The following is a 57,671-nucleotide window of genomic DNA, read 5'->3' on the forward strand; positions in this document are numbered from 1 at the left end:
ATTGGTGACTTCCTGGAACAATAAAAAATATGCTGTAAAGTCTGATGAAGCCGGAAAGTGGAAGCTCAAAGTAAGTACCCCTGCCGCAGGTGGTCCGTATGAGATTAGCATTAGCGATGGTGAAGTCCTTAAATTAAAGGATATTCTGATTGGGGAGGTTTGGTTTTGCGGAGGACAATCAAATATGGAAATGCCCATGAAAGGATTTAAGGGGCAGCCAATAATCGGTTCAAATGAAGATGTATTAAAGTCATCAAATGATAAGATCCGGTTGTACACTGTTCCACGCTCTTCCATAACCGCACGACAAGAAAATAGTAAGTCATCTGTATGGAAGGCTGCCGGTCCGGAATCTGTAGTTAATTTTAGTGCAACAGCATATTATTTTGGCCAGCTATTGACAGAGCTATTGCATGTACCAGTAGGATTAATCAACGACAGCTACGGAGGATCGTCAATAGAAGCCTGGATGTCTCCCGAGGCGTTGAAAAAATATCCGGAGATTAAAATACCTGCTAAGGCCGATACGATAAAAGAAGTTAGCCGCACACCTACCACTTTATATAATGGCATGTTATACCCTGTAGTTGGATACGGCATCAAAGGAGCCATTTGGTACCAGGGAGAGTCTAATTATGAGCGTCCTTTTCAATATGAAAGTTTATTCCCTGATTTGGTAAGCGAATGGCGTGCTCATTGGGGATTAGGAGATTTTCCGTTTTACTTTGCCCAGATTGCGCCGTATAACTATAAACAACTTCCCGCTGCTGCAGATAAATTAAATGCTGCTTTTTTAAGAGATGCTCAGCGAAAATCAGTTGCCAGAATCTCTAATTCGGGAATGGCTGTTTTGATGGATGTTGGTGAAGAAAATTGTATTCATCCGTCAAATAAAAAGCAGGGTGGGCATAGGTTGGCTTATCAGGCATTGGCGCTTACTTATGGAATAAAAGGTTTTGGATATACAAGTCCCGAATTTGATACTTTAACAATTGATGGATCAACGGCCATAGTCAAATTCAAGATGGCTGCAAATGGAATGACATCATTTGGGAAAACGTTGAAATTGTTTGAGCTGGCCGGTGCTGACAAGAAGTTTTATCCGGCAAGTGCAAAGTTATCTGGCAGTAGTGTTACCCTTACCTGTGATCAGGTGAAAAATCCGGTTGCGGTGCGCTATGCATTTAAAGATTTTGTGGTTGGCGATTTGTTTAGCAATGAAGGTTTACCAGTATCTTCTTTTCGTACAGACAATTGGGAAAATTAATTAAAATGTGGAGATATAGCTTTGTCATTTGGAGTGTTTTATTATCGGGATTACTGGCTGGACATTCTAAAGCTCAGGATAAGGAATGGAATGGTAACAACGTAGTTTGGAACAGCCAAAGTAAAAACAGCGGGGCATCTATGCCATGTGGTGCTGGAGATATCGGCTTGAACGTATGGGTAGAAAAAGGTGAATTACTTTTTTATATGTCCAGAAGTGGTACGTTTGATGCAAATAATACACTATTGAAACTGGGTAGGATGAGGGTTAAATTAAGTCCGAATCCGTTTGAAGGCAATACCTTTAGGCAAGAACTGGTTTTAAAAGATGGATATGTAAAAATTACCGGGTCTAAAGGTAAATTGTCTGCCGGGGTACAGGTTTGGGTAGATGTATTTAATCCTGTAATTCACGTGGACGTGACTTCTAATGCCAATATGCATGTGGAAGCTGGATATGAAAGCTGGCGGTTTGCAGACAGAATAACGAAAGGCAAAGAAAACAATCAGAACAGTTATAAATGGGCTCCGCAGGGACTGGTAAAGACAGCGAAAGACAGTATTGCATTTAGCAATAACAGCATAGTATTTTATCACCAGGTAAAGGGGACCACGGCCTTTGATATTACGGTTAAGCAGCAGGGATTGGAGAATTATAAGGCAAAATTGTTTAATCCGCTCAATGAACTTGTTTTTGGTGGCGCTGTTCAAGGAAAAGGTATGATTCCGGGAGGATATTACGATGGAGTGTATGAAGGGACACCATTTAAAGGATGGAAAATAAAAACTTCGACAGCATCTCGTAGTCATTCATTTACCGTTGCTTTGCAAACTAAAAATTCCAGTTTGCCTGTGTGGAAAAGCGGACTGGAAAAAGACATCAAAAAATCTGCTCAGTCTAATAAAGCGAGTAGAGCATGGTGGAATGCCTATTGGGAAAGAAGTTATATTTTTATCCACTCTGAACAAGAGAAAGATAGTCTGGTAGCTCAGGCCAGCAAGAACTATCAATTGTTTAGGTATATGCTGGGCTGTAATGCTTTTGGGAAATATCCAACAAAATTTAACGGGGGATTATTTACTACCGATCCGGCATTGACGGATAGTACCTTGAATTATACACCTGATTTTAGAAATTGGGGCGGAGGAACGCATACGGCACAAAACCAGCGTTTGGTTTACTGGCCGATGTTAAAGAGCGGTGATGTAGATATGATGCGTCCGCAGTTTGATTTTTACGAACATTTGTTAAAAAATGCTGAATTAAGAACATCAGTCTACTGGGGGCATAATGGAGCCAGTTTTACAGAACAACTAGAGAACTTTGGCTTGCCAAATCCTGCCGAATATGGATGGAAAAGACCTGTTGGTTACGATATGGGGATGGAGTACAATGCCTGGCTGGAATACGAATGGGATACAGTACTGGAGTTTTGTATGATGATGCTGGAAACAGAAAGTTATGCTGGTAAAGACCTCCAACCACACCTGCCATTTATAGAGAGCTGTCTTACTTTTTTTGATGAGCATTATACATACCTGGCTAAAAAAAGAGGGAGCAAAGGTTTAGATGCAAATGGACACCTTGTTCTTTATCCCGGTTCTGCCGCTGAAACGTATAAAATGACCTACAATTCTACTTCTACCATAGCGGCCTTAAAAACTGTTTTAAATCGTTTATTAGAATGGTCTGGCTCATCCGAATTGCAGAAGAAAACATGGCAACAAATGCTGCAACGGATTCCGCCAATTAATTTTAGAGAATTTAACGGGCATCCAACCATTTCGCCTGCAAAATCATGGGAGCGGGTAAATAATACCGAAAGTCCGCAATTGTATCCTGTGTTTCCATGGGGAATTTATGGCTTGGGTAAACCTGGACTGGATACTGCTATAAATACGTTTAAATATGATCCGGATGTATTGAAATTTAAAAGCCACATTGGTTGGAAACAGGATGCTGTTTTTGCTGCGAGGCTGGGGCTTACTTCAGAGGCATCGATACTTACCCTGCAAAAGTTAAAAGATTCTGGGAGGCGTTTTCCTGCATTTTGGGGGCCTGGTTTTGATTGGGTACCTGATCATAATTGGGGAGGATCTGGAATGATTGCCCTGCAGGAAATGCTGCTCCAAAGCAACGGTAGGAAGATTTATCTTTTTCCTTCCTGGCCAAAAGAATGGAATGTGCATTTTAAATTGCATGCCCCATACCAAACTACCATTGAAGGAGTTTTAAAGGATGGGACAGTTAAAGAATTGAAGGTAATTCCTGAATCCCGGAGAAAAGACATAGAATTATGGATCAAATAAGCCCGGCAACGATTGCGCATTATTTGATCTTTTAGCTTCTATAAATGTGATGAACTGATTAGCATTGTAACAAATAAAAATATGAAGAAATCCATTATTATACTTGCCAGAACTGGCTTGTTTATGCTCTTGCTGAATGCAGGAAATGTATTCGGCCAGCAAAGACTATCTGAGCAAATGGCCGCGACCGCCATGGAAATCTGGCAGGAAGGTCCGCCAAGATGGTCATACGACCAAGGTGTTGTTTTAGATGGTATTGAAGGACTTTGGAGAAGGACTGGATATGAAAACTATTTCCTCTTTATTCAAAAAAGTATGGATAAATTTATATCTGCTGATGGCGAAATTGCGACCTATCAGCAGGACCACTTCAATATTGATAACGTTAAAAACGGACGTTCACTACTTACTTTATATAAGACAACTGGTCAGCAAAAATATTTAACCGCAGCAACGCTGTTATGGAAACAACTGCACATTCAGCCCCGTACTAAATCCGGGGGCTTTTGGCACAAAAAGATTTACCCTAACCAAATGTGGCTTGATGGCTTGTATATGGGGCAACCGTTTTACGCAGAGTATGCTGCTATGGTAAAAGATACCGCAGCATTTAATGATATTGCCAATCAATTTATTTTGATGGAAAGCCGTTCAAGAGATAAGAAAACCGGTTTAATGTATCATGGATGGGACGAATCTAAAACTCAAAAATGGGCAGATAGCGTTACGGGACTTTCACCGCATGTGTGGGCAAGGGCAATGGGCTGGTACGGTATGGCACTTGTAGAGGTATTGGATAACTTTCCGGCAAACCATCCCAAAAGAAAGGAACTACTGGCTATTTTAAACCGTTTTGCAAAAGCTGTGAAAAAGGTTCAGGACAAAAAAACAGGAGTATGGTTTGACATCCTGGATCGCCCAAAAGATAAAGGCAATTATTTTGAATCATCAGCCTCAAGCATGTTTGTTTATGCATTTGCAAAAGGAGCCAGGCAAGGTTACTTACCTGCTGCTTACCTCAAAGCTGCAAACAAAGGCTACAAAGGGATTAAAAAAGAATTTATAGCGCAACGTGCTGCAGGTAAGGTGAACTTGAAGGGCACAGTAAGTGTATCTGGATTGGGTGGCAAGCCTTACCGCGATGGCAGCTATGCGTATTACATGAGCGAAAAGGTAATTACCAATGACCCTAAAGGTGTTGGTGCATTTATCCTTGCCGCTAACCAAATTGAAGAGGCTGCGCAGGCCGTAAAATAAGATAAGCATTAAAATACATATGGACTTACAATTAAAAGAAAAAGTAATCATCATAACTGGCGGTGCCAAAGGAATAGGTAAAGGATTAGCAGAAGTTTTTGCTGCAGAAGGAGCGATCTCTGTGATTGTGGGCAGGAAAGCCGCAGATAATTTAAAAGCGGTTAGCGCCATTACAGAAAAAGGTGGACAAGCCTTTCAGGTTGAGGCTGAATTGAGTGATCCGGAAGCTTGTGAGCGCGCAGTAAATGCTATTGTTGCCCAGTTTGGAAGAATTGATGCACTGGTAAACAACGCTGGTGTAAATGATGGTGTAGGACTGGAAAGCGGTAATTACAAAGACTTTATGTCTTCTTTGCATAAAAATGTAGTACATTATTATATGATGGCTCATTTTGCTTTGCCAGAATTGAAGAAAAGCAAAGGTTCAATTTTAAATATTACCTCTAAAACTGCCGAAACAGGTCAGGGAAATACTTCTGCTTATGCAGCAGCAAACGGGGGAAGAAATGCGCTGACCAGGGAATGGGCTGTTGAATTGCTTAAATATGGTATTAGGGTAAATGCAATAGTGGTAGCGGAATGCTGGACACCGGCTTATGAAACCTGGATTGAAACCCTACCTGAAGCAGCGAGCAAGCTGGAAGAGATTACCAATAAAATCCCCTTGGAAAATAGAATGACTACCGCTGAGGAAATTGCCAATATGGGCGCCTTTTTGGTATCGGCAAAATCAAGCCATACTACGGGACAAATTATCCATGTAGATGGAGGTTACGTGCATTTGGACAGGGCATTGGTAAATGCATAGCCGTAATTTTAACTAACGCATTAAAAGAAATGAATACTAGCGAAGAGATGAAAACTTTAGTCTGCACTACACCCGGAACGTTTGAGTATAGTAAAGGAATAAAACCGGTGTTGACAAAAGGCAACGCCATTATAAAAATAAAAAGGATAGGGATTTGCGGAACGGACTTACATGCCTTTGAAGGTACACAGCCTTTTTTTAATTATCCAAGAATATTGGGGCATGAACTTTCCGGAGAGCTTGTAGAAGCCGATGGTGCTGAAGGCTTTGAGCCTGGTGAAAAAGTAACATTTATACCTTATTTTAATTGCGGCCATTGCATTGCCTGCCGTTCTGGTAAGCCCAACTGCTGTACAGATATTAAAGTATGTGGCGTACATGTAGATGGTGGAATGGTAGAATACCTATCTGTACCCTCCAGGACGCTGCTACATGGAGAAGGTTTGAGCTTTGACGAGCTGGCATTGGTAGAGCCATTAGCGATAGGTGCACATGGTGTTCGTCGCGCTGGTGTACAAAAAGACGAATTTGTATTGGTAATTGGTGCAGGTCCGATAGGCTTGGGTACGATGGAGTTTGCAAGAATTGCAGGTGCCAAAGTAATTGCACTGGACATCAATGAGGGACGTTTGCAGTTTTGCAAAGACAGGTTGAAAATTCCTTATGTAGTGAATGCACTGGCAGCTGATGTGATGGAACAGTTAAAAGAAATTACCGGAGGTGATATGCCAACAGTTGTGATTGATGCTACCGGAAGCCTTAAGGCTATACAGAATGCTTTTCAATACATGGCACATGGCGCCCGGTTTGTGTTGATTGGGCTTCAAAAGGAAAATATAACTTTTAGTCATACAGAATTCCATAAAAGAGAAGCTACATTGATGAGTAGCCGCAACGCAACAACACAAGATTTTGAGCATGTGATCAAGTCAATGAAAAGTGGCCTGGTAGAGCCTACCAATTACATTACGCATAAGGTTCAGTTTGAAGAAGTAGCAGATGAATTTGAAAGCTGGCTTAACCCTGCTACAGGGGTTATTAAAGCAATGGTAGAGCTGAATTAAATTAACCTTCTTTCCTGAAATTTTGCTATTTTTGCAGTATAAATAACTCGAGTAAATTGACATTAATAAAATCTATTTCAGGAATAAGGGGAACAATTGGAGGTGTAGCTGGTAATGGCTTAACTCCAATTGATATTGTAAAATTTACGGCTGCTTATGGCGCCTGGGTAATTGAGAAAACAGGTATTAAGAAAATTGTACTTGGGCGTGATGCGCGCATTTCGGGAGAAATGGTGAATAACCTGGTGACAGGGACGCTTCAGGGACTTGGTATTGAAGTGATTGACCTGGGTCTTTCTACCACACCTACAGTGGAAATAGCTGTTCCTCTAGAGCAGGCTGGAGGTGGAATCATTTTAACGGCCAGCCATAATCCAAAACAATGGAATGCGCTGAAGTTGTTGAATGAGAAAGGTGAATTTATCAGTGATGCAGATGGTAAGGACGTTCTTGAACTTGCGGAGCGGGCTGATTTCAATTTTGCGGAGGTTAACGACCTTGGTAAGGTAATTCATAACGATACTTATCTTCAAAAACACATTGATGTTATCCTTGAATTGCCCTTGGTAGACATAGCGGCAATTAAAAACGCCAATTTTAAAGTTGCGATTGACTGTGTTAATTCTACCGGAGGTATTTTTGTCCCTGCACTGTTAAAGGCATTAGGCGTTCAAACTGTTTATGAACTTTATTGCACACCAGATGGAGATTTTCCACATAATCCGGAACCGCTACCTGAGAATCTGACAGAGATTGCGAAGGTAGTGCAAAATAAAAACGCGGATTTAGGTATTGTTGTAGACCCGGATGTAGACCGTTTGTGCTTTGTGTGCGAAGATGGTAGCATGTTCGGTGAAGAGTATACGCTGGTTGCAGTAGCTGACTATATTTTAAAAAACACGCCGGGAAATTCGGTGTCAAATTTGTCTTCCACCCGCGCACTTCGTGATGTTACAGAAAAATCTGGCGGCCAGTATAACGCTTCTGCGGTAGGCGAAGTCAATGTGGTTAACAAAATGAAAGAGACCAATGCCATCATTGGTGGTGAAGGTAATGGTGGAATTATTTATCCTGAATTGCATTATGGCCGGGATGCCCTTGTTGGAATTGCTTTGTTTCTGACACATTTGGCGAAATTTGGAAAGTCTGTATCTTTGTTAAAGAGCAGCTATCCAACTTACCACATCTCAAAAAATAAAATCACACTGACACCCGAAATGGATATTGATGCCCTATTGCTGAAGGTGCAGGAGAAATATAAAAATCAGCCCAATTCTACTATAGACGGGTTGAAAATAGAGTTTGACAACGAATGGGTGCATTTACGTCGTTCTAATACTGAGCCGATCATAAGAATTTACAGCGAGGCACAAAATGAGACTATCGCAGAAAATCTTGCCGCTAAGATCATCTCTGATATCAAAGAAATATTAAAACTGAACTAACTATTGCGGATCACTCCTAACTAAAGTGATTCTTTTAAGTAATATTAAAACTGAACTAACAAGAATGAACAGAATTTATTTAGACAATGCAGCTACAACGCCGCTTGATAAGACGGTAATTGCAGAAATGGTTGGCGTAATGGAAAACGCTTACGGCAACCCATCCTCGATACATGCCCAGGGTAGGGAAGTACGCACTTTGGTTGAAAAGGCACGTAAAACTGTAGCTGGTCTACTTAATGCTGTTCCGGCTGAGATTTTCTTTACTTCTGGCGGTACAGAAGCAGATAATACGGCAATTAGATGCGGAATTGCTGCATATGGTATTAAACATGCCATCACTTCAAAAATTGAGCATCATGCTGTAGAACACACTTTAAATACATTATTGAAGCAAGGTGTAATAGATAAATTGAGTTTTGTAAATGTAGATTCAAAAGGAAATATAGATTACGCCCATCTTGAAGAGCTTTTACAAAATAATAATGAGCGTTCTTTTGTTTCATTGATGCATGCCAATAATGAGTTGGGCACCCTAACCAGTATGGAACGGGTAGGAGACATTTGCGAGCAGTACAATGCCATATATCATTGCGATACGGTGCAAACTATGGGGCATTATGCTCATGATGTTAAAAAACTTAAAGCTCATTTTATTGTATGTGCTGCACATAAATTACACGGACCAAAAGGCGTAGGTTTTTTATATGTGAACCACAGCATTAAGATCAGTCCGATGATTTATGGTGGTGCGCAGGAACGCAATATGCGTGGAGGTACTGAAAATGTTTATGGCATTGTTGGTTTGGCTAAAGCACTGGAAATTGCATATGCAGAGATGGACGAGCATCAGCAATACATTCAGAGTTTAAAAACTTATTTAAAAGATAGGTTGGTTTCGGAAGTGCCCGGGATTGATTTTAATGGAGAAACTGATCCTGAAAAAAGTCTTTATACGGTACTGAATGTGTCATTTCCAGAAATGGATATGGCAGATATGTTACTCTTTAACCTGGATATTAATGGTATTTCCGCTTCCGGAGGTAGTGCTTGCTCTTCTGGTTCAAATATAGGCTCTCATGTACTTACAGGTATTGGAGCAGAGCCCTCAAGGCCATCAGTAAGATTCTCTTTCAGTAAATATAACACTAAAGAGGAAATGGATTTTGTAGTAGATAAGATTAAGCAGGTTCTGGAGCAGAACGTAACTGCATAAGTTATTTGTTAATAGTATTAAATAATAGAGGGGGCTTATGGCCCCCTTTATTATTTTAGTTCTTCATCATCTTCAGGAAACTGGCCAATTTAGCCTTCATTGCCCTGCGATCTACGATGAAGTCAAGAAAGCCATGTTCAAGTACAAATTCAGCAGTCTGGAATCCTTTAGGTAAATCTTTTTTGATGGTTTCTTTAATAACCCTCGGACCAGCGAAGCCAATTAAAGCGCCCGGCTCAGCGATATTGATGTCGCCCAGCATAGCATAAGAAGCGGTAACTCCACCTGTAGTTGGATCTGTTAATAAAGAAATATATGGGATTTTTGCCTGGCTCAATAATGCAAGTTTAGCAGAGGTTTTTGCCATCTGCATTAATGAAAAAGCAGCTTCCATCATTCTGGCTCCTCCAGATTTGGAGATCATCAAGAACGGGATTTTGTGTTTTATACTGTAATCAATAGATCTGGCAATCTTTTCACCCACAACCGAGCCCATAGAGCCACCGATAAAATTGAAATCCATACAGGCAATTACCAGTTCTTCTCCATCTATCTTGCCTACGCCCGATCTGATGGCATCTTTTAAGCCCGTTTTAACCATACTATCTACCAAACGCTCAGTATAAGGTTTGCTGTCAGTAAAGTTGAGCGGATCACCAGAAGTCAGGTTCTCAAAAAGTTCTGTAAACTCATTATTGTCAAATAATACCTGAAAGTATTCTTTCGAACCAACCCTTAGGTGGTAGTCGCAATAATGGCAAACATATTTATTTTCTATAAGGTCAGCGCTGTGCAATGCTTTCTTGCAATTTGGACACTTGTTCCATAAACCATCCGGCGCTTCTTTTTTTTCTTCAGTTAGGGTACTTATTCCTTTTTTCTCTCTCTTAAACCAAGCCATGTTATTAGTTGAAAAATGCGAGTACAAAGAAACGAAAAAAAATCAGAACAGTTTAGGGTAGTTTGTGGTTAAAATAAAAGAGCATAAGCTTGGCCTATTTGATATTTTTCATAACTTCGGCATATATAAATTAATAAAAGAATGAGTTTAAAAGGCTACAAAGGCGTTATTTACGGAGATGCCCTTCAAGAATTGTTTGAGCAAGCTAAAAAACATCAGTTTGCATTACCTGCGGTAAATGTTACCGGCACCAATACTGTAAATGCAGTTATGGAGACTGCTAAGGCAGTAAATTCACCAGTGATGATTCAATTGTCAAATGGCGGTGCACAGTTTTATGCAGGTAAAACACTAAATAATGACAACTTAAATGCATGTGTATTGGGTGCAGTATCGGCAGCTAAACATGTACATTTACTAGCCGAGCACTATGGCGTTGCAGTTGTTCTGCATACAGATCATGCTGCAAAAAAACTACTGCCATGGATCGACGGATTGCTTGATCACGGTGAAAAATTCTTTGCCGAAACAGGTAAACCCTTGTTTTCATCACACATGCTTGATCTTTCGGAGGAGTCTATTGAAGAAAACATGGAAATCTCTGCTAAATATTTAGCCCGTATGGCTAAAATGGGTATGACCATTGAAATTGAACTTGGCGTTACAGGTGGAGAGGAAGATGGTGTAGACAATAGTGATGTAGACAGTTCAAAATTATATACACAGCCTTCTGAGGTAGCTTATGCTTATGAAGAATTAAGTAAAGTAAGTGACAAGTTTACTATTGCAGCTGCATTTGGTAATGTTCATGGCGTTTATAAGCCAGGTAATGTGAAATTACAGCCTGTAATCTTGCACAATTCTCAGGAGTTTTTGAAAGAGAAATACAACATAGCAGCAGAAAAACCTATTAATTTTGTATTCCACGGTGGTTCAGGTTCTTCTCAGGAGGAAATTAGAGAAGCAATTTCTTATGGTGCCATTAAAATGAACATTGATACAGACATGCAGTGGGCATTTTGGGAAGGTATACTAGACTATTACAAAGCAAATGAAGCTTATTTGCAAGGTCAAATTGGAAACCCAGACGGAGAAGATAAACCCAATAAAAAGCATTATGACCCGCGTGTATGGTTACGTAAAGGTGAAGAGGCATTTGTAAAACGCTTAACACAAGCCTTTGAAGATTTAAATTGCAGAAACGCAAGCGATAAATTATAATTCAATTTTAATTGCCACAGGATATCCTGTGGCAAATTTTTTAAATATGGAACCACTTCAGATCATCAAAATCAGCAGGCAGGAAGAATTAGAAATGGCTTTCGCTGTTCGTAAAATTGTATTTGTTGAAGAGCAAAACTGTCCACCTGAACTGGAATGGGAAAATGAAGAGGTGTCTACCCATTTCCTTGCCTTGTCCAATCACCAACCCTGTGGCACTTGTCGCTGGCGTAAAACTGATCTGGGATATAAATTGGAGCGGTTTGCTGTCTTAAAAGAGCATAGAGGTAAAAGGATAGGACAGGCGTTGGTTGCAGCGGTATTGAATGATCTGCCTTCTGATGCAGAATACATTTACCTAAATGCCCAAACTGCCGCCTTAAGTTTGTATGCTAAGTTCGGATTTACAGCGGTAGGCGATGAATTTGATGAAGCAGGGATCAAACATTTTAAAATGGTTAAGAAATAAACAGGTTATCTGTTAAATCCATAGCTTCTTTCCATTTATTCTTATTAAGATGTAATTGAACACCTTTAGCTTCTAGAAAATTAACCATTTCTTCCGTGGCCATATTGCCGGTAAGTTCATCAGCAGCCATCGGACAGCCTCCATATCCTTTTAAAGCGCTATCAAAACGTTGGCATCCCGCTGCATATGCTGCAGCTATCTTTTCTATTCTGGTGCCAGGCGTACTGTGTAAATGTACACCAACTTCGATCCCGGAAAATTGAGTAATCAGTGCGGGTAATACTTTATTTATTTTTTCTGGAGTGGAAACACCGGTTGTATCGGCAAGAGATACGATTGTTACACCCCTCTTCACAAGTTGACTTGCCCAATGAAGTACAATGCCTTCATTCCATTCATCGCCATAAGGATTTCCGAAACCCATACTTAGGTATACAACAGCAGTTTTATTGGTTTGACTGCAAATTTCCAGCATTTGTTCTACTGTATCTAATGACTTTAAAATGGTAGAATTGGTATTGCGTAGCTGAAAAGTCTCTGAGATTGAAAAAGGGAAACCAAGATAGTTGATCTCTGGATGTACTGAGGCCTCTTCTGCACCCCTTAAATTGGCTACAATTGCAAGTAATTTGGTCCTGGTGGCATTCAAATCAAGCTGTTCCAGAACCTCTCTGGTATCACGAAGCTGCGGAATGGCCTTCGCAGATACAAAGCTTCCAAAATCTAATGTATCAAAGCCTACTTGTAATAAGGTATTTAAATATTTTGCTTTAAGTGCTGTCGGTATAAAATGATGAATGCCTTGCATGGCATCACGCGGGCATTCTACAAGTTTCATTTCCTGTTCCATAATGCATCTGTTTTAGCAAATATAAAAAAAGAGGATACCTTTTGGGTATCCTCTCTAGCTTATAATTAGTTTGGTCTTATTTATTTTTACCTAAGTCAATTACAATAGGGGTAGAGATACATAATGATGAGTATGTACCAATTACACGTCCAATAAGTAAAGCAAAAATAAATCCGCGGATACTATCACCTCCAAAGATGAAGATTACAAGTAAAACGAAGAATACAGTTAACGAAGTCAAAATGGTTCTGCTCAACGTACTGTTCAAGGCGAAGTTAATTAGCTTATTACGCTCTTCACCATGCAGGTCTTCTTTGCCACTTTCAGCAAGTTTCTCACGAATCCTATCGAATACAACAACAGTTTCTGTCATGGTGTAAGACATTACGGTTAAGATTGCCGCAATGAAATCCTGACCAATCTCTAAAGAGAATGGAAGTACGCCATCAAGAATAGTATAGAATGACAATACCAGTAACACGTCATGGAATAGGGCAATTACAGCACCTAAACCGTAGTTTAGCTTTTTAAACCTAACAACGATGTAGATAAACATCAGTAAACAAGAGAAAAGGATGGCACCGTAAGCACTGTAAAGCAACGAGCTTGCAATGATTGGTCCTACTTTTTGGCTACTTTCAATAGTGTACTTCTCAGATGTTTTAGCTAATCCTGATCTTAATGCATCTTCAACAACTTTATCTGCCTGAAGATCTGAATCTGTAATGTGGTAAGTAGTTGTGATTTTTAATTCATTGTTAGCACCAGCGGTTTTCACTTCAGGAGCCTCATTGTCAAACACAGGAGTAAGTTGTTCTCTAACCTGTTGAATGTCCATTCCTTTATCAAAATGAACAATATAAGTACGTCCACCTTTAAAGTCGATACCTAATCTTAAGCCATCGTTTTTAACGTAGAAAATGATACCCAATACAATGATCACAGAAGAAATAATATAATAGATCTTTCTGCGGCCTACAAAATCGAATGCGATGTTTTTGAATGCATGTAAGGTAAGGCTGTTACCAAAAGTGATGTTGGAATTTTTGTTCAGCAAACCTTCAAAAACCAAGCGGGAAATCAATACGGCACAGAATAAAGAAGAAAGAATACCAATACATAGTGTAGTTGCAAAACCTTGAACTGGTCCGCTACCAAAAATATACAAGATAACTCCTAAAATTAATACCGTAACGTTAGAGTCAATGATGGATGGCATTGCATGTTTGAAACCTTCTTTAATAGAAGCTGCGGTGCTTTTTCCGTGTAACAACTCCTCACGTACCCTTTCAAAAATAAGGATGTTTGAATCTACAGATAAACCAATTACGAGAATGATACCTGCAATACCTGGTAATGTTAATACCGCACCAAGCGATACCAAAATACCCATGATGAAGAATAAGTTGATGACAAGAGCAAAGTTAGCTACCCAACCTGCTTTGTTATAATACAGTGCCATAAAGACAAGGATTACGATAAATGCAAGCACGAACGATAATAAACCATTGTCAATGGCTGCTTGTCCTAAAGATGGGCCTACAACGAATTCTCCAACAATACGTGCCGGAGCAGGTAATTTACCAGCTTTTAAAATGTTAGCCAAATCCTGAGTATCGCTTACCTGGAAGCTACCAGTAATTGATGAGATACCATTAGGAATTTCATTTTGTACCGTAGGAGCAGAGTATACTGCGTTATCAAGTACAATAGCTATAGATTTTTTGTTGTTTGGATCGGCAGAAGCTTCAGCAGTGATTTTTTTCCATTTAGCTGCACCTTCACTGGTCATATACATGGTAACCTCAGGCTTGCCTTTAGGATCAAAGTCGTGGCGGGCATCACTAATTGCTTCACCACCCAAATCAGGAGTTCCGTCTGCAGAAGTAACTTTAATAGCGTACAATTCAAAAACCTTGCTGCCTTCCATTGGTTTTACTCCCCACATCAATTTCATGCTTGATGGAATGATAGAAGCAATCTCAGATTTTCTGAAGTATGAATTTACTTTAGCTGTATCTTTTTGAGCCACCCAGCCAACAACAGCACCCGGACGTAATGCTGGCTGTCCGTTTTGTCCCTGGTATGTCGGGATGTTTAAAACAGCAAATAAAGGGTTGCTTTTTGTAAGCTCTAATTTTTTTGCAGTTGAATCTGTAGAACCAGAATCAGTTTTTTTAGCAAGACCAGCCAAAGCGCTGGTGCTTTTTTTAGCAGTATCAGCTTTTACAGCTGCAGTAGTATCTTTTAATGTTGCTGCAAGAGTTTTGTTAATGTTCTCCATAATAGAGTACACTTCTTCATTTTGATATACTTGCCAAAATTGAAGTTCAGCAGAACCTTGTAATAATTTATGGATTCTTTCTTTGTCCTGTACACCTGGCATCTCAATTAGGATACGGTTTGTACCTTCTTGCTTTTGCATGTTTGGACTTACCACGCCAAAACCATCAATACGGCTACGGATGATGATAAAAGAGCGGTCAATGGCGCTGTTTGCTTCTTTTGATAAGTAAGTTTTTACATCACTATTAGAAGCATTGGCTTTTAACGTAGTTGCATTGTCCTGATTTGCGAAGAAATCAGCCAATTTAGCATTAGGACTTAATTTTTCAAATTCATTTACAAACAAACTAACGAAGTCTTTACCACCAGCATTCAACTGAGTTTGTGCAGTTGATAATGCCTGGTTAAAGTTAGCATCAGTAGGATTGCCAGCCAGGGATTTTACCAATTCAGCTAAAGAGATCTCCATGGTAACATTCATACCGCCTTTTAAATCCAGACCCAGGTTAATTTCCTTGGTTTTGCAGAATTGGTAATCGAAACCCAGTATTGGATAAACTGGTACAGTGGACATGGAATCGAGAAAAGCCTTTTCTTTAACTGGATCGCCTTGAGCGTACGCTTTAGCTTTTTTTTCTACGCTCGACGTAACTAAGTTGAACGAGAGAGAATACACACAGACAATACCCAGAAGTATTGCCATAAATTTAATAAAACCTTTACCTTGCATTTTTTGTTTGTAATTATCGTCTATATGCTATATATTTTTAACAAGTCGGCAAATCTAATTATTTTTTTAATAATAGGCGACCTTAAAAACTTTTATTATTCAGATGGTTGTTAAACGCTTTTTTTGCTCAAAAGCGTTGAAAAAGTGTAGGGTACTGCATGTTTTTCATCCACTTCATGCTCTTCTTCTTCCGTTACTAGCCAAGCCCCGGGATCAATTGCAGGGAAGAAAGTATCTGCATCGTAAGTATGATGTACGCGGGTCAAATAAATCCGATCAGTTTTCGGAAGTGCCTGTCTGTATATTTCTGCACCACCCACTATCATTACTTCTTCATTAGGATCACACAATTGTAGTGCCTCATCCATGCTATTTACCACTTCAGCCCCGTTAATTTGCAATTGTGTATCTCTTGTAATGACTATGTTTCTACGGTGGGGTAGCGGCTTGCCTACAGAGTCGAAGGTTTTTCGACCCATTATAATGGTATGACTACTGGTAATATCTTTAAAATGTTTCAGATCTTTAGGTAAGCGCCACAACAATTGATTGTCTTTGCCAATGGCATTATTTTCTGAAATAGCCACAACTATGGAAATGATCATACGGCAACGGCTCCTTTAATGTGCGGGTGAGGCTCGTAGTTTTTTAAGGTGAAATCTTCAAACTTAAAATCGAAGATGTCTTTAACTTCCGGGTTTATTTCCATTACTGGCAGTGATTTGGTGTCGCGGCTGAGCTGAAGTTTAGCTTGCTCAATGTGATTATTGTAAAGATGGGCGTCGCCAAGGGTATGGATAAAGTCGCCGTAAGCAAGTCCGCATACCTGCGCAACCATCATAGTCAGCAAAGCATAAGAAGCGATGTTAAAAGGTACACCCAGAAATATGTCTGCACTCCGTTGGTAAAGCTGACAACTTAATTTGCCATCTGCAACGTAGAACTGAAAAAATGAATGACAGGGAGGTAAGGCCATGTTTTCTATCTCTGCAACATTCCATGCAGATACAATGATCCTTCGCGAATCAGGGTTAGTTTTTATAGTATTGATAATTTGGGTAATCTGATCAATATGCCTGCCATCAGGAGTTGGCCAGGATCGCCATTGCGAACCATAAACTGGTCCCAGGTTTCCGTCTGCATCAGCCCATTCGTCCCAAATTTTTACACCATTGTCCTTTAAATATTTGATATTGGTATCACCACTCAAAAACCAAATTAATTCATGTATGATAGATTTGAGGTGTATTTTTTTTGTGGTAACAATTGGAAAGCCTTCCTGAAGGTTAAATCTCATTTGGTAGCCAAAAACACTCACTGTACCAGTCCCAGTCCTGTCATGCTTTTGCGCCCCGTTATCCAGCACATGCTGCATTAAATCTAAATATTGTTTCATTGGCTTATGTAGATGTAGCTAATATAAATATAGATTACAAAACTAAAACATTATTCCCACATTTGGTTTGTGTTATTCTTCTCTTTTGGTTAGCGTTATCAGCAATCAATTTGTAAGTTTGCAAAAATCAAATAAACATGCTTGCCTTTGCAAATGCCAAGATAAATTTAGGTTTAAACATTACAGAAAAAAGGCCAGATAATTATCACAATCTGGAAACCGTCTTTTATCCTGTTAAAATATATGATGTGCTCGAGTTATTGGATGCTGAGGAAACCAGTTGTGCTATAAAAGGTATTGATGTACCTGGAGCGGTTTCGGACAACATCTGTTTAAAGGCTTACAGGTTATTGCAGGAAGATTTTTCATTACCAGCTCAGCAGATTGTTTTGCTTAAAAATATACCTGTTGGCGCAGGCCTGGGTGGTGGTTCTTCTGATGCGGCATTTTTGATTAAACTAGCCAATGATAAGTTTAAATTAGGTCTCAGCGTTTCACAGATGGAAGACTATGCCAGGAAATTAGGTGCTGACTGTGCTTTTTTTATTCAAAATAAGCCTTTATATGCATTTGAGAAAGGCGATCAATTTAAAGAATTAAATATAGACCTTTCCAAATATTATCTGGTATTGGTTAAGCCGTCAGTTCATGTTTCTACAGCTGATGCTTATGCATTGTTAAAACCCGCTTTGCCAGTTGAGGGATTAAAAGAATTGATACATTTGCCATTGAAGGACTGGAAAAATCATGTCAAGAACGATTTTGAGGAGGCTATGTTTATTAAATATCCTGAAATTGCAATTGTAAAAGAGCAGCTTTATCAAGCAGGTGCAACATTTGCATTGATGAGCGGTAGCGGCTCGAGTGTTTTTGCGATATTTGAACATGAGGTGGCCCTGCCGGAATTGGAAATTAAGAATAGGGTGTTTTATAATATTTAACTATAAGATGGAAATTAACCTGGTACGCAAAAACGATAAATTTAACTTTGAAGCTAAAAACGAAGTGGGACAATTGGTTGAGCTTGATGCAAATCCTGCAATAGGCGGAGAAGGCAAAGGTTTTAGGCCAATGGAGATGCTGCTTGTTGGTCTTGGAGGCTGCAGCGGAATTGATATGGTAAATGTATTGACCAAGCAGAAAGAGCCATTGCAAGACATCAAAATCAATATTAAGGCAACCAGGAAAGATGATGAAACTCCAGCTATTTTTGATGTAATAGATATTCATTTTGATTTAACTGGAGAATTAAATACGCAAAAAGTAGAGCGTGCATTGGCACTCACTTTTGATAAATACTGTTCTGTATCCAATATTTTAGGTCGCACTGCGACTATAAACTTTACATATAAAATTCAAAATACATAATGCAAGAAGATAATTTTGAGACCATCGCTATCCGTTTGCAGGCAGAAAGAAGCCAGCATAAAGAACATTCTGTTCCACTTTATTTAACCTCCAGCTATAAATTTGATGACGCTGAGGAAATGCGTGCGCTGTTTGCCAATGAGAAAGAAGGCAATGTGTACAGTCGTTATGCAAATCCAAATACTTCAGAGTTGATTGAGAAAATGGCAGCTTTAGAAGGAGCAGAAGATGGTTGGGCTACGGCAACAGGGATGGCGGCAATCTTTACAACTTTTGCAGCATTTTTAGGTAATGGCGATCATGTGTTGTCTAGCCGTTCTGTATTTGGCTCTACACATCAGTTGTTGAGCGCAGTTTTTCCAAAATGGGGCATTACTTATTCTTATGCTGATCTGGATAAACAGGAGCAATGGATTGAAGGCATAAAGCCAAATACTAAAATGATCTTTGTTGAAACTCCTTCCAATCCTGGTATTGATATTATTGATCTGGAATGGTTGGCAAAGCTGGCTAAGCAGCATAATTTGCTACTGGTTGTTGATAATTGTTTTGCAACACCGTATTTGCAGCAGCCTATTAAATTAGGCGCGGATATTTCAATTCATTCTGCTACTAAATTTATAGATGGTCAGGGTCGTACACTGGGTGGTATCATTTTAGGTACTAACAAGCTAATGCGGATTATTGAAGGGTTTGCAAGGCACAGCGGACCAGCAATGTCTCCATTTAACGCCTGGCTGATGTCAAAAAGTTTAGAAACACTAGCGGTTCGTATGGACAGGCATTGTGACAATGCCTTGAAAGTTGCTGAATTTTTAGAAAGTCACGCTAAAATTAAGAAAGTGATGTATCCGTTTTTACCTTCTCATCCACAATATGCCATCGCCAAAAAGCAAATGAAGCAAGGAGGTGGAATTGTTACGCTGGTTATTGATGGAGGTGTTGCCGCGGCGGGAGCATTTATGAATAAATTAAAAATGTTTTCAATTTCTGCTAATTTGGGTGATACTCGTTCTATAGCTACACACCCGGCTACAAGTACGCATTCCAAATTGACAGAAGAAGAACGACTGCAAGTAGGTATTGAACAAGGTACAATTCGTCTGTCTATCGGCTTGGAGCATATTGATGATATATTGCGCGACATTAGTCAGGCTTTAGATTAGTATACATATCATTAGATAAATGAAAGACACCAGCATGGTGTCTTTTTTTTTGCATGCTTAGGACTACGCCTGGCCTTGACCTGATCAAAGGCAGAATGAAGGCAAAGTAAAGGCATAGAAAATCCACAGCAACCGCATACGCTGTGTGGGCTTTCTGTGCGTTTGCTGTGGGCTTGTTGTGGGGTTTCTGTACTATTGCCTGGGTCGTTATATGTACGTTACTACTAGAAATCTACCAGATGTCCATAAGGAGTCTATTTTTTGCCTAAAATATGGTGTTTTACTGCTTAGATTTATTTACTGGGCGCTGAATGGTTCAATTAGGTAATTGCCTATTATTTATCAAAAGTAGTTCCTTTGAAAGGCATCTAGTAGTATTTAAATTTAAAAAGGCTATCTTCAAAGCATTATTGACTTTAACCTATTTTATTGAATCTACTAGTTGTAGAATATGTCGGTGGCTGCACAAAGGGAGTTGGATTTATTAGAACGTCTTGTAAAACAAGATGCTAAGGCATTTTCTGAATTGTATAACTTATACATCAGGAAGATGTACGTCTATGCTTTAAGTATTGTGAAGTCTCCTATGCTTGCAGAAGATATTAGTCACGATACCTTTGTGAAGTTATGGGAAAACGCAGCAGGTGTTCAAACTGACCGTTCCTTGCAATCGTATTTATACACGTTAACTAAAAACCTTGCTCTAAATACTATTAGACGAGCTTCTCGCGAAACATGGATCTCAGACGAAATCATCTCCAGTGCACTTGCTACTTCAGAAGACGGTCTGCAGTTTACAGAGCGTAGGGAAACCAGCGACATTATCAAAACTGCAATAGCGCAACTTCCCGCACAACGCAGAATTATATATGATTTGTGCCGCAACCACGGATATTCCTATAAACAGGCTGCTGAAAAGCTTGGTATAAAAGATACTACTGTAAACAGCCAAATGGTAAAGGCATTGCGTACCATTCGTGAATTTATGGTGCGTAATGGTGCTCTAGTTTTAATGATTTTTTATAAAATCTAATTTTTTTCAAAATCGGGTACATGTATTTGCCAGTTTGTGTGTATTACATAAAACAGCAGAGCAAATTGGAAAAAAATATTAAACAGTTATTTATTGATTTTATAGAAAACCGTTGCACGCCATCTGAGATTGAAAGAGTTCAGAAACTGATGCGTGAAGATTTTTATGAACAGCAATGGAAAGAAGCTATTGATGAGACCGGAAATCGGCTTTCTGATGAAGCAGTTGTTGATCCCGGTATAAATGAAGTACAGCTTTTTAATAGAATCAGCATATCGGCAGGCATTGTATCTAAAGCTCCAAAACTTTATAATTGGATTTCTTACGCGGCAGGGTTAATCGTTTGTGTCGGAATTGGCTTTTGGTTTTTAAAAGCTCCTCAAATCAAAAATCCACAGCCAGTAGTGAAAGTCGCTTTGCCTGTCCCTTCAGTAGTAAAAAGTGCTGAACACAAATGGATCAAATTACCAGATGGCAGTTCTGTTCAACTAAATGCAAATAGCCATCTAGATTATCCGGAAAGTTTTGCCGGAAGTGCTAATAGAGAGGTCACTTTGGAAGGTGAAGGATATTTTGACATTAAGCATGATGCTAAACATCCTTTCATTATCCATACAGGCAAAATTAAGACTACTGTTTTAGGAACAGCATTTAATATAAGTGCCTACCACGCTGAAGCTGGAGTAACCGTAACGGTAACAAGAGGTAAAGTGATGGTGCAAGATGAGCAGAAAACCCTTGCTATACTTACTCCAGATCAACAATTAGTTTGGAATAAGCAAGCTCCACCTATAAAAAGTAACGTAAAAGTGGAGTCGATATTAGCCTGGAAAAAGTCTGATTTGATTATGGACGATATTACACTGGCTGATGCTGCTAAAATGATTACTGAACGTTATGGAATTAGTGTCCGCTTTAAAAATGATAAAGTTAAGGACTGCCGTTTTACAGCCACTTTTTTAAATAGAAATGAGATTAGTCAGGTATTGACAGTTCTCGGTGACATTACAGGTGCCAGCCTCACGCTAAATTCTGGAGTGGTAACTATCGATGGATCAGGCTGCTAATCTGTTAAAATAAAAGAATATGAATTCACCACCTTAATAATACCCCACAGACCTTAAAAAAGCAAACCCCGGCTGCAACCGGGGCTTGTAAAATTGGTCTTAAATTTTCAAGTGTTCAACCTAAAACCAATGCAATGTATTACAATTTTACCCCTTATGCAAGCCGGTATCTTCCGGCTATGAATTTTACGTTTAATTTTAAAAAAGTCAGTTTTTTTATGAAGATTAACGCAGTCCTGTTGATAACAATTCTTACAAGCGTAAGCGGACTGATGGCTTCCAGTACCAAAGCGCAGTCGCTTGATGAAGTAACCGTATCGTTTGGCTTAAACAAAGCCCCGCTAAAAAATGCCTTATCGCAAATTGAAAACCAGACTGACTTTAGGTTTGCCTATAAAAAGGAACTACTGGGCGCATTTAACCAGGTGAGTTTGCTGGCGCAAACTCGTACAGTTAAAAGTGCACTGGACCAGTTGTTATTTGGTACAGGAATTTTGTACCGGCAGCTAAATAACAGTATTATATTGTATAAGACAACTGAAACTAACACTTTAGAGGTTTTAGCCTCAGGTCAGCAAAAGCAAATTACCGGAACAGTACGGGATGAAAATGGACAGCCCATGCCAGGTGTTTCTGTTAGGGTTAAAGGCCAACCTAATGTGGTAAGTACAACTTCTAGCGGGAAGTATGCTATTGATGTCACAGGTAATACTGCTTATCTTGTATTTCGTTACATCGGTTATGCAGCCCAGGAATATAAAGCAGAAGCTGGACAAGTCGTGAACATCAACCTTAAGCCTGAAGCGGGTACGCTGGATGCAGTTGTTGTAATTGGTTACGGTACCACTACCAAAAGGGTAAGTACAGGTTCTGTAACTTCTATTACAGCAAAGGATATAGCAAGCCAACCTGTTTCGGATCCATTAGCTGCCTTGCAGGGCAGAGTCGCTGGTTTAGACATTACAGCTACCACAGGATATTCTGGTTCTGCTTATACCGTACGGTTACGTGGTATCAATTCAATTTTGGGAGGGAATGATCCATTTTACATTATTGATGGAATGCCCTTTATTTCTGAGCCACTAAACCAATTCAGTGGTGCTAATGGTCAGACAAGTCCTTTAAACAGCATTAACCCATCAGACATCGAACGTATTGATATCTTGAAAGATGCCGATGCTACAGCGATTTACGGATCAAGAGGCGCTAATGGTGTGATTTTGATTACGACGAAAAAAGGAAAAAGCGGAAAGACTTCTGTTGATGCAAAAGTGTACAGCGGCGCCGCCTTTGTAAACCATAAAATTAAAATGCTGGATGCTCAACAGTACCTCTTGCTACGTAAGGAAGCATTTGCGAATGACGGCACAACTCCAGATGTAGACAATGCCCCTGATTTGCTGAGTTGGGACCAAAATTTGGACAACAACTGGCAAGAAAAATTAACAGGCAATACGGCAAGATTTAATGAAGCGCAGCTTTCTGTTTCTGGTGGTTCTGAATTGACTAATTTTTTATTGAGCGGAACCTACAGAAAAGAAGGAAACGTGACTCCTGGAAATCAGGATTACAAACGTGGTGCCCTTAATTTTAATGTGAACCATAAATCGTTGGATAATAAATTTACGCTGAATACTTCTGTGAAATATGTGGGTGACTGGAACAATTCATTTGTTACAGATATGACCCAGTACTACAATCTTTCGCCAAACATGCCCGTTTATCAGCCTGATGGTAAGTATTTTTGGGTAGGTAACACGCAAAATCCCTTTGCCTTATTTGAACGGGAATATGAGTCCAGAAATAACAACTTGTTTGGTAATGTGCTGGCAAAGTATGCTATTTTGCCAAGTTTAAATGCTCAGGTTAGCTTAGGTTATAACCGCATAACTATGAACCAGACGCAGACAGTACCTGAAATATCTTCCAATCCTACACAGTATGTTGCCAGTACAGGAGCCTATGGAAATAATGAAGTGAACTCTTACATTGTTGAACCTCAATTAGATTATGTTCGTAATATTGGCAAGGGCAAACTAAATTTGCTAGCTGGTGGTACCTTCCAATCTAATCTAAGAGAAGGTCAGAATCTATTGGGTAGCGGATTCGCCAGTGATGAGCAGTTAAAGAATCCTTATGCTGCGGTTGCCCTAACTTCAAGAGGATATAATTATACAGATTATAAATATACTTCGATATTTGGACGGGCAACGTATAATTGGGATGAGAAATATATTATAAATGGAACCTTCCGTCGTGACGGTTCTTCGCGCTTCGGTCCGGATAAAAAATTCGGGAATTTCGGAGCAGTAGGTGCAGCATGGTTATTTGGCAACGAATCGTTAGTGAAGGATAACCTCCATTTCTTAAGTTTTGGTAAATTAAGAGGAAGTTACGGTACGTCAGGTAATGACCAAATTGGTGATTATCAATATTATGATAGTTGGAGTTCGGCAAGTTTTCCATACGCTGGTTCAGGGACCTTGTTCCCGACACGCTTTGCCAATCCTGTTTATCAATGGGAGGTAAGCCGTAAACTTGAGTTTGCTATGGAATTGGGATTTTTTAAAAGCAGAGTACTGTTAACTGCTGCTTATTACCGGAATAGGTCAGGGAACATGCTTATCGATTATCCATTGTCTCCTCAATCTGGTTTTCCTTCCTATCTTGCCAACCTTCCAGCAAAATTGGAAAACAGAGGTTTTGAGCTGGAGCTAAATTCCATCAATGTCAACAATGATGATTTTAAATGGAATACATCATTTAACGTTACTAGTGCCAGCAACAAATTGTTAGAATATCCTGGTTTGGAAAGTTCTTCTTTGTCCGACAGATATTTCATTGGACAGCCTATCAATGTAACTACCGGCTACCAGTCTACTGGAATTGATTCGCAAACTGGCCTGCCTACTTTTGTAGATAGAAATGGTGACGAAGAAATTTCGGAAGAAGAAGACTTAGCCATTTTGGGTACTATAACTCCTCAATATTACGGTGGTATGTCAAATAACTTTAGTTATAAAAACTGGAGTCTGGATTTCTTTTTTCAATTTGTAAAACAGGAAGGGCCATCATTAAATTCAGGATATTTATCTGGCCCATATGGTTCATTAGGAAATAAAGACATTAGCGCATTAAACAGATGGACTACACCTGGTCAGATTACCGATATTCCGGTTGCTACCGCTAGTGGAAGTTCTGATGCGGCCCAGGCTTATGGTTTTTGGCGTACCTCCAGTGCAAACTGGAAAGATGCTTCTTTTATTCGATTAAAAAATGTGGCTCTGCGTTACAATTTAACTTCTGTAGTGAAAAACTTAAAAATCAGCAATCTTACACTTTTTGTGCAGGGACAGAACCTTTTCACAATTACCAAATATGATGGATTTGATCCTGAAACTAAAGGATTGGTTTTGCCTCCTTTAAGTGTATATACCGCTGGTTTGCAAGTTTCATTTTAACTCCTAAAATTTAAGACAATGAAAACGAACATATATTTGACCTTAGCTATTTTACTTACGCTAACGGTTTCCTGCAAAAAATTTGTGGAGGTAGAGCCACCTAGAACAGAACTTGCTTCGCAGAGTGTTTTTGTGAATGATAAAACGGCCACTGCGGCAATGGTTGGCGTTTATTCTGATATGAACGCTTACAATTATTTTTACGCCAATTTAGTGACCATGTTTATGGGTGGGATGAATGCAGATGAATTTACCTATGCACTTACATCTACGGCAGAATGGGAAGAGTTTAAAAACAATAAAGTATTACCATCTAACCGTTTTGTGGGACAGCTTTGGTCTGAGCCTTATGATTATATTTATCGCACCAATGCAATTGTTGAGGGCTTAACCGCTTCTACAACTTTAAGTGCAGCTGTTAAAGACCAGCTAATGGGAGAAGCAAAGTTTATGCGGGCCTTTTTGTATTTTTATCTGGTAAATACTTTTGGCGATGTACCATTGATTTTAAATACAGATGTGCGTACAAATACTGATCTGCCGAGAACACCCGTAGCACAGGTGTACAATTCTATATTGGCAGATCTCGTTGCTGCAAAATCTCTGCTAAATATTAACTATCCCACTGGAGGTGCGCGCACGCGACCAACAAGAGGAGCTGCTGGATTATTGCTTGCACGGGCTTACCTATATACAGGTAATAATGCGCAAGCAGAAATTGAAGCCACTGAAGTCATAAATAACCAGAACTATAAATTATTGCAGGGTGCAGATATGAATAAAACATTCCTGAAAAATAGTGAGGAGGCCGTTTGGCAGTTACAAGTTGTAAACGAAGGTGGCGGAAGAAATACCTGGGAAGGTTTTACTTTTGTTCCGGCAAACTTAGCCGCTCCGGTTGCTTATTATAGGTTAACAAAAGGTACCGGTGGGTTAGTGGATGCTTTTGAAGCAAATGATTTAAGAAAGGCAAATTGGACTGGTGTTTACACGACTTCTGCAGTTCCACCTTTAACACATACCTATCCATACAAATACAAGATTCGCACAAGTACCGCAGGCGTTAATGAGTATTCTATGGTATTGCGCTTTGCCGAAGCATACCTGATTCGCGCGGAAGCCCGTACACAGCAGAATAAATTGCAGTTAGGTAAGGAAGACCTGGATGTGATCCGTTTGCGTGCTGGCCTTGGACCTGTTGCCTTACCAACATCAATAGCTGCTGGTATGCTACTGGTAGAACAGGAGCGCCGGGTAGAGTTATTCACAGAATGGGGCCACCGCTGGTATGATCTAAAAAGATGGAAAAGCGTAACTGGCGACGCAACTAAAACACGTGCTGATGACGTGCTACCATTAACCAAGCCCAATTGGAAATCTACAGCGATATTAATGCCTGTTCCTTCTGATGCCAGGAAAACAAATAATGCCTTAACACAAAACCTGGGATACTTTTAACGACTTTTCTTATGATCAAAAATATATTGATGATGATCTGTCTTGTAGTTGCTGCGCAGCAACTACAGGCACAGGTTGTTGAAATACAACCGGAAAAGCCACAGCGTGGTGATAAAATAACCATTACTTATCACACAGGTGCAGCAGGCGCCAAAATTGGAAGGGAAGCATCTTCAGTAACCCTGAATTTTACTTTTACAAGGTTTTTTGAATTGCCCTTGAAAACTCTTCCTCTAGAACGGCGGGGAAATGACTGGGTAACTTCTTTTGTATTGCCAAGATATGCAGCCTTTGCCTCTTTTACTTTTCAAAGCGGAGATCTGGTAGATCAGCCATCTGCCGATCGCCACTATAACCTGAAAGTTTACAACGGCAATAAAAGAGAAAAATCAAGTTACTTGTATGAGTGTTATAGCCTGGCTTTTGAAATGCCAAAGTCGCCCGGTCTGAGGCCTATGCAGCTTGGTCTATTAAAAAAAGAGTTAGAACTGTATCCTGATAATTTTGAAGCTAAAGTTTTTGTTCCTGTAGTACAAATGAATGCTGCTAAAACTCCCGAGGAGAAACAGAGGTTTCGTGAGGAAGCTAGAAGGCTAATTGCTGCCAGACTGGATGAAATTCCGGCCTCGGGTGCTAATTTGAATAGCGTTACTGCCAGCTATTTTACTATAGGTGAGAACCGTTCAGATTCAGTTTATAAAGTATTTGCCCAGCGTTATCCTAATTCAGCCTTGGCCAGAGATCGTAAAATCTCTGTCATAGCAAAAGAAAAAGATGAAGCCAAAAGAATTTCACAACTGGAAGATTTGCTAAAAGCTGTAGGGCAAAAAGAAGAGGAAAACTTTACTCAAATACACGGCATTTTATTTAAACACTATCTTAAAGCGGGAAATGCAGCTAAAGCAACTTATCATGCCAGAAGAAGTATAGGAAAAAAGAGCCCTCATACTCCAGAAGAATTGAAGGATATTGCAGCCTTGCTAACCAAAAACAAGTTGGCGCCTGATACTGCAGTTGCATATGCAGAACAATCACTTAAGATGGCGGATCAATGGCCGGTTGGTTTGATTAGGTACTTTCCTGAATTTGGTTACATTTTGCCTTATGTGCCCGATAGTGTTCGTGTTTTAGCAGTGGCGGAAGCAAAATCAGGTTTGCTTTCTATTATTGCGCTAAATAAATTGTACCTGAAAGACAAAACTGCTGCGATAATGTATGCTGGCAAATCTGAGAATGCTGGAGAAAGTAATGAAGGCTTAATGAACGTAGCGGTTATATATGAGCACACAGGAAATCCTAAGAAAGCATATGAAGCACTTTGGAAGGTTCTGTTAAAAGATCCTTCCGATACTGTTGTTATTCGATCTGCGAAAATAAATTTTCTGAAGTTTCATCCTTCAGTAACAGATTTCAATGTCAAACTGAAAACATTAGCGGAATTAAAAACAGCTCAGTTGAAAGCATTGCTTAGAAAGCAGCTGATGAATAAACCCCAACCAGAATTAAAAGGTATTACTGATCTAGAAGGCAAAGTTGTCAGTATTGAAGCCTTAAAAGGAAAGGTAATTGTGATGGATTTTTGGGCAACATGGTGCGTTCCGTGTATGCAAGAGCTGCCTTACGTTCAAAAAGTTTATGATAACTACAAAAACAATCCAGATGTGGTTTTCATGATCACCAATAGCGGAGCCAGAAACAGCATTGACGATGCCAGGGGTTGGGTTAAAAAGAATAATCAATATACATTTCCTGTCTATTTTAATAACGATAAGGACATTAGCGAAAAAGTTGGTTTCACAGTCATTCCAGCTGTTGCTCTTTTAGATAAAGCCGGAAAGCTACAGTTTAAAACCGTTGGTTTTGAAGGTGCAGAAATTGAAGCTAAACTTACACAGCAAATTGAAATTTTACTAAATCCATAAACACCAATTTGGCTTTATGAAATGTAATCCCGGTCTTCATCACTCAAAGAGGGGGCTGTATCATTTTTGATACAGCCCCCTCTTTTTTTGTATGCTATTTTTTTGCTGTTTCGAGCCGAAACCGGCTCGAACAATCAAACTTTATCATGATTTTTAACGTGTGCTAATAATGAATTGATTTATAGGTTTTTATGGGGGTGTATTTTTGTTTAAAATTAATATTATTTTTATTTATAATAAAAAACATACTATTGCGATTTTATATTAATTTTGTGTTTGTTTTATGAGTTTGAATTTGGGTTATTAGTTGTGGTTATTTGTGATATTTATTAAAATTAGATTTTTATGCACTTAAAGTTAGATGAAGCCGATATCAATATTTTAAATCACCTGCAAATTAATGCTCGGATTAGCACTGCAGAGTTATCTCTTCTGGTTAAAATACCCAATTACGTTGTTAAGTCCAAAATTAAAAGACTCGAGAATTTAGGTTACATACAAGGTTATGTTGCTGTACTTAATCCCAATATGGTGGATAAAAAATTCGAAGCGCTGTTGTTTTTGAAATTATCAACAAATTCAAATGAATTTTTTGAAACTTTTCGTGCGCTTATTGAAGAAATTCCCGAAATAGTCCAATGTGATCTTATGGCCTCTCCCGGAGATGTTTTACTGAGGATTGTAACAAAAGATATAAAGGAATTTGGAGAGGTTACATTGCAAAAAATATACAGATATGGTGGTATTGAGAGTAATACTACACATGTTGTTTTTAAAAAAATGAAGGGGACTTATAAAATTGACTTATCAAGATTGTTAAGCCAGTGTATAGATAGGTTCTATCCTAAAAAGAATTGATGGGTGCTTGATGGTTTTCTGAAGTCTTTTGACAGGTAGATTACGAAATGTAATCCCTGTCTTCATCACTTAAAACTCCTTTTGTTTCCGCTTGAGTCTTTTCATTTTCAAACTTATCATCATAGGTGCTAATCACTGTTCTGGGTCGTCCTACCCAATAACCAAGAATAAAACCTATAAAAGTGCAAATTCCAATTACCAGAAGTTTTGAAACTTCTGCTTTACCGAAGATAAAATTAAACTCCACTGCATCGGTATTGATCATTAAAAAAACGGTGATGATCACAGTAAAAAGAATTGTGAAAATAGTTTTCGCCCTCATAGCTTAAAAGTTGTAGTTTAAAATTAATTCGAATATAGGGTTTTGGTTGTAGGTTTTGTTAACAAAAACAAATCTTGTGCCTACTTCCAGGATAGGGTCATAACGGAGCGCATTCATTTTGCTTCGAAATTCAAAACCATAGGTTTTAGGCTGGCTGAGGTTGGTTTCTTTGCCGATGTTTTCGTAATGGCAAAATAAGCCCGCTCTTACAGTTCTAATGTAAGCAAGAGGACCAACCTCAAAATCTGGAAAAGCAATTGGGAAGCTGTAGCCAAACAGAAGTGTATTTTTTAAAGTGGATTTTGCTGCAACGTTGTTGTAGCCTGCAACGGTATTGATATCTGTGTTGTATCTTCTAACGCCCGTTGCGTTTTGATAATTAAAGTTTGCCAGAAAGTTGTGGTTATTGGCTAATCCGGGAAAGTAAAGAAAACCTGCTGCAGAAAATAACTCGCCTGGTAAGCTTTTGTCAAATGGCTGATAAAGGTAACGCAGTCTCAAAATCTGCCCCCACTTTGGGGCAACATCACGTTCTGCCTGTCTAACGGTGTGCGAAAACGAAAAGCTGTAGCTTATCGGAAATTGAAGTTCAGTAATGAAATTTGAAGGTAGGTTTTGCGGCATGTACCTTTTGGTGTAGCTTGTGCCTGTGCTAACTGAAATGCTGTAATTGTGATTTAGTGCATTTAAGTTCACCGGAACCTGTACGCTGAATGCATAGTAGTTTTCCCGCCAGTCTCCCTGACGTATGCCTTGTGCAGAACTGTAAAAATTTCTCACAGGTCTGTTTTGATAGCTTAGGTTCAAAATCGGGTAAAAACTTTTTAGGCTCAAGCCTGCAACATAAGCAAACCTGCCGAGATCCCGGTGGTAGTCTGCTCCGGCGTAAAAATCAATTGTATTGAGCAGGTTGTTGGATTTTAATCTTAAGCCTGCTATGTAGTCGCTTTCTACTTGAGGACTTATGCTGTGAAAATTGAAGAAGTGACTGAACCTGCCGTAAGGAGTCGAAGTGTAAACGCTGTCTGGGATAGCTTTAAAAACATTGCCTGTGTGCTCTTGTTTTTCTGCTGACGATCCAAAGTATATAAAATTGTTTTTAGTTGTGTCCTGGGGCTTAAAACTAGCTTCAGCGATTTCATAGCCCTGAAGATTATAGTTGTTGAAAAGGATGTCATTGCTGGCACTATTTTTTGATGGATTAAAAGCGCCGTATTTAGAGGCGCTCAGAGCGCTGATTTTCTTTGATGCGGTGTCTATGCTGTAGATGTTGTCGATTCCGCTGTAGTGGGCGTTAAATGCGATATTTGAGGAAATAAAAATTGGCCTGCTAAGCTGCTGTGCTGAGTTGACAATTAGGTTCTTGATTTTTCCTTGTTGATTAATGGTTTTGATGGATTTTCCTTTTTCGGTCACACTCACAAAAGCTATGGTAGTTCCGCTTTCATCAAAAGAGGGGGTCTGGAGGATGGCATTTTCCGGATTTTGATAGCTGCGGATAATTTTTCCTGTTTCTGTTTCCAGTTCAATGAGGCGACTGTTGTTGCTGAGGTCCACCTGGACGGCAACAATTTTTTTTCCATCAGCAGAAAGCGATGGCGAGAAGATTCTGGATTTGGTGCTTAATTTTCTGAAACTGCGATTGTCAAAATTGTAAGAACAGATGACACTGTAGCTCCTCTGTCTAAATCTTGGATCGTAGCGAATCTCGTCCCAAACCAAAATTCCATTTGCGTAACTAAACCAGGGTTGTTCCTGATAACTGATGCCAAAAAGATTTCGTTCCTTTTTTGTGGAGTCAATTAGTACGAAGTGGGCGGTTTCGGCTTTACTCTGCTTGAGCGCAAGAATTTCGCCGGAAGGTAGTCTTACCGGTAAGAAATAATCTGTAGCGTATGTTGCAGGTTTGTGAAGTTTGGTGTAGTTGATTGAAAAGTTTTCTTCGTCCTGCTGTTGCCATGCTTTTTTGATTTCTGCAGTAGTGTGCAGGTACCACGCTCTGCTGCCTCTGCCTGTAAATTTTTTAAGGCTGTTGGAAAATGGGTAAAGCCTGACCGGCCTGTCCCTGATGTCGGAAAGCAAGCTGTCTGCAATACCTTTTCCAAATTCATTTCTTAAGGCAGATACCATCAGGTAGCCGAGTTGATAGTAGCCGGGGGTTACATCTTTTTGAGAGCCAAACTGGGCTTTGGTATAAGAGATATTTTTGTTGTTTAGTAACGTTGTTCGATAAGGCATAATCCATGACGGTTGTTTTCCGCGGCCAGCATTTGTAAGTGATGTTTCCGTGCTCACTGCATCTCCTTCAAAAAACCAAAGTGGTATGCTTGCGCCCATCACTGCATAATAGATTTCCTCGGGAAAAGGGTAGGGGCGGCCCCGGGTCAATTTATCAAATTGAGCGGCATGTCGAAGCTCATGAACTGCAAGATTATTGAGCCAGTCCTGACTGTCGAATTGTTGCGGTGGAGTAGTAAAGAATTCTGACTTTTTTGGTGCAAGTTGAACGAAGCCATTTGCAACCACGCCGCGATTTTGAAATACGATGGGGATAGTGGTTTTTTGAACACCTAAGCTGGCTCCGTCTTTCGGGAAAATAAAAGGGATTGTGTTTGCCATTCTTTGGGCTTCTTTTTCCAGCTCAACTGGGTAGATGAGTTTAAATCCAGCACTCTTAATTTGTCTCCATTTTACACTAAGTGGGTTCTGTTCTCCAAGGTAAATTTGTCCATAAACACAATGTGAAATTAAACTTAATGTAATATATGCTAATATCTTGATATAGTGATATTTGTTTATGTTTTTAGGAGGCATATAGTGTGATTGCTAAAATTGTTAGTTTTTTGAATATTGTATTTGGGGTTTTATATAATGTTATTTTTTATATAAACTATTTAAGTGATTCATATTTAATGTGATATTTGTAAATTATATGATCCATTTTTCTGGTTTAAATCAGATTTTTTATTTCATTTAAAAGCTGGTTTAAGCAAAAATTAGCGTCTTCCTAATTACTTTTAATTCCGTGCTTAAGGTACACTATTTATGCGGGAATTTAAACTTAAATTTTCATTGTAAAATGAATTCTGTATACAAAATCTGCTGCATCTCAAGATGGCTATGGGAAGTTTTTTGAATTTTTTGACCAGTGTTTTTTTGGAATAACCAATTAAAAATGCGAGTTTGAAGAGCGGGTTTTAGCCGAAATTTATCGGTTTCAATAAGGTCAATTAATGCAGAATTTGTAGTGTTTAATTTGCTGTTTTACTCGCTAAATAGGATTGAATTTTTCGGCTTTGATCGAAGCCTCGGCAGGTATAAAACTTAAAGTGGATACGCTTTTTAGCGGGAGAGATTGAGGGAAATTAGTTTTTGTTTTTACGCTTTTTGTAGATAGGGTATAAGAAAATAGAACCCAGAATTAATCCGGCACCGAGGTAAAAACCAGTACTCATTGTCTCCTTGTTTCCGAAAAAAAAGAAGGCCAATATGATTCCGTAAACTGGTTCGAGATTGGTGATTAAGGCAACTCTGAAAGCAGACAAAGTTCGCATTACAGATACGCCGGCAACGTAAGCTAAAGCGGTGCAAATCGTACCCAAAAGAAAGAGGTAAATCCAGTCCGCGCCACTTAAATTAAAGCGCTCATTAACCAAACTTCCATCTGCTATACGGTACAACGTAATCCATAAAAAGGCGCCTGCTATCTCATAAAATCCGATGGTGATGGCATCATTTTTTTGAATAAGTGTGGAGTTAAATATGGAAAAAAGGCTGGATGCAACAGCAGATGAGAGGCCTAAAACTATCCCTAAAGTGTACTGGCTTTCAAATTTAAAGATCAGATAAATGCCTAAAATGATAATAAAGCCAACAGTAATGTCGCCAATTTCAATCGCTTTTTTCTTAATAAGGGGCTCTAAAATGGCTGTAAATAAAGTGAAAGAAGACAAACAAACAAGGCCAACAGAGACTGTTGAAACCTTGATGGCATGGAAAAATAGAATCCAATGCAAGGCTACTAAACCACCAGTAAGAAAGTATTGCAGGAGGTTTTTTTGAGTAATTTTAAGGCTCTTCTTGCTAAAAAAGAAGTACAAAAGTAGCGTTATGGTTGCAATTAAGACTCTATGCCAAACCATTTGTACAGCATTAACGGAGATTAATCCACCTAAAACACCTGTAAAACCCCATATAATTACGGTGAGGTGAAGGATAATCAGGTTTTTTTTAGAGCTTTCGGCGCTACTATCAGCCATGTTGAGGAATTATTTTGGTGCTTTTTTAAGTAAGTACAATCCTAAAATGCCAAAGAAAATGGTGGGGATAAGTACAGAAATGAGTGGTGGAATACCACCTTTTAGCGTAAACATTTTTGCAAACTGGTTCACTACAATATAAGCGAAACTAAGAAATATACCTATTCCAAGCGGCAGGCCAACGCCTCCACGAACCTTTCTGGATGATAAGGCAACGCCGATAAGTGTAAGTACAAATGCCGAAAGTGGCTGTAGCCAACGTTTATATTGCTCATAAAGTAAGTCGTTCATAATGCCAGATCCCCTAAATCTCTCCTTTTTTATTTTGGTTGACAGGTCTCTGTTGCTTAAATTCTCATAGATGTTGTCAAATACAGAGAAGTCATCAGGCCGCATATCTAACACCGTATCTTTAGTTAAACTTGCTCCGCTAACAAAGGTTTCTTTTAGCCCGTTCACATTCCTTATAGAGTAATTTGTAAGCTTCCAGGAACGTTTAACAGAGTCCCATTTAATGTTGTCGGCCACTAACTTTTTCCTGAGTATATCACCGTCAAAATTGTCCAAAGAAAACCTATAGCCTGATTTTGAACGGTTGTCAAAGCTCTCCATATAGATATAGGTATGATCGTCAAGCTTCATGTGGATGTTCTGTTTGCTTGCCGGATCATCTTTCTTCATATAGGTATTTTCAAAGTTGTTTTTGATTTGATTAGTATAAGGAAGGATATAGAGATTGGAAGCAAGATTAAAAGAGAATATGATAAAAGCTGACATAAAATAAGGTGCCAGGAAACGATTAAAACTTACCCCGCCACTCAATATCGGTACAATTTCAGTCTGGTCGGCCATCTTTGCAGTAAAGAAAATAACTGCTATAAAATTGATGAGCGGAGAGAGCATATTTACGTAAAATGGAATGGATCCGGCGTAGTATAAGGTAATTACCTGCCAAAAGCTCAGGTTATTGCCAAGGAAATCGTCCAGTTTCTCCGACAGGTCAAAAATGACAATGATCACTACAAATACAGATAGGGTATAAATAAATGTACCCAGGTATTTGCTGATGATGTACCAGTCAATAATTTTGATTCTGTTTTTGATGATGTTCATTTATAGTTTGTTGCCTAAAACCCCAACCATTTTGTTTTTCCAGGCGTAAAACTCACCGCTAATAATTTTCTCTCGAGCTTCTTTAACCAGCCAAAGATAAAAATGGAGGTTATGTAAAGTAGCAATTTGTGCGCCAAGCATTTCTTTGCTGTGCATAAGATGCCTCAAATAAGCCTTAGAATAAACCTGATCTGCATATAAGTCACTTTCAGCATCAAGCGGTGAAAAATCATCCGCCCACTTTTTATTACCAATATTTATGATTCCATTTCTTGTAAAAAGCATCCCGTTTCGTGCATTTCTGGTTGGCATTACGCAATCAAACATATCTATTCCAAGTGCTATGTTTTCCAATATGTTAATTGGCGTGCCAACACCCATTAGGTAGCGGGGCTTATCTGCCGGCAATACATTACATACTACTTCCGTCATACCATACATTTCTTCTGCGGGTTCCCCTACAGATAACCCTCCAATTGCATTGCCTTCTCTATTCATAGCGGCAATAAATTCTGCAGATTTAACCCTTAGGTCTTTGTAAACAGAACCTTGAACAATAGGGAATAGGGTTTGATCAAATCCGTATTTAGGTTGGGTAGCGTCAAAACGTGCACAGCAACGCTTCAACCAGCGATGTGTCATGTTAATGGAATTGGCTGCATATTTATAATCGCAGGGGTAAGGTGTACATTCATCAAAGGCCATTATAATGTCTGCCCCAATAGTTCGTTGAATGTCCATTGCATTTTCTGGAGTAAACAGGTGTTTAGAACCATCAATATGCGACCTGAAGGTTACACCTTCCTCTTTAATTTTGTTGACTTTGCTGAGTGAATATACCTGATATCCTCCGCTGTCTGTTAAGATCGGGCGTTCCCAACCTATAAATTTATGCAGGCCACCGGCTTTTTCTATAATATCCAGCCCGGGTCTTAAATACAAATGATAGGTATTCCCAAGAATAATCTGAGCTTTAATGTCATCTCTTAACTCGCGTTGGTGTACTGCTTTAACAGTCCCAGCGGTGCCTACAGGCATAAAAATGGGTGTTTGTATCTCGCCGTGTGCAGTAGTTACTGTTCCTGCACGGGCTTTGGAATGTGGGTCGTTTGCCTCCAGGGTAAAATTCATCGCCCAAAAATAGCAAAAAAGGAGCGATTAAGTGGTTAAATTTTTTATCAACATAACCCCGCATTACAGATTAAAAATCAGAAATTTGCCTTCTTTGTATATATCGTGAATTTGACCTTATTAGAAACCTGCCTCCTTGGCATATTTATATTTTGTTTTCTTGTACAGCTGTATTTTAGTTTGTTTGTGCATTCAAAACTATTAAATGTAGAAGTAGAACCTGTACTTCAAACGGCATTTAAACCCATAAGTGTAGTTATAAGCGCTAGAAATGAGGTAGAGAATTTAAAACAATATCTGCCCTCGGTGATGGAGCAGGATTATCCTGATTTTGAAGTGGTTGTAGTTAACGACCGCTCCTGGGATGGTACACAGGAGCTTTTGGAAGCATTTGCTTTAACCTACCCGAGACTGAAGATCGTCACTGTCTCAGAGGGGGATAAATTTATTGCAGGCAAGAAATTTGCCATTACCATGGGCATAAAAGCTGCCTCAAACGATTGGCTGGTGTTCACAGATGCAGATTGTATGCCGGCGTCTTCTCAATGGCTGATGGGGATGCAACCACCAGCAAATGAAAATACAGAGATTTTACTTGGTTATTCTCCCTACTTTAAAAAAGCCGGACTCATCAACAGTTTAATCAGATTTGAAACATTTTTTACTGCTGTAAACTATTTGTCTTACGCTTTAAAAGGAATGCCATATATGGGCGTTGGGCGGAACCTTGCTTATAAAAAAACACTATTTTTCAAAAATAAAGGCTTTGCGGCACACATGCATGTTACTTCCGGGGACGATGATTTATTTGTAAATGCAAATGCAAATGCGCAAAATATAGAAATTAGAATTAATCAGTTAGCACAGGTATGGTCTGTACCAAAAACCACTTTAAAATCATATCTGGTACAAAAGAAGCGTCACTTCGGGGCAGGTAAATTATATAAAGACAAACATAAATTCATCTTAACCTCGCAAATTCTGTTTCAATTCCTGTTTTATGCAGTACTCGTTGTTCTTCTTTGCTTTAAATCAACGTTGTACCTGGCCTTAGGCATTTTTGCCTTGAGTATTCTGCTGCGTTCTTTTATTTATCCCAGGTTGTTAACCCGCCTAAATTATCCTGGATTACGTTGGTGGTTTCCCATACTTGATCCGCTCTTATTCATTTTTTTAGTCATTAACGGCATTCTGTCTATATTTGTCAAAAAAGCACAGTGGAAATAAAATCAGCATTAGTTCAGAAGTATTTTACAGCGCTCACAGCAACTCAAATTGCTCAGTTTGATCAATTATTTGATTTATACAGCTTTTGGAATGCACAGATCAATGTCATTTCCAGAAAAGATATCGATGAGCTGTATGAACGCCATATTTTACATTCTCTTGGAATAGCTAAATTTTGCAGCTTTAAACCCGGAGAAAAGGTACTTGATGTAGGTACCGGTGGTGGATTTCCAGGAATCCCATTGGCGATATTATTTCCGGAAACGCAATTTCATTTGGTAGATTCCATAGGTAAAAAAATAAAAGTAGTAACGGAGGTTGCTGCAGCGCTAGGTTTAACCAATGTAAAAGCAAGTCACTCGCGTGCCGAGCAAATTACAGATAAGTATAATTTTGTAGTGTCACGAGCGGTAACACGACTAATTGACTTTTATCCCTGGATAAAAGATAAATTCAGTAAAGAGCATAAAAACGCTATTCCTAATGGTATTTTATACTTAAAAGGTGGAGATTTAAGAGAAGAAATTGAAGAGTCAAGATTAAAAGCTGAACTCTATCCACTCTCAAATTATTTTGAAGAGGATTTTTTTGAAACCAAATACGTTGTTTATATCCCCCAGTAATTAGTGTTTTTTTATTACCTATTGCAATGCTCAATTTTAGGCGTTATGTTTCCCTATAGTTTTTATTTTTTTCTTTTCTAATTTTAGTAAATATTTTGTTGTAATTAGAATCTTGTAGACTTGGTTATTTTGTTAATTTAGCTTATGAGTATAATTCACAAAGTCGCACTAAGCTTTATAGAGGGCATTGGTCATGTCCATGCAGGTAATCTATTAACGTATTTTGGCTCTGCAGAGGCTGTTTTTAAAGCTTCCAAAAAAGAGCTTCTGGCCATAGATGGTATTGGAGCAGCAAGAGTTCAGCATATTTTGAACACAAATGCACTAAAATTGGCAGAACAACAGTTGAAAATCATTGAGCGTCAAAAGATAGAAATACTGTTTTACAGTGATGATAATTATCCGCGGAGGTTAAGGCAATGCGCGGATGCTCCTATTGTTTTATATTATAAAGGTACTGCCGATCTCAATCACCCAAGAATGGTAAGCGTAGTAGGTACCAGGAAGGCTACCGACTATGGCAGACGGCTTTGTGAGCAATTGGCAGCAGAACTGATGCGTTACGACGTAGTATTGGTAAGTGGTCTTGCTTTTGGCATCGATGTAGCTGCGCATCAGGAGTGTTTGAAACGGGGAGTTTCTACCATAGGCGTTTTAGGGCATGGTTTAGATCGGATCTATCCCAGTTTGCATACTAATATTGCACAACAAATGGCTCAGAATGGAGGGTTGCTCACTGAATTTCCTTTTGGCACCAATCCGGACAAAGAGAATTTTCCTAAAAGAAACCGGATTATAGCAGGGATGACTGATGCCACGATAGTTGTAGAAGCCACAGCTAAAGGAGGGGCATTGATTACCGCAGATATTGCCAACTCTTACTCAAGAGATGTATATGCTTTTCCAGGAAGAACAACAGATCAATATTCTGAGGGCTGTAACCATCTCATTAAAAACAATAGTGCTGCATTAATCAACCATAGCAAAGACCTTATTCATTATATGGGCTGGAATGATGTAAAGCTGCCACAGTTTGCCGTGCAGCGGAATCTGGATGTCAATCTGATTGACGAAGAAAAGCAAATTATTGATTTACTCAGGCGATCTCCAGCGCTGATAGATGAGATTTCAGCAGCTACATCTATTCCTCAAAGTAAGCTGGCAATTCACCTTTTAAATCTCGAAATTCAAGGATTACTAACTGTTTTGCCAGGTAAAATCTACAATTTAATTTGAGATGCATTTTACGATGACCTATAAAATTGAAAGTTTATAAGTCTATATACTTAGTAGGATAAAATATAATTCTATTATTTATTTAGTATCAGAATTATATTTTTAATATGTAATTGTTTGTAGAATTAACATCCTCAAATGGTATTTTTGTAGCATGTGGTACAATAATATTTTAGAAACAATTGGCAATACGCCATTGGTGAAATTGAATAACATTACTAAAGATGTTAAGGCCACTGTGCTGGCTAAAATTGAGACAACCAATCCTGGTAACTCTATTAAAGACCGTATGGCCGTAAAGATGATTGACGATGCAGAGAAAAGCGGTGCATTAAAACCAGGAGGTACTATTATTGAAGGTACATCCGGAAATACAGGAATGGGACTAGCTATGGCCGCCATTATTAAAGGCTATAAGTGTATTTTTACCACTACAGACAAGCAGTCTAAAGAAAAAGTGGATGCGCTCAGGGCCTTTGGAGCAGAAGTAATTGTATGTCCCACAAATGTTGATCCTGAAGATCCAAGGTCTTATTATTCTGTATCCTCACGTCTAGAGCGTGAAGTTCCCAATTCCTGGAAGCCCAATCAATATGATAATTTATCCAATACCCAAGCTCATTATGAGCAAACAGGGCCTGAAATATGGGCGCAAACCGAAGGCAAAATTACACATTTGGTTGTCGGTGTAGGTACTGGTGGAACCATTTCCGGAACAGGGAAATATTTAAAGGAGCAAAATCCTGATATCAAAGTTTGGGGAATTGATACCTATGGTTCTGTGTTCAAAAAATACAAAGAAACAGGAATAATGGATAAGAACGAGATCTATCCATATATCACTGAAGGAATAGGAGAAGATTTCCTTCCACAGAATGTAAATTTTGACATCATAGACCTGTTTGAAAAAGTAACCGATAAGGACGCGGCGCTGATGACGCGTGATATTGCACGTAAAGAAGGGATATTTGCCGGTAACTCTGCTGGTTCTGCTATCGCGGGGCTGCTACAATTAAAAGATAAACTTAAACCAGAAGATGTGGTTGTGGTAATTTTCCATGATCATGGAAGCAGGTATATGGGCAAAATGTATAATGAGGACTGGTTGAGGGAGCGAGGTTTCTTAAAAGATGAAAAGTTAACGGCCAAATCCATTATTGCTAAAAAGGAGCATACAGAATTGTTAACCATTGATTGTGAGAAGACAATTTTAGAAGCAATCAATACCATGAATACTTTGAATATATCTCAGATACCTGTAATACAGCAAGGTATGGTAGTAGGGAAGCTTGCAGAAGGAGATATTCTGAAAGCATTGCTTGAAAATCCTTCGCTAAAATCTGCTCCTGTTAAAGAGATCATGACAGCTACTTTTCCTTTTGTGGATTTAAATACCTCCATCGACCGTATTTCTGGCCTGATCAACAAAGAAAATAGTGCAGTATTGGTAGAGGATGAGCAAGGAAAGATTGAGATCATTACTCAATATGATATCATTAACGCAATTTCAGGGTAGTTCAAAATAGATTTAAAAAGTAAAGGTGATTTTTGGACTGCCTGTATTAAGCTGCGCAAAATACAGAGGGTCTAAAATCACTTTTACTGAAGACCGTTAGCTGAAATAATAACATCTTTTTCCAGCGGCCTCATAATTTCAATTTAGTGGCTTGGACCAGATCCTTCTACACGCTTAATTTGAGCACCTAATGCGCGTAAGCGTATGTCTATATCCTGGTAGCCACGCTCTATTTGTTCAATATTATAGATCGTAGATTTTCCTTCAGCAGATAATGCTGCAATTAGTAAGGACACACCTGCACGAATATCGGGCGAGGTCATGCTGATCCCCCTTAATTTATATTTTTTATCTATTCCGTTAACTGTTGCTCTATGTGGGTCGCATAAAATAATCTGTGCACCCATATCAATTAGTTTATCAACAAAAAATAGACGGCTCTCAAACATTTTTTGGTGAATTAGTACAGAGCCTCTGGCTTGTGTGGCTACAACAAGTACAATGCTCAATAGGTCAGGGGTAAAGCCTGGCCATGGGGAATCGGCAATTGTTAAGATAGAACCATCAATAAAAGTGTCAATTACATAATGTTTTTGAGATGGAATGTAAATGTCGTCGCCTTTTAGTTCAAACTGTATTCCCAGTTTCCTGAAAACTTCAGGAATAACACCCAATTCTGAATAGCACACATTTTTAATGGTAATTTCAGATTCAGTCATTGCAGCCAGGCCAATAAAAGAGCCAATTTCAATCATATCTGGCAGCATTCTGTGTTCTGTACCACCTAATTTACTTACGCCTTCTATGGTCAATAAATTAGAACCAATGCCTGATATTTTTGCACCCATTCTATTCAGCATTTTACACAATTGCTGTAAATAAGGCTCGCATGCTGCATTGTAAATGGTTGTAATACCTTTAGCCAATACTGCTGCCATTACAATATTCGCAGTTCCGGTTACGGATGCTTCGTCAAGTAGAATATAAGCGCCCTGTAAGTTAGTGGCATCTACATTAAAAAACTCCTTTTTACTGTCATAGACGAATTTAGCACCTAGCTTTTCAAAACCTAAAAAGTGCGTGTCTAATCTTCTACGGCCAATTTTATCACCTCCTGGTTTAGGAATTGCTGCTTTACCGAAGCGCGCTAATAGCGGTCCAACGATCATAATAGATCCTCTAAGTCCTCCTCCCTTAGCTTTAAACACGTCAGACTGGAAAAAATCCAGGTTGATGTTTTTGGCTTCAAAGGTATAGGTATCCTTATTCAGGCGTTCTACAATTACACCTAGATCAGCCAGAAGTTCAATTAATTTATTAACATCCTTAATGTCAGGGATGTTGCTGATGGTTATTTTTTGATCGGTTAATAAAACTGCAGATAAAATCTGTAATGCTTCATTTTTTGCGCCCTGGGGATGAATTTCGCCCTTTAGTTTTACACCACCGATGATTTCAAATGCGTTCATGAATAAGCTGTATATTATAGTAAAAGGCTACCTAGTGTCTGGATTTTGAATTGTTGTTACGAGAAGGGCGGTTGTTGTTATTGTTGTTCTGCCTTCCTTTATTATTGTTGTTACGCCCACGGTTATTATTTGAGGCACTTCTTCCGGTAGGTTGTGGTTTAAATTCTACCTTGGCAAGATTTACATTTTCATCCAGTTGTAATTGTCCTGACGACAATTCTCCCAGGTTTTTGATGATGGTCTCATCAGCAACATTGTCTTTATTCCATTGAACGTAAGCCATTTTCATGAAATTTGCAATTCCCTGAACCATTTCGGCCCTGCGTACAGGCTCATCAACAGCTTTAGCTTTTTCAATCAAAACCTCTACGGTTCTTCCGTAATGTTTATACCTTATTTTTTGTTGCGGATAGCCAATATGCTTCGGTTTAACGGCTGCCTGCTCTGGCGTTGGTTTAGGATATGGAGCATCTACATCAATCTTGTAATCAGAAATGATGTGTAAATGATCCCACAACTTATGTTTAAAGTCGGCTACATCCCTTAAATGTGGATTTAAAAAACCCATTAGCTCAATAACCGCCTGGGCATATCTGTTTCGCTCATCTCTATCCTCAAGCTCGCAAATGTATTTTACCATATTTTGTACATTGCGGCCGTATTCAGCCAAAATCAGGTGATTTCTTGTGGTATTGTAATCGAATTTCATTTGTTATAATCAGTTAGAATTTCCCATTAAAGGGAAATTGATCTATTTAACGATTCGCAATTTAGCAAATTTTAACAACAACTGCTTATTTCCCAGTCCCTGAAAAAAAACGGTAGCTTTTACATCTGGTAAACTGCCTTCTAAATTTACTATTTTTCCAAAGCCAAATTTTTCGTGTTCTACCTCCATGCCATTCTGGAAAGCACTTGCAGCATCAGGTGCAAAACCTGGCGTAGGTATGTGCGCCTTAGGAAGAATACTCGTTGTTTTTGGTCTTTGCGCCGGTATACTATTGCCCATATTGCCACCCGAGGTAGGTTTCGGACTCAATTCCCTTTGCTGTGTCCAGGTTCTACGCTCATTTTCAAAGCCAGCTTCTGTGCTTACCTTTGATGGTTTTACTGTTTCAAGTTCCAGATAACGGGCATTTATTTCATTAATAAATCTGCTGGGTTCACAATTTGTTAGTGTTCCCCACCTGTATCTGGAGGTAGCATAAGTTAAAGTAAGTTTCAACTCGGCACGGGTTATGGCAACATAAAATAACCGGCGTTCCTCTTCGAGGTCTGTACGCGAATTTAATGACATTTGTGATGGAAAAAGGTTCTCTTCCAACCCCACAACATATACATTTTTAAATTCCAGACCTTTTGCAGAGTGGATGGTCATCAGAGACACAGTGTCTTTATCTTTATCATCCTGTCTGTCGTCGTTTGTAAGCAGGGCAATGTCCTGCATAAAAATAGCCAAACTACGGTCTTCTATATCTTCGCGCTCAGCAAATTCCTTTATCCCATTCAATAACTCCTGGATATTTTCGTACCTGCTTCTTCCTTCAATACTGTCATCTGTATGCAGTTCTTTTAAAATACCAGAATGTTGAGCAATATATAGGGCCGTTTCGTAAGCATCCAGTTTTTTAGCTTCTGCCTGAAAGCTTTGAATCATCATTGCAAAATCGTTCAGCTGATTGGCTGTACGGCCAGCAATATATTTTTGAGGTTCACAGATTACCTGCCACATGGTAAGGTCATGCTGGTCTGCCGCAACTATAATTTTATCTACTGTTGTATCGCCCAGGCCACGTCTAGGATAGTTAATTACCCTTTTAATGGCTTCCTCATCACTTGGATTAAAAGTAAGGCGGAAATATGCAATAAGGTCTTTAATTTCCTTGCGCTGGTAAAAAGACAATCCGCCATAAATTTTATAGGGGACATTTAATTTTCTTAAAGCTTCCTCCATAGCCCTGGATTGGGCATTGGTACGGTACAAGATGGCAAAATCATTGTATTTGTAGCCTTTAGAACTGCGGTCCTGAACAATGGATTCAGCAACCACTTTACCTTCTTCGTTATCTGTAAATGCACGCTGAACTTTGATCCGGTCACCGGCCTCATTTTCAGAGAAAACATTTTTCTCCAGCTGGTTTTTGTTATTGGCAATGATGCTATTGGCAACTTCAACAATGTTTTGGGTGGAGCGGTAATTTTGTTCCAGTTTATAGACCTGCAAATCCGGGTAATCTTTTTCAAAATTCAGGATGTTCTGGATGTTGGCACCACGGAATCCATAGATACTTTGCGCATCATCACCCACTACGCAAATGTTTTGATAAGCTGCAGCCAGTTTTTTTACAATTGTATACTGAGAAAAGTTGGTATCCTGATACTCATCTACCATCAGGTATTTGAATTTTTGCTGGTATTTATTCAATACATCAGGATGGTTTTTCAATAAAACGTTGGTTTTAAATAATAAATCATCAAAATCCATTGCGCCAGCTTTAAAGCAACGCTTGGTATACGTTTCATAAATCTGTCCCATTAAAGGGCGCTTATTGCTGTTGTCTTCTGCTTGAATCTCTGGGTTTTCCAGGTATTCGCTGTAAGAAACGAGGTTGTTTTTTGCTGATGAAATGCGGTTGTATACAAAGTTTGCATTGTACAATTTGTCGTCCAGCTGCATTTCTTTTAAAATGGCACGTATCAGGCTTTTGCTGTCATCCGTATCATATATAGTAAAATTAGAAGGGTACCCAATCTTTTCAGCTTCCACCCGGAGTATTTTCGCAAATACAGAGTGAAATGTACCCATCCATAGGTTTTTAGCCTCTGCACCAACAACCTTAGAGATACGCTCCCGCATATCTTTTGAGGCCTTATTGGTAAACGTCAATACCAGGATATTGAATGGATCTACCCCCTTTTCAATCAAATGAGCTACCCTGTATGTAATCACCCTCGTTTTACCCGAACCTGCACCTGCAACAATCATTGCTGGTCCCTGGGTATTTTCTACTGCTGCACGTTGTTGTGGGTTTAACCCTGCTAAATAATCCAAATCAGAATAAGTATTTTAATGCTGCGAAGTTATAAAATGACGACGAAAATATAAGTTTTGTTTAAAACTAATGTACAACAATGAACTTTTTGCTGCTGGAATAATTGCCGGAATCTGTAATTACTCTATAAATATAAATGCCGGGGGTCAATAAACTGGTGTTAATTTCCACTACGTGCTTACCAGTATTCATGTACTCATTAAGAACGGTTTTGATCAAAGCTCCCCGCATATTATACAATTTCATTTCTACCTTTTCAGCTTCCGGTAACACAATGTCAACTTTAGTAATTTCAGCAGCAGGGTTCGGATAGTTCTGGGTAACTGTAAAGGCCAGGAAACGTTCTGCAATGATTTTATTTATCGTATCAAAAAGTACAAAAGCAATTAAACGGTATCCCCTTGCGTTAGGATGTACAGTATCCTGATACAGGGTAAAATCCCGTTTTATAAAGTTATTAATATCAGCAAGGTTTATTTTATATTCCTTAGCCATACTGATGTAAATGGAATTCAGTTGCTTAATAATCTCATTGGTTCGCCTCAGCCTACCGTCTCTGCGGTCGTCCAGAAACTGTAGGGTACAAAGTATTGGAACTAGCCCTGCATCTAGGGAACGTTGTATAATTTGGCGCATATTAGCTTCAGTTTCCTTTGCCGTTAGCTTTCTGTCATTGATGGCCAGCGCATCATTAACCCCCATGCTGATGATGATAAAACCAGTTTTACCTACTATTGCCTGGTCCAGTCTGGCAAGCCCCTGGCCTGTAGTTTCCCCGCCAATTCCATAATTGGTTATATCAACGGTTTTGCCACTGTAACACCGTACAAAATTACCTGTTAGGTAAGTTTGAAAATTTAGCCCATTAACTCCCTGTACAGTACTTGCACCAAAAGTAACCACATTAATGCTGTCTTTTGCATAATACTGCGCAGATTCAGGACAGCTTGCGGGTGTCATCTGAGCTTTTGAATCCAGAAAAAAAAATAGTGCAATGCCTAGTGCAAATGCTTTGAAACCCATTATGATGTTCGTTATCTCCCTGCTTTAAAGCAATTATTATACAAATATAAGTGGATGAGCGGCTTCAAACAAGTATAATCTATTTATATCAACGACCTGCCCCAAAAATTCTATCTTTGCTCCAAAATCATTTGTCATGCAAGAGATCAAAAAATATGTTGAAGATAACAAAGAACGCTTTTTAGAAGAGTTGTTTGAATTGTTGCGTTTTCCATCTGTAAGTGCAGATCCTAAGTATAAATCTGATGTGCTTAAAACAGCAGATTTTGTTGCTCAAAAGCTAAAAGATGCGGGTGCAGATAAAGTAGAGATCTGCGAAACAGCAGGTTATCCTATTGTTTATGGTGAGAAAATTGTAGATGAAAGTTTACCTACAGTATTAATATATGGACATTATGATGTGCAACCTGCAGATCCTTTGGAGCTTTGGGAAACTCCTCCTTTTGAGCCTACTGTTCGTGATGGTAAAATCTATGCCCGTGGTGCCTGCGATGATAAAGGACAGTTTTATATGCATGTAAAAGCATTTGAGCTGATGATGAAAACCAATACCCTTGCCTGTAACGTCAAGTTTATGATAGAAGGGGAAGAAGAAGTAGGTTCTGCTAACCTTGGTATTTTCGTAAATGCAAATGCCGAACGGTTAAAGGCAGATGTAGTCTTAATTTCTGATACTTCTATGATCAGCATGGAGAATCCTTCTATTGAGACTGGTTTACGCGGACTCGCTTATATGGAAGTAGAGGTTGTAGGTCCAAACCGAGATTTACACTCTGGTGTTTATGGTGGCGCTGTAGCAAATCCCGCAACCATTTTATGTAAGATGATTGCTTCTTTGCATGATGAAAATAACCACATTACCATTCCCGAGTTTTATACTAAAGTAGTTGAACTGACTGATGAAGAAAAGACAGCATTAAATGCCGCTCCTTTTGATTTAGACGAGTATAAAAAAGACCTGGATATTAAGGCCAACTGGGGCGAAAAAGGATATTCTACTTTAGAGCGCACGGGTACAAGACCTACTTTAGAAGTTAACGGTATCTGGAGTGGATACATCGGTGAAGGTGCTAAAACGGTGTTGCCGTCTAAGGCTAATGCTAAAATTTCTATGCGTTTGGTGCCCAATCAAAGCTCTGACGAGATTTCTGCCATTTTTACCAAGCATTTTGAAAGCATTGCGCCAGACTACGTAAAAGTAAAGGTTACTGCACATCATGGAGGCGAACCTGTAGTTACGCCAACCAACAGCATAGCGTATAAAGCAGCAGAAAAAGCCATTTCAGATAGCTTTGGTAAGGCCCCAATTCCAACCAGAGGTGGCGGTAGTATTCCAATTGTAGCTTTATTTGAAGATGTATTGGGTATAAAATCTGTATTGTTTGGCTTTGGTTTGGACAGCGATGCACTGCACTCTCCAAATGAGAAATACGATATCTACAATTATTATAAAGGCATTGAGACTTTGCCGCTGTTCCACAAGTACTTTGCAGAGCTTAGTAAATAATTGCAGCTAATAGTTTTAAAAAGGGCGGTCTTTTTGACTGCCCTTTTGTATTTTTGAAGGTGCCGCCAATAAAAAAAACAGCAAGCCCGCGTAAAGTAAATCCTGTAGCTAAAAAAGCTCCGGTTCGTAAAAAAGCAGCTAAAAAGCCCCAAACCTTTCCATTGGTGTATAAATTTATCGCGCTGATAGTTTTGTTGATATTGTGCTCTCCTTTATATTATGGTTATGTGCTAAAACTCTTTAGTTCTGCAACCAGATGGGTACTGGATATTGGGCAAGACCCAAATTACCGCACTTATACAAGTTACGATATACGGATTCCTAAAAAATATAGTGTTCATGGTATTGATGTTTCTTACTATCAGGGAAAAATTGACTGGAAAAAAGTCAGGTCCATGAAAGAGGACGACGTTAAAATCAGCTTTGCAATTATTAAGGCCTCAGAAGGCATCATGAGTGTAGATCCTTATTTTCAGCGTAACTGGCGGGAAGCAGCCAAAGCAGGAATTATATGTGGGGCTTACCACTTTTTCAGACCACAGAAGTCGGGTGACTGGCAGGCTAGATTTTTTCTGCAGACCGTGAAATTTGAGCAGGGAGATTTGCCTCCTGTAGTTGATATTGAACAATTAAATGGTGTTTCCCCAAAACAAATGCGAAAAGCCTTAGCCGACTTTTTAGAACATGTAGAAAATAAAACCGGCGTAAAACCCATTATATATACGGGGCTTTCCTTTTATAAAGATTACCTGCGTGGTCATTTTGATGAATATCCACTTTGGATTGCCCATTATTATCAGTCTGCCTTAAATTTAGATGCCACTACCAATTGGATTCTATGGCAACATTCTGATAAGGCTCGTATCAATGGCATTAATCACGTAGTAGACTTTAATGCTTTCAGGGGCGACAGTCTGGCTTTTCAGCAAATACTCATTAAATAGTTTTATCATATCGTCCATTTTTCACAGCTTTCAAGAAAGACAGGGTCGGCATCTGCACCTATCCCGGCAATATCAGGTACATCCAGAAAATATCCGTCAAAGCTCAATCCTCCTACAACAGGATCAACCAGATGTCCCAACAGGCAGGTGTCAAGGTCAAAATAAACAATGTTAGGGCAAGAAAGCGCAAAGTGTAATTTGGCTGTCAAGGCAATCCGGCTTTCCAGCATTGCACCCATCATGCACTTAACACCTTTTTGTATCGCAACTTCATGAATTTTCTGAGCTTCTAAAATACCACCAGATTTAGAAAATTTTATATTGATGTAATCGCAGGATTGACTATTGATGAGCTTACGCGCATCATGATGGTTGTAACAACTTTCATCCGCCATAATTTTAACAGGGCTGTTTAAACACAATTCAGGCAATCTGTCATCGTACCAGGTTCGCATAGGCTGTTCGCAAAATTCAATGTTGTATTTTTCTAATGCCCCTAAAATAAAAAGTGCTTCATCAAAAGACCAACCTTGATTGGCATCCAGTCTAATCAGCATTTCTTCTCCAACGGCAGCCCTAATCAATGCCACCCGCTCCAGGTCATCCTTTACATTTTTCCCCAGTTTAACTTTTAGTATGCTGCAGCCTTCTTCCTTGTATTTTAGGGCAGCAATGGCCATTTTTTCCGGACAACCAATTCCAATGGTCATATCTGTCTCAATGGTTTTTTTATGTCCACCTAAAAATTTGTAGAGGGGTAGGTTTGCATTTTTCGCCGCTATGTCAAACAAAGCCATGTCAAATGCACTTTTAATGGTGCTGTTATGTGCAGTAAAAGCCAGTAAATCTTCCATACGCTCAGGTATTTCCAACGGATCCTTTCCTTTAATTAGGGCTGCAAATTCCTTTGCCATAATCAGGCAGGTGTCCTGGGTCTCACCAACTATCATAGGGAAGGCCGAGCACTCGCCCAGACCATAAATGCCTGTATCTGTATGAATCCTGATCAGTACATTTTGAGCAAAGTGCATGGTTCCGGTTGCAATTACAAAGGGCTCCATCGGTATACTGAAGCGGTATATATCGGTATGGCTGATCTTCATTGAGGATGGCTTTCTGTAAAAGTAACAATTATCTTTTTATCTTTATAAAATGAATTTGGAGCCCAATAGTTTAATAAATGCCTCGTCACCATACCTGTTACAACATGCTTACAATCCCGTACAATGGTACGAATGGGGAGCGGAAGCTTTAAAAAAAGCCAAAGCAGAAAACAAGCTGATTTTGGTGAGTATTGGCTATTCAGCCTGTCATTGGTGCCATGTTATGGAACGAGAGAGTTTTGAAAATCATGAGGTGGCAGACGTTATGAATACCCATTTTGTCTGTATAAAGGTTGATCGGGAAGAACGCCCGGATATTGACCAGATTTATATGATGGCCATCCAGCTGATGACAGGAAGCGGGGGCTGGCCATTAAACTGCATCTGTTTGCCAGACCAGCGTCCGGTTTATGGAGGCACATACTTTAAAAAAGACGATTGGATCAATGTGTTGTTGAGTGTAGCAAAGCTTTGGAGCACCGAGCCAGAAAAAGCACTACAGTATGCCGACAGGCTAACAAGTGGTATTAAAGATGCAGAACGGATTTTGCCTGTATATCAAGTGCAAGCCTATACAGAGGATGATTTAAAAGCCATTACAGAACCCTGGAAAAGAAACTTTGACCTTTCAGAAGGGGGATATAACCGCGCACCTAAGTTTCCTTTGCCTAATAACTGGCTGTTCCTTTTACGCTACAGTCAACTGATGGATGATGACGCTACCTTTGTATCTACTATGCTTACGCTCGAAAAAATGGCTTTTGGTGGTATCTACGACCAAATAGGCGGAGGCTTTGCCAGGTATTCCGTAGATGGAGAATGGCATGCGCCTCATTTTGAAAAGATGCTTTATGATAATGCACAGTTGATTTCTTTATATGCAGAAGCCTACCAGTATACCAAAACACCCTTGTTTAAAGAAGTGGCAGAAGAAAGTATCAATTGGCTGGAAAGAGAAATGACCTCTGCTGAGGGCTTATTTTATTCTGCCCTGGATGCAGATAGCGAAGGTGTAGAGGGGAAATTTTATGTTTGGGATAAGTCAGCGTTTGACAGCGTCCTTACCGAAGATGCTCATTTGCTTTCCGATTATTTTGATGTTACCGCCAGCGGTAACTGGGAAGAAGAGGAGACCAATATTCTGCGCAGAAAGTTTAATGTAGAAGAGTATGCAGAGGTAAAAGGGATTACTATTTTGGAGCTGGAAAGAAAGCTTAAAAAAGCTAAAGATAAACTTCTAGTGGCCAGGGCCAATCGTGTACGTCCGGGATTGGATGATAAATGTCTTACGGCCTGGAACGCGATGACTATACGGGCATTGGCCGAGAGTTCAATGATCTTTGATAATGAAAAATACTACCTTACAGCAAAGAAAGCTGCAGATTTTCTTTTAAGTAACCTCATTAAAGAAGACGGATCTCTGCAGCGCAATTACAAAAGCGGCAAAGCTTCCATACCAGGTTTTCTTGATGACTACGCATTTTTGATAGAGGCATTAATTTCTCTTTACCAATGCGATTTCAACGAAAAATGGCTAACTGAAGCTGAGAAGCTGACTAACCAGGTTCTTGTCAATTTTAATGATCCTAATGGGCCAATGTTTTTTTATACTTCATCCGCAGGGGAAGAACTCATCGCACGTAAACACGAGATTATGGATAATGTTATCCCGGCATCCAATTCCGTTATGGCGCAAAATTTACATACCATGGGCTTACTTTTAGATCTGCAAGCATATACAGATAAAGCTGCAGCTATGCTTGCCGCAGTGCATGGTCAGATCAAATCCTATGGATCGGCCTATTCCAACTGGAGCATTCAATTGCTCAATGAGGTATTCGGAATCAATGAAATCGCCATTGCCGGAGAAGACACCATTGCAGTACAAAAGGAATTCAATACGCACTACATCCCCAATAAAATCATACTTGCAGGAACAAATTCTACACTTCCATTGTTAAAAGATAAGCAAAGCATTGAAACAAAAATCTATATTTGCCGAAATAAGGCCTGTCAGCTGCCAGTTGGTACTGTTGATGAAGCCATAAATAACTTGAACTAATAAAAACAATATAATGAGTATTAAACCCAATACAGTAGTATCATTAACGTATGAATTGCATACAACTAATGAAGAAGGACAACAAGTTTTTGTAGAAAAGGCCGATGAGCAAAATGCTTTGGTTTTTTTATATGGTACAGGAATGATGCTGCCAAAGTTTGAGGAGCATCTAGCAGGTTTAAATGTAGGTGATGAATATAGTTTTGAGTTAACTGCAGCAGATGGATACGGTGAACAAGATCCTGGTGCTTTTGCAGATTTACCTAAAGATATGTTTGCTGAAGTTGATCTTCCAGCTGTAGGAGATGTGATCCCTTTGCAAGATAACCAGGGAAACCACTTCAGAGCAGGTGTAACAGCCATTCATGAAGATACCGTTTCTGTAGATTTAAATCACCCGATGGCAGGTAAAAACCTGATTTTTGCTGGTACTATCCTTGCAGTTCGTGAAGCGACTGCTGATGAATTGAGCCATGGTCATGCACATGGTGCAGACGGACATTCAGGTCACTAAATAAATAACTTAATGCTGTTGAAGAACAGCAGATATAAAATAGGTTGCAATGATTAATTGCAGCCTATTTTTAGTTGTTCTCCAGAAATACTACCCCGGCATCTGTAATTGTTGCAGAAGGGTGGGCATCATCCGCATGGATAACAATATATCCCAATCTTTCCAATTCTTCATAAGATTCTTCCATTCCACCAAGGATCACAGAACTCACTTCCTGTTCAATTGAGCTGAGTAATGTTTTAATTTCTTCTCGTTCCATTGTTTTAGATTTATAGTATAACAAAAATGGGCAGGATATGTTTACCCTGCCCATTTATTCTTCACGCTAATTTAAATGCGCAATTATTTGTACATCTCTGCTCTCAAGGCAGCAACTTCATCACTGTTAATGTAGTCATCATACGTCATCATCTTATCAATGGTGCCTTTTGGCGTAATTTCAATAATGCGGGTGGCAACAGATTCAGTCAAGGCATGATCTCGGGAGGTAAACAAAATAGTTCCTCTAAAATCTTTCATACCGTTGTTTAGCGCTGTAATCGACTCCAGATCCAGGTGATTGGTTGGCTCATCAAAAAGCAATAAGTTGGCATGTTTAAGCATCATTTGAGAGAACATGCAACGCATTTTTTCCCCTCCGGATAGTACCTTCACATTTTTTAAAACCTCTTCTCCTGAGAACAACATCCTGCCCAGAAAACTTCTTACAAACTGCTCGTCCTGGTCTGTGCCCGAGTACTCACGCAGCCAGTCCACCAGGTTTTCATCCTTACCTTCAAAATATGGCTCATTATCGTTCGGAATGTCAGCAACGCTGATGGTAATTCCAAATTTATATTCACCTGTATAATCCTTATCTCTGCCAGTTAGTACATCATAAAAAGCAGCAGTTGCCAAACTGTTCTGAGAAAGGACAGCTATTTTGTCGCCTTTGTTCACCATAAAGTTAATGTTCTTGAACATCACTTCACCATTTACAGTTTTCGAAAGGTTCTCTACCTGTAAAATCTGGTCACCAGCTTCTCTACCCAGGTTATTGAATAAAATTGCAGGGTATTTGCGACTGGAAGCTTTAATTTCTGAAATGTCAATTTTATCTAAAGCCTTTTTACGGGAAGTAGCTTGTTTTGATTTAGAAGCATTGGCACTAAAGCGTTGGATAAATTCCTGAAGTTCCTTAACTTTTTCTTCCAGTTTTTTATTCTGGTCGCTGCGTTGTTTCAGCGCCAATTGACTAGATTCATACCAGAAGCTGTAGTTACCAGAATAGATGTTCATTTTACTGAAATCTATATCTACAATATGCGTACATACAGCATCAAGAAAGTGTCTGTCGTGAGATACCACAAGTACAATATTCTGATAGTCTGCCAGGAAATTCTCCAACCAGGCAATGGTTTCAATATCCAAGTCGTTGGTTGGCTCATCCAGTAATAAAATGTCCGGGTTACCAAAAAGTGCCTGAGCCAATAACACACGTACTTTTTGCTTACCATCTAATTCTTTCACCATTTTATAATGATGCTCTTCCTTGATACCAAGGTTGCTCAGCATGGTTGCTGCATTGCTTTCCATGTTCCACCCATCCATCTCTGCAAACCTGTTTTCCAGTTCTCCGGCACGCTCTCCATCTTTGTCAGAAAAATCTTCTTTCAAATAAATGGCATCTTTCTCTTTCATGATGTCATACAATTCCTTGTGGCCCATCATCACCGTTTCAATTACGCTAAAATCATCGAACTCGTGGTGGTTTTGTTTTAAAACGGCCATGCGTTCGCCAGGTGTAAAGGCTACACTTCCGGAAGTCTGGCTCACTTCGCCCGATAAAATTTTAAGAAAAGTAGATTTACCTGCGCCGTTAGCTCCAATTACCCCATAGCAATTGCCCTGGTTAAATTTTAAGTTTACATCTTCAAATAAAGTACGTTTTCCGTAACGCAGTGATAAATTAGAAACTGAAATCATATTGCTGAAAAATAAGCCGCAAAAGTACGCATAATTTATAAACTGAACCTTGAAGTCAAGCTGCCTTTTAAATTTTTGTATAATTTAGCTGTATATAAATAGTCTTAAAATGTCAAAAGAACAGTTAATTGCACAATTGTAAGAGCAGCCGCAATCGCAAATGGTTGCTATATTGAGAGCGTGTCGCTTTTTTGCAAGGGCCAAAATGGTTAAAAAGACATTGGATAAACACTTAGACGATCTCTAAATTCTATTTTTGTATCAATGGATTCACAAATCGAAATATTAAGCAACATCATAAAACGGAGAAGGAGCATTTTTCCCGTAAGTTATACTTCGCAGGAAATCCCTGTTGAAGTCATTGAAAAGATTCTTGAAAGCGCCAACTATGCGCCAACACATAAAATGACCCAACCCTGGAGGTTTATTGTCTATAGAAAAGAGGGGAAAACTAAACTGGGATTAGAATTGGCGCGGATTTATAAGGAAGCAACGGCACCAGAAAAGTTTCTTCAGAAAAAATACGACAGCATTGCGGAGAAATTTGATCAGTCCAGCTGTGTTTTAGCCATCAACGCTCAATTGCATCCTGAAAAATTACCCGCCTGGGAAGAGGTTGCCGCCCTGGCTTGTGCAGTACAAAATATGTCTTTAACTGCCGAGGCTTTAAATGTAGGTGCGTATTGGAGTTCTCCGGATACCATTAGTGAATTGGGTGCATTTATGGAACTGAAGGAAAATGAGCAGTGCTTTGGTTTATTTTATATGGGATATCATGAAGAAGAGGAAAGGACTGCAGTGCGAACACCAATGTCTGAAAAAGTGAAATGGGTAGAAGAATAAGGGTATGGAAAATTTAAAAGCAGGCGTTTATCAACTTTGTCTGGCCTTTATCCGGCAAAGGATTGAAACTGCAGAAACGGCATTGGCCCAGGCGCAGGAAGCCAGTAACGACGACACCAAAAGTAGTGCTGGAGATAAGTTTGAAACCACAAGGGAGATGATGCAGCAAGACATTAGCAGGAACAAAGGGTTATTGGCAGATGCAAAGCAAAATCTGCAATTATTGAATTCTCTGGAAGATGCGCCATTAGGTGTCTCAGTTAGAAACGGAAGCCTTGTTTATACCTCAGCTGGCATTTTTTATATCAGTATTCCCGCCGGGCAGTTGACTTATAAGGATCAGCAGGTCTTTGCCATTTCGGCTTCATCACCTATAGGGCAGTTGTTCTTCGGGAAAAAAGCTGGTGATTTGGTGAGTTTTAATAAAAAAGATTACACTATAAAAGAGGTGTTGTAAAAAATGCATTTAAACAAGAAAGCCATTCTGATCTTTTAGAATGGCTTTCTTGTTTAAACTTATAGTGGTATTAGAAACTGTTTCTAATGGCATTACTTAAAGTTTTTGGACTCCAGTATCCACTTGCAATAATCCTTCTTACTGTATATAACGGATAGTTTTGATCACGTTTATCAGCTAATGAGAAAGCCATTCTAAAGCCACGTTTCTTCAGTTCAGGAAAACCTTCAGCATTCCACAATCCAAAAGGATAAGCAAACTCTGTCATCTTTTTTCCTGTAATCTCCTCCAGTTTTTTTGTCGGCTTGTCCAATTGCTCTTCCCAATCTTTACCCTGGTATTTCTTAAAGTTTTTGTGATCGTAAGTGTGGCTTCCAATAACATTTCCTTCATCAGATAATTGTTTGATTTGTTCCTTGGTCATATAGTCTACAAATTTTCCTTTGCGGCCAATAGAAACCGTCATGATAAAATACATTGCCTTATAGCCGTACTTTTTAAGTGTAGGGGCAGCAATAGTAAACTGGTCCATGTCTGTATCATCAAAAGTCAGCATAATAGGTTTAGATGGCAGTGCTGCACCTGTGTTTAAATACGCATACAACTGATCAGGAGAGATGGTGTGGTAGCCACTATCCGACAGCATTTTGATCTGGTCTTTAAAATTTTGAATCTCTACAATATAGTCTTTACCTACTTTTCCATCTTTCGGTGTCCAGTTTCGCACCTGATGGTAGCATAAAATAGGAACTTGTTTGCGTGCCAGTATGGTTTTAGCATCTGCAACTTTAATTTTGCTTACATCAATGGATTGAGCCGTTTCTGCACTGTTTTCTGTAGCGTTAGTGGTACTATTTGTTGAGGTGCTGTCTTTGCTATCGGCGGCAGAAGTTTGAGATTTAGATTGGCAGCCGGCAGTTAAAATTAGCGCGGCCAGGGCAAGGTTTAATAAATGGTGTTTCATATTGTAGATTTGCTGCAAAACTATAGCTAATTTATTACACAGCAAAACAAGCAAGGATTTTATTTATTCGATAGTTTTGAACTTTCACAATTAGATGCTTATGAAACAATACTACGTTATTTTATTAGGTGCGGTCATGATGTGGACCACTGCTTTTTCGCAAGGCCAGGCAGAAAAGCCTGGAGCAGTTTCCCGCGCTAACTATCAGCTGGCTTCCCGGTTTTCGCCAAACAAACTAAAAAAGATGATTTATTCTACTACCGTAGATCCACATTGGCTTAAATTGAGTAACAGATTTTGGTATTTGTATGAAACACCTGCAGGTAAAGAATGGAAGATTGTTGATGTGACCACCCGTACTAAGAAACCGTTATTTAATACCGCTAAACTTGCTGCAGAGATTACAGTCATAGTTAGAGATCCGTTTGATGCACAGCATTTGCCAATTGATAACTTTAAATTTTCAAAAGATGAGAAGAGCGTTACATTTGAGATAAAAAGCACTGTAGATCAGCTAAAAAAGGATAGAAAAGACAAAAAGGCTGCAGATTCAATGGAAAAAAAGATCTATTGTTTCAATTACGACCTTGCAAATTCTAAACTAACAGAAGTGGCTAATTTTACCAAGCCAAAGCCAAAACCTGCCTGGGGTTCTGTAGCACCAGATTCTTCTGCAATAGTATTTAGCAGGAATTATAACCTGTACTGGATGGATAAATTAAATTACCAGAAGGCAGTAAAAAATGAAGATGACAGTACCATTGTAGAACACCAGCTAACAAAAGATG

General features: G+C 39.2%; 47 protein-coding genes (2 of these 47 running past the window's edge). 29 read left to right on the top strand and 18 right to left on the bottom strand.

From position 1 onward, the window contains the following. From LPB86_RS14170 to LPB86_RS14200, 7 genes are all read left to right on the top strand, one after another. Window positions 1-1,267, top strand: the 3' portion of a protein-coding gene (locus tag LPB86_RS14170; RefSeq protein ID WP_230645036.1) for a sialate O-acetylesterase. The gene continues 179 nt to the left of window position 1, outside the view; 1,267 of the gene's 1,446 nt are visible here — the last part of the coding sequence; its start codon lies beyond the left edge, outside the window; the stop codon is at window positions 1,265-1,267. 5 nt (window positions 1,268-1,272) lie between these two features. Next, the gene (locus tag LPB86_RS14175; RefSeq protein ID WP_230645038.1) at window positions 1,273-3,576 is read left to right on the top strand and encodes a DUF5703 domain-containing protein; all 2,304 of its coding nucleotides are present in this window, start codon (window positions 1,273-1,275) and stop codon (window positions 3,574-3,576) included. A gap of 81 nt (window positions 3,577-3,657) precedes the next feature. Next, window positions 3,658-4,833, top strand: coding sequence for a glycoside hydrolase family 105 protein (locus tag LPB86_RS14180; protein ID WP_230645040.1), 1,176 nt, complete (start codon window positions 3,658-3,660; stop codon window positions 4,831-4,833). 19 nt (window positions 4,834-4,852) lie between these two features. Next, entirely contained in the window at window positions 4,853-5,641 is a 789-nt protein-coding gene (locus LPB86_RS14185) for an SDR family oxidoreductase (RefSeq protein WP_230645042.1), read from the top strand. A gap of 29 nt (window positions 5,642-5,670) precedes the next feature. Continuing rightward, window positions 5,671-6,705 (top strand): zinc-binding alcohol dehydrogenase family protein, encoded by a 1,035-nt coding sequence (locus LPB86_RS14190; protein WP_370632826.1) that lies wholly within the window; start codon window positions 5,671-5,673, stop codon window positions 6,703-6,705. Window positions 6,706-6,761: 56 nt separating this feature from the next. Beyond that, the gene (glmM, locus tag LPB86_RS14195; protein ID WP_230645044.1) at window positions 6,762-8,150 is read left to right on the top strand and encodes a phosphoglucosamine mutase; all 1,389 of its coding nucleotides are present in this window, start codon (window positions 6,762-6,764) and stop codon (window positions 8,148-8,150) included. Window positions 8,151-8,214: 64 nt separating this feature from the next. Next, the gene (locus LPB86_RS14200) at window positions 8,215-9,366 is read left to right on the top strand and encodes a cysteine desulfurase family protein (RefSeq protein ID WP_230645045.1); all 1,152 of its coding nucleotides are present in this window, start codon (window positions 8,215-8,217) and stop codon (window positions 9,364-9,366) included. A 55-nt stretch (window positions 9,367-9,421) separates the two neighbouring features. On the opposite strand, the gene accD is transcribed toward LPB86_RS14200, so the two are convergent. Continuing rightward, window positions 9,422-10,267: an acetyl-CoA carboxylase, carboxyltransferase subunit beta gene (accD, locus tag LPB86_RS14205; protein ID WP_230645046.1), complete on the bottom strand. Its 846-nt coding sequence runs from the start codon at window positions 10,265-10,267 to the stop codon at window positions 9,422-9,424. 141 nt (window positions 10,268-10,408) lie between these two features. On the opposite strand from accD, the gene fbaA reads away from it, so the two are divergent. Together fbaA and LPB86_RS14215 are read left to right on the top strand one after the other, a co-directional pair. Next, window positions 10,409-11,488 (top strand): class II fructose-bisphosphate aldolase, encoded by a 1,080-nt coding sequence (gene fbaA, locus LPB86_RS14210; protein WP_230645048.1) that lies wholly within the window; start codon window positions 10,409-10,411, stop codon window positions 11,486-11,488. A 46-nt stretch (window positions 11,489-11,534) separates the two neighbouring features. Then, entirely contained in the window at window positions 11,535-11,957 is a 423-nt protein-coding gene (locus LPB86_RS14215) for a GNAT family N-acetyltransferase (RefSeq protein ID WP_230645050.1), read from the top strand. Here LPB86_RS14215 and LPB86_RS14220 read toward each other — a convergent pair. From LPB86_RS14220 to LPB86_RS14235, 4 genes are all read right to left on the bottom strand, one after another. Then, window positions 11,947-12,807 carry a hydroxymethylglutaryl-CoA lyase gene (locus LPB86_RS14220; RefSeq protein ID WP_230645052.1) on the bottom strand — a complete coding sequence of 287 codons (861 nt, stop codon included), beginning with the start codon at window positions 12,805-12,807 and terminating at the stop codon, window positions 11,947-11,949. The two genes, LPB86_RS14215 and LPB86_RS14220, sit on opposite strands and share 11 nt — an antisense overlap. Window positions 12,808-12,883: 76 nt before the next feature. Further along, the gene (secDF, locus tag LPB86_RS14225; RefSeq protein ID WP_230645054.1) at window positions 12,884-15,823 is read right to left on the bottom strand and encodes a protein translocase subunit SecDF; all 2,940 of its coding nucleotides are present in this window, start codon (window positions 15,821-15,823) and stop codon (window positions 12,884-12,886) included. Window positions 15,824-15,933: 110 nt separating this feature from the next. Next, the gene (locus LPB86_RS14230) at window positions 15,934-16,428 is read right to left on the bottom strand and encodes a dihydrofolate reductase (RefSeq protein ID WP_230645056.1); all 495 of its coding nucleotides are present in this window, start codon (window positions 16,426-16,428) and stop codon (window positions 15,934-15,936) included. Further along, complete coding sequence (locus tag LPB86_RS14235; protein ID WP_230645058.1) at window positions 16,425-17,219, bottom strand: thymidylate synthase; 795 nt, start codon at window positions 17,217-17,219, stop codon at window positions 16,425-16,427. Before LPB86_RS14235 ends, LPB86_RS14230 begins: the two co-directional genes overlap by 4 nt. 137 nt (window positions 17,220-17,356) lie before the next feature. Here LPB86_RS14235 and ispE point away from each other — a divergent pair, with 137 nt between their 5' ends. The 9 genes from ispE to LPB86_RS14280 all read left to right on the top strand — a co-directional run bounded on the left by ispE (window position 17,357) and on the right by LPB86_RS14280 (window position 29,552). Then, complete coding sequence (gene ispE / locus LPB86_RS14240) at window positions 17,357-18,160, top strand: 4-(cytidine 5'-diphospho)-2-C-methyl-D-erythritol kinase (protein WP_230645060.1); 804 nt, start codon at window positions 17,357-17,359, stop codon at window positions 18,158-18,160. Window positions 18,161-18,167: 7 nt separating this feature from the next. After that, window positions 18,168-18,587: an OsmC family protein gene (locus tag LPB86_RS14245; protein ID WP_230645062.1), complete on the top strand. Its 420-nt coding sequence runs from the start codon at window positions 18,168-18,170 to the stop codon at window positions 18,585-18,587. Then, window positions 18,587-19,753 carry a PLP-dependent aspartate aminotransferase family protein gene (locus tag LPB86_RS14250; RefSeq protein WP_230645064.1) on the top strand — a complete coding sequence of 389 codons (1,167 nt, stop codon included), beginning with the start codon at window positions 18,587-18,589 and terminating at the stop codon, window positions 19,751-19,753. The genes LPB86_RS14245 and LPB86_RS14250 overlap by 1 nt, the downstream gene beginning before the upstream one ends. A gap of 451 nt (window positions 19,754-20,204) precedes the next feature. Further along, a complete protein-coding gene (locus LPB86_RS14255; RefSeq protein ID WP_230645066.1) occupies window positions 20,205-20,786 on the top strand; it encodes an RNA polymerase sigma factor in 582 nt (193 codons plus the stop codon). Between the two features lie 65 nt (window positions 20,787-20,851). Beyond that, window positions 20,852-21,853, top strand: coding sequence for a FecR family protein (locus LPB86_RS14260; protein ID WP_230645068.1), 1,002 nt, complete (start codon window positions 20,852-20,854; stop codon window positions 21,851-21,853). A 218-nt stretch (window positions 21,854-22,071) separates the two neighbouring features. Continuing rightward, window positions 22,072-25,314, top strand: coding sequence for a SusC/RagA family TonB-linked outer membrane protein (locus LPB86_RS14265; RefSeq protein ID WP_230645070.1), 3,243 nt, complete (start codon window positions 22,072-22,074; stop codon window positions 25,312-25,314). 18 nt (window positions 25,315-25,332) lie between these two features. Further along, window positions 25,333-26,772 carry a RagB/SusD family nutrient uptake outer membrane protein gene (locus LPB86_RS14270; RefSeq protein ID WP_230645073.1) on the top strand — a complete coding sequence of 480 codons (1,440 nt, stop codon included), beginning with the start codon at window positions 25,333-25,335 and terminating at the stop codon, window positions 26,770-26,772. An 11-nt stretch (window positions 26,773-26,783) separates the two neighbouring features. Next, window positions 26,784-28,694 (top strand): redoxin family protein, encoded by a 1,911-nt coding sequence (locus LPB86_RS14275; RefSeq protein ID WP_230645075.1) that lies wholly within the window; start codon window positions 26,784-26,786, stop codon window positions 28,692-28,694. A gap of 345 nt (window positions 28,695-29,039) precedes the next feature. Next, on the top strand, window positions 29,040-29,552 hold the full coding sequence (locus LPB86_RS14280; protein WP_230645077.1) for an Lrp/AsnC family transcriptional regulator: 513 nt from the start codon (window positions 29,040-29,042) through the stop codon (window positions 29,550-29,552). 40 nt (window positions 29,553-29,592) lie between these two features. On the opposite strand, the gene LPB86_RS14285 is transcribed toward LPB86_RS14280, so the two are convergent. The 5 genes from LPB86_RS14285 to tgt all read right to left on the bottom strand — a co-directional run bounded on the left by LPB86_RS14285 (window position 29,593) and on the right by tgt (window position 36,377). Then, window positions 29,593-29,874, bottom strand: a complete 282-nt coding sequence (locus LPB86_RS14285; RefSeq protein WP_230645079.1) for a hypothetical protein — start codon at window positions 29,872-29,874, stop codon at window positions 29,593-29,595. Between the two features lie 3 nt (window positions 29,875-29,877). Next, window positions 29,878-32,493 (bottom strand): hypothetical protein, encoded by a 2,616-nt coding sequence (locus LPB86_RS14290; protein ID WP_230645081.1) that lies wholly within the window; start codon window positions 32,491-32,493, stop codon window positions 29,878-29,880. Between the two features lie 746 nt (window positions 32,494-33,239). Next, entirely contained in the window at window positions 33,240-34,133 is an 894-nt protein-coding gene (locus tag LPB86_RS14295) for a DMT family transporter (protein WP_230645083.1), read from the bottom strand. 9 nt (window positions 34,134-34,142) lie between these two features. Continuing rightward, window positions 34,143-35,246 (bottom strand): LptF/LptG family permease, encoded by a 1,104-nt coding sequence (locus tag LPB86_RS14300; protein WP_230645085.1) that lies wholly within the window; start codon window positions 35,244-35,246, stop codon window positions 34,143-34,145. Further along, window positions 35,247-36,377: a tRNA guanosine(34) transglycosylase Tgt gene (gene tgt / locus LPB86_RS14305; RefSeq protein ID WP_230645087.1), complete on the bottom strand. Its 1,131-nt coding sequence runs from the start codon at window positions 36,375-36,377 to the stop codon at window positions 35,247-35,249. A gap of 186 nt (window positions 36,378-36,563) precedes the next feature. On the opposite strand from tgt, the gene LPB86_RS14310 reads away from it, so the two are divergent. The 4 genes from LPB86_RS14310 to LPB86_RS14325 all read left to right on the top strand — a co-directional run bounded on the left by LPB86_RS14310 (window position 36,564) and on the right by LPB86_RS14325 (window position 40,979). Next, window positions 36,564-37,604, top strand: coding sequence for a glycosyltransferase (locus LPB86_RS14310; RefSeq protein ID WP_230645089.1), 1,041 nt, complete (start codon window positions 36,564-36,566; stop codon window positions 37,602-37,604). Further along, window positions 37,595-38,227 (top strand): 16S rRNA (guanine(527)-N(7))-methyltransferase RsmG, encoded by a 633-nt coding sequence (gene rsmG / locus LPB86_RS14315; protein ID WP_230645091.1) that lies wholly within the window; start codon window positions 37,595-37,597, stop codon window positions 38,225-38,227. The genes LPB86_RS14310 and rsmG overlap by 10 nt, the downstream gene beginning before the upstream one ends. Window positions 38,228-38,371: 144 nt before the next feature. After that, the gene (dprA, locus tag LPB86_RS14320) at window positions 38,372-39,463 is read left to right on the top strand and encodes a DNA-processing protein DprA (protein WP_230645093.1); all 1,092 of its coding nucleotides are present in this window, start codon (window positions 38,372-38,374) and stop codon (window positions 39,461-39,463) included. A 154-nt stretch (window positions 39,464-39,617) separates the two neighbouring features. Next, window positions 39,618-40,979, top strand: a complete 1,362-nt coding sequence (locus LPB86_RS14325) for a pyridoxal-phosphate dependent enzyme (RefSeq protein WP_230645095.1) — start codon at window positions 39,618-39,620, stop codon at window positions 40,977-40,979. Between the two features lie 143 nt (window positions 40,980-41,122). On the opposite strand, the gene murA is transcribed toward LPB86_RS14325, so the two are convergent. From murA to LPB86_RS14345, 4 genes are all read right to left on the bottom strand, one after another. Continuing rightward, complete coding sequence (gene murA, locus LPB86_RS14330; RefSeq protein WP_230645097.1) at window positions 41,123-42,448, bottom strand: UDP-N-acetylglucosamine 1-carboxyvinyltransferase; 1,326 nt, start codon at window positions 42,446-42,448, stop codon at window positions 41,123-41,125. Between the two features lie 31 nt (window positions 42,449-42,479). Further along, complete coding sequence (locus LPB86_RS14335) at window positions 42,480-43,157, bottom strand: DUF4290 domain-containing protein (RefSeq protein WP_230645099.1); 678 nt, start codon at window positions 43,155-43,157, stop codon at window positions 42,480-42,482. A 42-nt stretch (window positions 43,158-43,199) separates the two neighbouring features. After that, the gene (locus tag LPB86_RS14340) at window positions 43,200-45,500 is read right to left on the bottom strand and encodes an ATP-dependent helicase (RefSeq protein ID WP_230645101.1); all 2,301 of its coding nucleotides are present in this window, start codon (window positions 45,498-45,500) and stop codon (window positions 43,200-43,202) included. 67 nt (window positions 45,501-45,567) lie between these two features. Then, the gene (locus LPB86_RS14345; RefSeq protein ID WP_230645103.1) at window positions 45,568-46,524 is read right to left on the bottom strand and encodes a GDSL-type esterase/lipase family protein; all 957 of its coding nucleotides are present in this window, start codon (window positions 46,522-46,524) and stop codon (window positions 45,568-45,570) included. 136 nt (window positions 46,525-46,660) lie between these two features. On the opposite strand from LPB86_RS14345, the gene LPB86_RS14350 reads away from it, so the two are divergent. Together LPB86_RS14350 and LPB86_RS14355 are read left to right on the top strand one after the other, a co-directional pair. Next, window positions 46,661-48,031 carry a dipeptidase gene (locus tag LPB86_RS14350; protein ID WP_230645105.1) on the top strand — a complete coding sequence of 457 codons (1,371 nt, stop codon included), beginning with the start codon at window positions 46,661-46,663 and terminating at the stop codon, window positions 48,029-48,031. Window positions 48,032-48,090: 59 nt separating this feature from the next. Then, the gene (locus tag LPB86_RS14355; RefSeq protein WP_230645107.1) at window positions 48,091-48,975 is read left to right on the top strand and encodes a glycoside hydrolase family 25 protein; all 885 of its coding nucleotides are present in this window, start codon (window positions 48,091-48,093) and stop codon (window positions 48,973-48,975) included. Window positions 48,976-48,980: 5 nt separating this feature from the next. Here the strand turns inward: LPB86_RS14355 and LPB86_RS14360 are convergent, their stop codons facing one another. Continuing rightward, entirely contained in the window at window positions 48,981-50,078 is a 1,098-nt protein-coding gene (locus LPB86_RS14360; protein WP_230645109.1) for a mandelate racemase/muconate lactonizing enzyme family protein, read from the bottom strand. 49 nt (window positions 50,079-50,127) lie between these two features. Here LPB86_RS14360 and LPB86_RS14365 point away from each other — a divergent pair, with 49 nt between their 5' ends. Both LPB86_RS14365 and LPB86_RS14370 read left to right on the top strand, forming a co-directional pair. Then, on the top strand, window positions 50,128-52,140 hold the full coding sequence (locus tag LPB86_RS14365) for a thioredoxin domain-containing protein (protein WP_230645111.1): 2,013 nt from the start codon (window positions 50,128-50,130) through the stop codon (window positions 52,138-52,140). Between the two features lie 13 nt (window positions 52,141-52,153). Then, window positions 52,154-52,654 (top strand): peptidylprolyl isomerase, encoded by a 501-nt coding sequence (locus tag LPB86_RS14370; protein WP_230645113.1) that lies wholly within the window; start codon window positions 52,154-52,156, stop codon window positions 52,652-52,654. A gap of 70 nt (window positions 52,655-52,724) precedes the next feature. On the opposite strand, the gene LPB86_RS14375 is transcribed toward LPB86_RS14370, so the two are convergent. Together LPB86_RS14375 and LPB86_RS14380 are read right to left on the bottom strand one after the other, a co-directional pair. Beyond that, window positions 52,725-52,913, bottom strand: a complete 189-nt coding sequence (locus LPB86_RS14375) for a hypothetical protein (RefSeq protein ID WP_230645115.1) — start codon at window positions 52,911-52,913, stop codon at window positions 52,725-52,727. An 83-nt stretch (window positions 52,914-52,996) separates the two neighbouring features. Next, window positions 52,997-54,619 carry an ABC-F family ATP-binding cassette domain-containing protein gene (locus LPB86_RS14380; RefSeq protein ID WP_230645117.1) on the bottom strand — a complete coding sequence of 541 codons (1,623 nt, stop codon included), beginning with the start codon at window positions 54,617-54,619 and terminating at the stop codon, window positions 52,997-52,999. A gap of 264 nt (window positions 54,620-54,883) precedes the next feature. Here LPB86_RS14380 and LPB86_RS14385 point away from each other — a divergent pair, with 264 nt between their 5' ends. Both LPB86_RS14385 and LPB86_RS14390 read left to right on the top strand, forming a co-directional pair. Continuing rightward, the gene (locus LPB86_RS14385; RefSeq protein ID WP_230645119.1) at window positions 54,884-55,462 is read left to right on the top strand and encodes a nitroreductase; all 579 of its coding nucleotides are present in this window, start codon (window positions 54,884-54,886) and stop codon (window positions 55,460-55,462) included. 4 nt (window positions 55,463-55,466) lie between these two features. Continuing rightward, entirely contained in the window at window positions 55,467-55,919 is a 453-nt protein-coding gene (locus LPB86_RS14390) for a GreA/GreB family elongation factor (RefSeq protein ID WP_230645122.1), read from the top strand. 70 nt (window positions 55,920-55,989) lie between these two features. Here the strand turns inward: LPB86_RS14390 and LPB86_RS14395 are convergent, their stop codons facing one another. Beyond that, entirely contained in the window at window positions 55,990-56,883 is an 894-nt protein-coding gene (locus LPB86_RS14395) for a polysaccharide deacetylase family protein (protein WP_230645124.1), read from the bottom strand. A gap of 100 nt (window positions 56,884-56,983) precedes the next feature. Between LPB86_RS14395 and LPB86_RS14400 the strand changes: the two genes are divergently transcribed. Beyond that, window positions 56,984-57,671 carry the 5' portion of a DPP IV N-terminal domain-containing protein gene (locus LPB86_RS14400; RefSeq protein WP_230645126.1) on the top strand. It continues 1,817 nt past the right edge of the window, so 688 of the gene's 2,505 nt are visible here — the first part of the coding sequence; the start codon lies at window positions 56,984-56,986; its stop codon lies off the right edge, out of view.

The sequence above is a fragment of the Pedobacter sp. MC2016-14 genome (assembly GCF_020991475.1).
In the GTDB taxonomy this organism is placed as follows: Bacteria; Bacteroidota; Bacteroidia; order Sphingobacteriales; family Sphingobacteriaceae; genus Pedobacter.

Bases quoted from the DNA above. Each gene is read 5' to 3' on its own strand.
- LPB86_RS14390 (WP_230645122.1), top strand. From the start codon at position 55,467: ATGGAAAATTTAAAAGCAGGCGTTTATCAACTTTGTCTGGCCTTTATC.
- LPB86_RS14245 (WP_230645062.1), top strand. From the start codon at position 18,168: ATGGAAATTAACCTGGTACGCAAAAACGATAAATTTAACTTTGAAGCT.
- secDF (WP_230645054.1), bottom strand. From the start codon at position 15,823: ATGCAAGGTAAAGGTTTTATTAAATTTATGGCAATACTTCTGGGTATT.
- LPB86_RS14255 (WP_230645066.1), top strand. From the start codon at position 20,205: ATGTCGGTGGCTGCACAAAGGGAGTTGGATTTATTAGAACGTCTTGTA.
- LPB86_RS14275 (WP_230645075.1), top strand. From the start codon at position 26,784: ATGATCAAAAATATATTGATGATGATCTGTCTTGTAGTTGCTGCGCAG.
- LPB86_RS14290 (WP_230645081.1), bottom strand. From the start codon at position 32,493: ATGGCAAACACAATCCCTTTTATTTTCCCGAAAGACGGAGCCAGCTTA.
- LPB86_RS14350 (WP_230645105.1), top strand. From the start codon at position 46,661: ATGCAAGAGATCAAAAAATATGTTGAAGATAACAAAGAACGCTTTTTA.
- LPB86_RS14345 (WP_230645103.1), bottom strand. From the start codon at position 46,524: ATGGGTTTCAAAGCATTTGCACTAGGCATTGCACTATTTTTTTTTCTG.
- LPB86_RS14270 (WP_230645073.1), top strand. From the start codon at position 25,333: ATGAAAACGAACATATATTTGACCTTAGCTATTTTACTTACGCTAACG.
- LPB86_RS14280 (WP_230645077.1), top strand. From the start codon at position 29,040: ATGCACTTAAAGTTAGATGAAGCCGATATCAATATTTTAAATCACCTG.
- LPB86_RS14190 (WP_370632826.1), top strand. From the start codon at position 5,671: ATGAATACTAGCGAAGAGATGAAAACTTTAGTCTGCACTACACCCGGA.
- LPB86_RS14295 (WP_230645083.1), bottom strand. From the start codon at position 34,133: ATGGCTGATAGTAGCGCCGAAAGCTCTAAAAAAAACCTGATTATCCTT.
- LPB86_RS14385 (WP_230645119.1), top strand. From the start codon at position 54,884: ATGGATTCACAAATCGAAATATTAAGCAACATCATAAAACGGAGAAGG.
- LPB86_RS14180 (WP_230645040.1), top strand. From the start codon at position 3,658: ATGAAGAAATCCATTATTATACTTGCCAGAACTGGCTTGTTTATGCTC.
- LPB86_RS14185 (WP_230645042.1), top strand. From the start codon at position 4,853: ATGGACTTACAATTAAAAGAAAAAGTAATCATCATAACTGGCGGTGCC.
- murA (WP_230645097.1), bottom strand. From the start codon at position 42,448: ATGAACGCATTTGAAATCATCGGTGGTGTAAAACTAAAGGGCGAAATT.
- LPB86_RS14285 (WP_230645079.1), bottom strand. From the start codon at position 29,874: ATGAGGGCGAAAACTATTTTCACAATTCTTTTTACTGTGATCATCACC.
- LPB86_RS14325 (WP_230645095.1), top strand. From the start codon at position 39,618: ATGTGGTACAATAATATTTTAGAAACAATTGGCAATACGCCATTGGTG.
- LPB86_RS14220 (WP_230645052.1), bottom strand. From the start codon at position 12,807: ATGGAACAGGAAATGAAACTTGTAGAATGCCCGCGTGATGCCATGCAA.
- tgt (WP_230645087.1), bottom strand. From the start codon at position 36,377: ATGAATTTTACCCTGGAGGCAAACGACCCACATTCCAAAGCCCGTGCA.
- LPB86_RS14215 (WP_230645050.1), top strand. From the start codon at position 11,535: ATGGAACCACTTCAGATCATCAAAATCAGCAGGCAGGAAGAATTAGAA.
- LPB86_RS14370 (WP_230645113.1), top strand. From the start codon at position 52,154: ATGAGTATTAAACCCAATACAGTAGTATCATTAACGTATGAATTGCAT.
- LPB86_RS14235 (WP_230645058.1), bottom strand. From the start codon at position 17,219: ATGAAACAATATTTAGATTTAATGCAGCATGTGCTGGATAACGGGGCG.
- LPB86_RS14375 (WP_230645115.1), bottom strand. From the start codon at position 52,913: ATGGAACGAGAAGAAATTAAAACATTACTCAGCTCAATTGAACAGGAA.
- LPB86_RS14250 (WP_230645064.1), top strand. From the start codon at position 18,587: ATGCAAGAAGATAATTTTGAGACCATCGCTATCCGTTTGCAGGCAGAA.
- LPB86_RS14200 (WP_230645045.1), top strand. From the start codon at position 8,215: ATGAACAGAATTTATTTAGACAATGCAGCTACAACGCCGCTTGATAAG.
- LPB86_RS14395 (WP_230645124.1), bottom strand. From the start codon at position 56,883: ATGAAACACCATTTATTAAACCTTGCCCTGGCCGCGCTAATTTTAACT.
- LPB86_RS14265 (WP_230645070.1), top strand. From the start codon at position 22,072: ATGAAGATTAACGCAGTCCTGTTGATAACAATTCTTACAAGCGTAAGC.
- fbaA (WP_230645048.1), top strand. From the start codon at position 10,409: ATGAGTTTAAAAGGCTACAAAGGCGTTATTTACGGAGATGCCCTTCAA.
- accD (WP_230645046.1), bottom strand. From the start codon at position 10,267: ATGGCTTGGTTTAAGAGAGAGAAAAAAGGAATAAGTACCCTAACTGAA.
- dprA (WP_230645093.1), top strand. From the start codon at position 38,372: ATGAGTATAATTCACAAAGTCGCACTAAGCTTTATAGAGGGCATTGGT.
- LPB86_RS14335 (WP_230645099.1), bottom strand. From the start codon at position 43,157: ATGAAATTCGATTACAATACCACAAGAAATCACCTGATTTTGGCTGAA.
- ispE (WP_230645060.1), top strand. From the start codon at position 17,357: ATGCTTGCCTTTGCAAATGCCAAGATAAATTTAGGTTTAAACATTACA.
- LPB86_RS14230 (WP_230645056.1), bottom strand. From the start codon at position 16,428: ATGATCATTTCCATAGTTGTGGCTATTTCAGAAAATAATGCCATTGGC.
- LPB86_RS14360 (WP_230645109.1), bottom strand. From the start codon at position 50,078: ATGAAGATCAGCCATACCGATATATACCGCTTCAGTATACCGATGGAG.
- LPB86_RS14380 (WP_230645117.1), bottom strand. From the start codon at position 54,619: ATGATTTCAGTTTCTAATTTATCACTGCGTTACGGAAAACGTACTTTA.
- LPB86_RS14300 (WP_230645085.1), bottom strand. From the start codon at position 35,246: ATGAACATCATCAAAAACAGAATCAAAATTATTGACTGGTACATCATC.
- LPB86_RS14365 (WP_230645111.1), top strand. From the start codon at position 50,128: ATGAATTTGGAGCCCAATAGTTTAATAAATGCCTCGTCACCATACCTG.
- LPB86_RS14175 (WP_230645038.1), top strand. From the start codon at position 1,273: ATGTGGAGATATAGCTTTGTCATTTGGAGTGTTTTATTATCGGGATTA.